A 57,671-nucleotide genomic window follows, 5' to 3' on the forward strand; every position below is an offset into this window, starting at 1 on the left:
AAAACGCATGCTAACAATACCACCCACCACTTCACCCTCACCATTGAGTTCTGCTATACCTCTTCTCATTTGTGGGCCTAATTCTATTTGAGCCACGTCTTTTAACAACAATGGGCTGCCATTGTCATTCACTCCCAAGGGCACTTGTTCAAGGTCCTTGATTTCATCAATGTATCCAGTGGCCCTGACCATATACTCGGCTTCTGCCATTTCTACCACAGAGGCTCCGACTTCTTGATTGCTTTGTTTGATGGACATCAATAGGTGTGACAATGGAATGTTGAAAGCCTGTAGCTTTTGTGGATCCACTTTAACTTGATATTGTTTAACCATACCACCGATGGCTGCCACCTCTGAAACCCCTGGCACCGTTTGCAACTCAAACTTTAAAAACCAATCTTGGATACTGCGAAGCTGACTTAAATCATGCTGGCCGGTCCGATCAATCAATGAATAAATGTAGACCCAACCAACACCCGTTGCATCCGGTCCCAGTTGTGGCTTGGCATTTTCAGGTAATGAAGGTGCCACTTGACTCAAATACTCTAAGACGCGACTGCGTGCCCAATAAAGATCTGTATCCTCATCAAAAATCACATAGACAAATGAATCACCAAAAAACGAATAACCACGGACGGTCAATGCCCCAGGCACAGAAAGCATGGCCGTGGTTAAAGGGTACGTCACTTGATCTTGCACCACTTGCGGTGCTTGTCCCGGATAATTGGTTTTAATAATGACTTGGACATCTGACAAATCAGGAATCGCGTCCACTGGTGTATTTTTAACAGCAAACAGCCCCATACCCAATAACACGAATGTGGCCAATACCACAAAAAATCGATTGTTTACTGACCAACTAATGACTGAACCTATCATTGCTGAAACTCCTGATCAGACGCGTCCTTACTCATCTCAGAACTATTCACATTAGAATGATTCATTTTCGAATGGTCCATCTTCGAATGATCCATTTTCGAATAGTCAATTTCAGGTTCACTTTTCTTGGAATGGTCCATTTGTGAATGGTCCATCTTTGAATGATCTGTTTCGGGCTCGTTTATCGTGGATTGGTTCTTTTGCGAATGATCCATTTTGGAATGATCCATTTTGGAATGGTCCATTTTGGAATGGTCCATTTTGGAATGGTCCATCTTGGAATGGTCCATGGCAGGCTCACTCATTCTTTTAAAATCTGATGATTTACTGGATTCTGAATCTAAAAGAAATTGAGCAGAAATCACAACTTGATCATCAACAGCAATCCCATCAATAATTTCAATATAATCATCGTATGCGCTGCCTATTGTGACTTTAACTGATTTGAATTGACCAGAACCTAATGCCAATACAAGTCGGTCTGCTTGTCCTGTTCTGATGACAGCCTCTGCTGGCACAACCAGGACGTCATGATCGCCAATAGTATGGATGTTGACTTGAGCAAACATATTGGGGCGCAGAACTTGATCAACATTTTCAAATTTCAGTCTGATTTTAAGTGTTCGGGTCATTGGATCCATCGACGGATATATAAAGTCCACTTGTCCATGCCAAATTCTGCCCGGTAAGTATTCAAGTGTCATATCTACTGATTGAGTTAACTGGATCATGGTTGCTTGTTTTTCTAACACATCCACTTCAACCCATATATTTTCCAACTGAGCCACTGACATCAAAGTCATGCCTGGTTTGACGTAAAAACCAGCCCTGATTGGCAAATCTGTCACCACACCTTGGTGTTGCGAATAGAAAGTTACTTTTTGCTTAGTAACTCGACTCTGTTTTAATTGTTTTATTTGCTCGCTGGTGAACTGTAAGGATTTCAAGCGATCCTCTGCCGCTTGTATCAGACGGTCATTGCCTCTTTTTAAAGCCAATATAAATTCTTCTTGGGCATTAACCAACTCAGGAGAATACATTTCATATAAAGCTTGGTCTTTTTCAACTGTCTGCCCTGAGGACTTGATGTATAAAGTTTCAATCCACCCTTCTACTCGCGGATGAATATGAAACATCTGTTCTTCATTGTATTTAACCAAGCCCATAGCTGTGATGTTTGAACCAACTGACCTTATTTCAGCCCGTGCAGTTCTTACCCCCAGGTTATTAACCACATTGGGAGAAATTTTTATCGCACCTGGATTGTCCTCTGCTGAGTTGCTGTCTCCATAATAAGGAATCAAATCCATGCCCATGGGCGATTGACCAGGTTCATCTCTGCGATAATTTGGATCCATCGGAGCAACCCAATACAAGGGGACTTTTTCATTCTTCGTTGAAGCGCTGGCATTGTTTTTCTGGTCAACAGATGAAAAATAAAAATAACTCATGGCTACACCTATAACCAGTCCAGCAAACAGGCCAATGATGATTTGATTACGACTGTTATTCATGATTTAACTCCAGGTTGATAGCGGCTTTTGAAACTGTCTGTTTCCTGCCTTCCAATAAATAATTCAATTTTAGTTTCGTTTTCACCATGTTGACGGTGATATCAAGGGTATCAATTTGTGCATTCAACTCAGCTATTTTCGCTCTAACCACTTCAGCAAAATCACCTTGATCATTGGTATAGGCATTGATAACAGCCTCAGTTTGTTGGCTCATTTGTGGCAATATGCTTTCAACATATAATTTTTTTCTTTCCATTAACTTCAGTAATTGTGATTTCTCGGCAATGAACGCCGACATCATTTGTCGCAACAACTGGGTCTTCTGTGTTTCTTTTTCAGCCACAGAAGAAACGGCTGCTTTTACGGTTTGGTCTTGCCTGTTTTTAGTAAACAAGGGCAAATCGAAAGTAACTCCCACTGAAAATAAATCAGCTCGACTCATATGATTTTCCGCATCACCGCGATAACCATAGCTGGCATTGATTCCCCATTTTGGTTTGTATTGTTGCTGGGCCAATTCAACGCCTTTTTCCTCAGCTGCGATTTGTACATCTACCGCTTGTATGGCTGGATGTAACAATAAATATGACATCAAAGTTTTTGAACTGTCCTCTTGTTGGCTAAAAACAAGAGATTCATCAAGTAAAGAAATTACAGGTAATTGTGTACTGACATCAAAAGATGGATTATGAACAGGTGAGAGCATGTCATAATCTGCGCTGATGAATTCGTTTAACTGAGCGCTCTTAAGTGCTCTTACTTGATTTAATTGCGTTAACCGATCTGTTAAACGTGTTAATTCCAATTGTGCTCTGATGAGGTCATGCTGCCTTCTTTGACCCAAGCCTGAACCGTAGCCGACTTCCACCAAATCCACCAACTGTTCAAACAAGGGACGTTCTTGTTCAATCAATCGAATGCTTTCCTGAACTTTATAGGTATCGAGCCACAACTGCCCTACCTCTGAAGCCATCATCGACAATCGAGTGCTTCTTAGAAAAGGTTGTTCGTTGGCCAACAAACTCATCTGTGCCGTCTTTAAAGAACGGGTTTTTCCTCGAGACATCATTTGAGTGACACCCACTTTCAATTGGGTCATTGGCTCTTGATTGAAGGAGAAAGTGTCTGAGGCGATATTCGCCACACCCAAAGACACCACAGGATCCGGCAACTGGCCTGCAGCAACTGACATGGCATCTAATTTATTTTGTTTATATTCACTGCCTGTTAACCATGGGTCATTGGCTTGCGCCAACTTTATGGCATCATACAATGACAATTCAGTCACTAACTCTTCACCAATGACCACTGAAAACGGTGTACACATTGCTATTGTAAGCAACCAACTTTTAATTTTATTCTTCATACCAACCCTTTTGGGTAATGACCAATACAATAATCTTGCATTAACCATGATTCTGATTCAGAGGTATTTAGGCCTCTGCCAACATTAAAAAATAACGTCAAATTTCAGACGCAATTATCCTGTGTTAGCAGATAATGGGGGGGCGAAATAAAGCTGAGGTGGCTTGATAGTAGATGATTTTATGCTCATTGGAAAATGAGGCATGGTGATTCAGGTTGAACACTGAGTTCATGCTGTTATTAATCATTGGACTTGAACCCGAACAGGTATTCTGAGCACATTGGCAGTCCGTATCACAACAGTCATTTTGCATGTCTGGTTTCATGTCCATGGTAGACATGTCATGACCAGCATGTAGGTCATTTGCGATTAATGATTGACTGGAAGGCATATCATGATCAGCCATTTCCATTTTGCATGCAACAGCAGCTGACAGTGATTGACTCATTATCAGTAATAAAATCAACGCAAAGGATGTGCGTTGAAATCGTTTATTTTTGTTGGCATGCTTTAACATCACCTACTATGATACCTAGTCAAATCAAAAGTTCAATATTTAAGGTGAATTTAATTGGCATCAACAATGAAAACGATTTTCATAAATCATGATTAATTTATCATCGGTGACCATGCGTCGAATGGTTCGAACCACCTCCAAGTGGTTCTTAAATGGTCGTTGTCCTTTGTGGTTACAACGCAAAGGTTTAAACCTATTAGGCGGCTATGCTTTCCTACCCAAACCCATCAAAATTGAAAAATCCATGATAGCAGCCCGACCTGTTTGGTGGTTCAACCTCGATAACCGCAGATCTGAACAAGTTATATTGTATTTTCATGGTGGTGGGTATGGCATTGGATCGCCTAGATCGCACCGGGACTTGTGTGCTTATTTGGCACTATATGCCAATACGTCTGTGGCCTCAATTGCATATAGATTGGCTCCAGAACACCCTTATCCTGCTGCCATAGATGATGGCATGGCCGCTTATAAAGCACTGATGGACTCAGGGTTTTCGCCCGATAAAATCACCTTAGCTGGTGATTCAGCCGGAGGTGGCTTGGCATTAACATTGGCCCTCAAAATAAAGGCTCAAAATTTGCCCCAACCGGCTTGTTTGTTTTTGATTTCGCCATGGATCAACAAATCAAGGGAAGCGGTCAGCCATGTGACCCAATTTGAGGTGGATCCAGTCATCAATGAATCATGGAGTTTACAAATGGCAGGCAATTATTTACAAAACTCAGCCCAAATCACCGCTGAGGCCTGTTTGGTCGATAAAGACTTAAGTGGCATCGCGCCCATGCTCATACATGTGGGTACAGATGAAGTATTATTGGATGACAGTTTGCTGCTGAAACAAAAGGCAATCAAGGCAGGAGTTCACGTAACCTTAATCACTTTCAAAGAATTGTGGCATGTTTTCCACTTTTCAGCCAGTTTATTTAAACCCGCCAGAATGGCATTAAAACAAGCGGGTGAATACATCCATTCAATGATGAATTAACTGTACAGCAAACCAGTAAAACCAGCCCTGTCCGTCAAACTAATGCTTGGACTGTTCCATCAACCACTTTTTGGCAAAACCGATTAACAGCGGCGAAATTAACAGCGTTAACACAATAACTGCAATGATTAACTGATAGCCATAATCGGTTAAGGCGTGAATTTGAAATCCAATGGCTGCCAGAACGAAACTGAATTCACCGACAGGAGCCAATACCGAACCTGCATACAAACTTTGTTTCCAACTGCGATTAGCCGCCATAATTATGCCAGCATTGATCAACAAATTACTGAACAAAACCAATAAAGCTACCAACAAAACCACATACAAATTTTGCTGAATGAAATCGATGTTTACCATCAAACCCAAAGACATGAAAAACAATGCCACAAACACCACCCTAAAAGGTTCTAAGCTGCTGTGAACCCATCGAGTCTCTTTGGCCCTACCTATCAGCATACCGCCTAAAAAAGCACCCAAGGCCGTAGATAAATTGAAATAAGAAGAAAGCAAGGCGAAACCAAAACAACTCAACAATGCCGCAAAAACTTGTAAGTCATGATCTGTTTTTAAATATTTAGCCCATGGCAGGTGCAATGATTTTTTCGCAATAATAAAGGCAGCAAATCCAACCATAACGATGGCGCCGATGATTTGACCAATGATTTGGGAAGTGCTACTGGGTTCAGTTGAAAAAAATCCAAGGGTAATGATCATTAAGACCACGAATAAATCTTGGGTCAACAAAATACCCAAAACAGTTTGCCCTGTTTGGGTTTCGATTTCCTTACTTTGTTGAAACAAGTTCAATACCACCGCAGTGCTACTCAAACTGATGATAAAACCCACCAACAAAATGCGTGAAAAACTCCATTGGTAATAATAACCCACTGCCGCAATCAGAATGACACTTAAGATGATTTGGGCCAAAGTGCCCAATATTGAAACTTTCCATGAAGCCATCAGCTTTTCTGGCACCACTTCCATCCCAATGAAAAACAACAGCATCACCACCCCAAACTCGCCCATTCGTGTGATCAATACTTGGTCAGTTACCCAACCCAATACATGGGGTCCAAGTAATATACCTGCCAGGATATAAGCCACAATGGTTGGTTGTTTCAGCAGTTTCATCAACAAACCCAAACTCAATGTAATCAAAGCGAACATCACCACCATTGGCAGTGCTGGGTCCATATGCATATTAATTAATACCCCATAATGAAATTTGATAACTGGTGAATTAGACAGCCAATCACCGCTAAAGTTGTTGCTCAATTTAAAATTAAAAAAGGCCCCAAACTATGCTTGAGGCCGTTTAATTCTAAGTTACTCCCAATTCAAATCAAGGTTCGAAATAATAAACCTCATGAGCAATGGCTTCAACTGTACCTAAATCGGTGATCAAAGGTAAATAACCATTAACCAACCACAGCACCAATTGGTTGACATAATTTGCACCTGTGGTAATGACACCACTTTGTCCACCAGGGATGATTTGTTCAGCCAGAATCCCCATAGATGTCACTTCTGCAACAAACCTTCTGGCTGGTCCAGAACCAAACATGAACTCATTGCTGCTGTCAGCTCGCGTACTGTGTGATGAGGCATCCAAAACTTGGTAACCTCCTGAGCGCGCCACACCGGCTAAACCATCAACGGTTGAAAACCCAAATGACCCATTGGGTATGGTCAATGATGCTCCCAATGGATGTGAGAACTCAATTCTGTGCAACTTACCCCATCGATAATCATCCAGGTTGCTGGAGTTGTTAAAGGCCGCTGCAAAATCATCACCTGCCATCATATCCAATGCTTGCTTCAACGAGGCCAAAATCACATAGTCTCTGGCGTCATTTCTTGTTGGTGCTTGAGGGTTGGTAAAGAAATTAATACCAGAAGCACCATAACCTTGGTTGGTTTCAAAGGAGTCTAAAAAGTGAGCCAAGGCATTCAGTGAAAATTTACTGCCTGGACGGTTGGCTGTCATCACATCAGAACCAATGGCAGCATCAATTCCAGCCAATGTCACATCGACGGTATTCTGGATGGCCATTGAACGCCAAACATTATAAATACTGGCTGCCACTGAGTGTGTCACCTCATCATCAGTGGGGGCTGACAATGCAAATGGATTTTCGAAGGGATCGTAACCTTCCGCTAAACCCGTCGGAGTACTGAAATCCCATGCAGCAAAATAACCCGCTGCTTCGACCACCCTTGGGTCAGCTAAAAATTGAGCAATCCCTGGCCAAGCACCTGATGCCGATGCTCGACTGACTGCATTCATGATGTGTGGCATCATCAATTCAGCATCCATCAATTGATGATTGGCTTGATAAGCCTTCATGTCTGTGCTGGTAAATAAATTGCCTTTATCCATGTGGTCTTGAATCAGTCGATCAATGCGGCCCATTCTGTAAGAAGAATAACCACCTTGAGAAATATAATACAAACCGCCACCTGGCCGAACTTGATTCAGCACATTGTTATCCAATGAAACACCGATAGGGTCATTGTTGGCGTTGGCCACATATCCACTGCTGGGATTAACACTGAAAGGCATTTCATCAAAGGGTATCACTGCATAATTAATTGCTTGATTCAAATCTGGGTTGGTCAGTGCCATCCACTCATTCATGTGCTCGCCGGTCCCATCACGAATAAACATGGGCGGTGTACCATCAGGCTGCATCAGGGTTTGTAAATCTTCACGAATCGGCACTTCTGCGCCAGTAAAATAAGCGATGTTTCCGTCGACATCAACCACACCAAAGTTTTGTGAGCCCACATCAAATTTGGTCAACGCCGTTTTGAATTCATCCATGTTTGAAGCCCGCGCCATATCAAAAAAGGATTCAATTTCTTTGGTTGGTCCAAACATGGTGTACTGCACAGAAACCGCTTGTGCATTGGCTGTGTCAACACTGAGGATTGGACCATAATTCCTTCTCGGTACCAAATAAGTCAAACCGCCTTGGGTATAACCCACTTCTTGACGCGCCGTGTTGTTCATCACCCCATCACCAATGACATTGGCATTGTACGTTTGAAAAACCCAAACAATCGGTTCATCTACGCCTTGATAGACCGTGTGAGTTGGGATTCCAAAGGTATTGGTTTTGATTGATTCAAAATAAAAATCCATTTCATCAACAGGATGAACGGTACTGCCCCAACACAAACTTACATTACACCCTTGTGCCATCACAGGAGCGCCTGGAAAGCCCACACCTGCCACATTCAAACCCGTATCTGCAGCCATGTGTGCTGAATAAAAAGTTGATGGGTAATCTAAACTTAAGTGTGGGTCGTTGGCAATCAATGGAAAACCATTTTCTGACTTATCACCAGCAATGACCCAAACATTAGAGCCTTTGTCGGCATTGCCATCGTTTTTCATGGTTTTCATCACTGCTGAATTAGACCAATTGCCTTTTATTTCATGCAACATGTTTAACTCTGAATCAGACAAATCGAGCGCAAAATCACCAATCGACTGCTTCAATGATTGTTGGTTTTTTCCTTGTCCACCAATTGAAGCCAAGAAGTTTGGCACACTGACACGCCCATCTGGCGGTGCAGCCCGATATAAATCCTCTATAAACAATGCCGTCCCATCAAAACCAGCAGCGGATCCCACCTGTTGGAAGGTATTGATGGCGATGGTATCATCAATTTCATTCAAGTCATTTGACAACTGAAAAGCCAATACTTTGGCAATCGCCACCGAATGAATCGGTAACCAGCGATCAATTTGGGTGATTTCTAGCCCTGAATATTCGATGGGTAATGGATTGCTGTCCAACCAAGCATTGACACCATCAGCATAGGCTTTGAGCATGCCTTGGGTTTTGGCTGTCATCACTGGCAATGAGACTCTGGCAGCGCGTTCAAAGCCTATGGTTCTGAATTGAATGTCATTGGACAAGGCAGCTGTACCGACCAACTCAGCCAACTTACCTTGGGCAATTTTCCGGGTATAGTCCATTTGAAACAAACGGTCTTTGGCGTGTAAATATCCCATCACAAAAGAAGCGTCTTCTTCTGTCGCCGCTGAAATGCTTGGAATTTGAGTGTCATTATAATATACCTGAGCGGGTGCGCTGAGACGATCATTGGTCATGATGGTTTCATCTGCAGCCGCTTGAACAGTCATGGCCATAAAGATACAAGAGGTCAGCCTCTTGAGTGATTTGTATTTCATTCATTGTCTCCGAATTGTAAACATGTCCCCGGTGGGAAAATGAGTGGTTTTACTGTGAAATGTGATTAGACAGTTTTAATTATATGTATAAATCAAATCGTGATTTACATCACTTTGTCTATCAATTTTTATACTACAAACGGAGGAGAATTAACAGTGTTTTAACTTGAAATTTAACCAAACTAAGTTACCGATGCATACTTTTCAAATTCTTTGGCAGCCAATTTTCCAACTGTAATCGCATTCCACAACCAAATAACGCAAAGACAAGCCCCAATGATGGCCAAAATTCTCAGGTCCTTGGAAAAAGTAACCACTGTTTTTACAAATACCAACTGCGCAAAAACATCACCACCACGATAAACCACGGTATCTAAAAAGTTTTTGAATTTGTATTTAATGTTATCTGGCAATCCGGTGAACAACCAATCGGCTGGTGGTTTCATGATGCCATAGGCACCACTTCGTTGCAGCGTAATTGCGCCCAAAACCACATACAAGACTGGCATAAATCCAAACAGTAACAAAGCCAAAATCATCATGGTTGGATAAATACCCAGGATCTGATGTACTTTAAATTTTTGCAATAAAAATGGCGTCAGAATCAGTTGGAAAAACAAAGTGAGGAAATTGGTCGCCGTGTTGATGTTGGCAAATACAAAGGTTCGCTGATCTCTTTCCGGGTAGAATTGACTGACATATTGCCCCTGTAAGTAATAGAAAATTGACCCAATAATGACTGAAATCACTGTCATAATGGCAATTTGCTGTAAAAACTTTGAGCCAAGCATTAACTTCATGCCTTCTACTGGACTACCGCCCAAAGGCGCTTCCTTGTTAACCTCAGATTCAATTGCAAACTTCCTTACTTTGAAGACGGCAAAGATACACAAAATCAAAAAGAACAATGAAATCAAGAGTAAATTAATGGTGCCTGTCAGATAAACCAATTGACTGGTGATTAAGCCGCCCATAATGCCGCCCGTACTGCCTCCTGCTGCGATTACCCCGAACAACCTCTTGCCCTGCTCCTTGTTATATACATCTGCCATAAAGCTCCAAAATATAGAAACAATAAACAGGTTATAAACACTGACAAACACAAAAAACACCCTGGCCAAAACCACGCTTTCTTTACCAATTAAATTAAAAGCCAGCCAAAGCAGGAAAATGAGCACACCAAAAAATCCATACACCAATGGAATGAATTGTTTTCTTGAGTATCGAGAAACAATGCGACCATAGACGGGTTGTAACAACAGCATCACAATGAATGTCGACAAAAACAACCAACCATAATTTTCAGGACCAGCCGTCACACCCATCTCTTCTCGAATCGGCCGAAGGATGAAATAGCCAGTTAATAAAAACACAAAATAAAGAAAGGACCAAATCAAAACGGGCCATTCTTTTGGCTCAACTTGTTTCTTAAAATAACTAGCTAAGTTATTGAATATCATTAAATTTAACTCTTTTGGTTATACCGCAAGTTAGGGTGTATGGAATCAAACCAAGTTCATCAGCCACGGCTTCTATCGGCCAATTTTCGCCCCATGCTTCTACATCAAAGCCAGTCAAAACATGTGATAAATCAGTCAAATCAATCGCCATCATGTCCATAGAAACACGGCCAATGATTTTGGCTTTGTGGCCTTGAACCATAACATGACTTTGTTTTTCCGTCCAAGGGTAGCCATCTGCATAACCCATCCCGACTATACCAATGCGCATGGGATGCTTGGCTTGGAAAGTGCCACCGTAACCCACCAGGTCTCCTTTTTGAATGTCTTTGGTGGCTATGATTTTCGCTGTCATTCGCATCACCGGCTTTAACTTAAATGAGGCAGCCCAGCGATCAGATAACGGTGAAATACCAAATAAACCAATTCCCACCCTCACCCACTCATTGGGCTTTGACAATTGATTCAAAACGGCAGCGGTGTTGCTGAAAGAACATTCATAACCCAATGTTTTGACCCAGTCGTTCAATGTTTGCTGCTGCTGCGTTTGTTTGGCTGTCACGTCATCTGAACTGGCATAATGAGTCATTACCCTGAGTTGATTAACCAATGGCAGATCGTGAATCAATTTCAAATGCGCTTCAGCCTCTGTAGGATTGAACCCCAAACGATTCATGCCCGTATCAATTTTCAACCAAACATCAATCCGCTGTTTACTTTGCGCCTCTTTTAACAATTCTATTTGATATTTTTGATGCACCACGACATCGAAATTGTGGTTCAAGGCCGTGGTTAATTCTTCAGCATTGAAAACCCCTTCCAATAAAATGATGGCTTTATCAGGGTTGATGGCTCGTAATTCGATGGCTTCTTCAATGGTCGCCACCGCAAAAGCATCCGCCGCTTTTAAATGAGGAACAACGGTTGCCAATCCATGACCATAAGCATCGGCTTTAACCACAGCAATGATTTTGCCAGGATGTAAGGACTTGAATTGATTTAAATTGTGACTGATATGAGCGGTGTTGATTTCAGCCTGGGTTCCACGTTCACGCTGCATAATCAATGAATCTCGTTGCCACGCTCATCAAAAAGAATGTCATTTTCATAGTTATCAAAACGGGTGAACTGGCCTCTGAAGGTTAAATTGACCGTGCCAATTGAACCATTCCGATGTTTGCCAATGATGATTTCAGCTTTGCCTTTGTCTTGCGAGTCGGTGTTATACACCTCATCCCGATAAATAAAGATGATTAAATCAGCATCTTGCTCGATCGCTCCCGATTCCCTGAGGTCTGACATCACTGGTCTTTTGTTGGGGCGTTGTTCCAAAGAACGATTCAGCTGTGAAAGTGCAATCACCGGCACATCCAATTCTTTGGCCATGGCTTTGAGGTTCCTGGAAATTTCAGAAATTTCATTGGCCCTGTTTTCAACTTTTCCTTTCACCTGCATCAATTGCAAGTAATCAATCACAATCAAATCCAACCCTTCGCGGTTTTTCAGCCGACGACAGCGCGACATGATTTCATTGGGGCTTAAGGCGGGTTGGTCATCAATAAACAATTTTGACTGACTTAACAAGGCACTGCTTTGCCCTAACTTGGGCCAGTCTGTATCCGTCAATTTACCCCTTTTCAAGTCACCTTGGTTGATTTGTGACAAAGAAGAAAACATCCTCATCACCAATTGATGCGCAGCCATCTCCATACTGAATATGGCTACTGTTGAGCCCTTGACTGCTGCACGCTCAGCGATATTCATCGCAAAAGAAGTTTTACCCATGGCTGGCCTGCCTGCCACAATCACCAAATCTGAGCGTTGTAAGCCGGCAGTCTTTTTATCCAAGTCTATCCAACCGTAAGGCAGTCCGGTGATGTCACTTTCATTTTCTACCAACTCTTCTATGTTTTCTATCGCTTCCTTCAACACGGTTTTGATGTCATGAAAGCCAGACTGTGATTTAAGGGTTTGTTCTCTGATTTGAAACACCAGTTTTTCAGCTTCTTCAATCAAATCATCGGCTGTTTGGGTTTCTGGATTGAATGCTTTTTCAGCCAATTCATTGCCAATTTGAATCAATTGCCGCAACACCGATTTTTCTCTGACGATGCCTGCATAGGCTTCAACGTTTGATGCACCCGGTGTATTGGCTGCCAAATCAGCCAAATACTCTAAACCACCGGATTGTTGGGTTAATCCATGGGCTTCCAGCCAATCACTGACAGTGACCACGTCACAAGCCAATTGATTTTCATGTAAATGAGCAATGGCCCTGAATATATTTTTGTGGTTTTTTTGGTAAAAATCTTCTTCTGCAATCTTACCGGCAATTTTGTCCCAAGCACTGGCAACCAATAACAAGCCCCCAATCACCGCTTTTTCAGCTTCTATGGCATGTGGCGGAACCTTGAGGTTACTGAAGTCATCTTTGTCACTGAACTGAGGCATTTCATTCATACATTATTTCTTAGTTTGGTTTTTCGGGTGCCGTATACTTTGGAATTTCGAACGATAGATTATAGTCTTGTTTGACACCCAGTTTTTAAAATTTTTCCAAAAAAAAGCCGGTCATAAATAACCGGCTTTTCAATTCTGCTGTAATGACTTAAGCTTCTTCAGCCTCAGCAACAACAGTCAATGTCAAATCAGCTTCTACATCAGCGTGGAATTTCAATTTAACTGGGAATTCACCCACTTCTTTGAAAGCACCTTCTGATTGAACCACTTCACTGGTATCAACTGGGTAACCACTTTCTGTTAATTTGTCAGCAATCTCACGAGGACCAACAGAACCGTACAAATGTCCTTCTGGACTTGCATTGGCAGAAATGGTTATGTTCAAACCATTGATTGACTCTGCTCGTGCTTCAGCAGCAGCAACAGACTCTTTGGCTTTAGCCATCAACTCAGATTTTTGTGATTCAAACGCTTTGATGTTCTCTTCAGTGGCTCTAGAAGCCTTTTGCTGAGGAATCAAATAGTTTCGAGCAAAGCCGTTTTTAACATTAACGATTTCGCCTAAGTCACCTAAGTTTTGTACTTTGTCTAATAATATAACTTGCATGATGATCTCCTGTTATTTGCCGTGTTGGTCACAGTAAGGAACTAAAGCCAAGTAACGAGCACGTTTAACCGCTGTTGACAATTGTCTTTGGTATTTTGCTTTTGTTCCAGTGATACGACTAGGAATGATTTTGCCTGTTTCAGTTAAAAACTGCTTTAGCATGTCTAAATCTTTGTAATCAACTTCTACGATACCAGCAGCTGTAAATTTACAGTTGCGGCTGATGATTCTTTGCGCTGGGCGTCTTCTTCTTTGTGGTTTTGCCATGGTATTTACTCCTCTGTTGCTGTTTCAGCAGCTGTTTCTTCTTTGACAGTTTCTTCAGCAGAGCTTTCGACTTTAGCGGCTTCTTCTTTGGCCGCAGTTTCTTTCTCTTCAACTGCTTTCACTTGTTCTTCAGTCACTTTTTTGGCTTTTTCATCTTCGTCTTTCTTCAAAGGTGAAGCGGCAGTGTCAGCTGCTTTTCTGGCCAATACCATGTGTCTTAAGATCGCATCATTGAAACGAAAGGCATCAACCATCTCGTCCAAGGCTTCTTGACCACATTCAATGTTTAACAAGTAATAATGGGCTTTGTGTAAACGTTCAATTGAATAAGCCAATTGACGACGGCCCCAATCTTCAGAACGGTGAACCACGCCACCACTTTTAGTTACCATGCCACTGTATCTTTCGATCATGGCAGGTAATTGTTCGCTTTGGTCCGGATGAACCAACATGACAATTTCATAATGTCTCATGAAAAACTCCTTACGGTTTAAAAAAATGCCACCTGTCACTTTCAAGGTCAACCCCAAAAGCCCAGTGCAGCAAGGAAAAGTTCGCGGATTTTAACGGTTTGACAAGCTGATTGCAATGGTAAAATGAAAAGAATACATCATCACCTTGGTACAGTGAATGCAGGTTGTAATCATTGACATGCTGCAAATCATGTCGCTACAAGCCATGCTCATTATTGAATCATTCCATGGAGCACTCATCAGATACTTGCAATGTCACTGCCAAGCTGCAACAGCATACGTTTAAGTTCAACCTGTCACCTCATTATAAATGTAACAAATCAATCATTCATTTATCACCTGTATTTATTATTGCAATATATTTTACATTTTGATATAACAATATCGCCCTACCTCTGGTGGGAAGCTGCCTATTTATGACTTGCACCTTGAATTAGGTATGACCAATAAAAGCAGCCACATTAAAAAAATTACTGACTTAATCTTAAATTAAGCATTTTTATAAACAAATAGAGGAAGCATTATGAATAAATCAATATTGATGTCGGCCATCGGCATAGCAATCACAGGTCAAGTCTCTGCTCAAGAACTTCAGCCTTTTGGCACCAGCAGTGAACTGAACAATGTACACAACCGTTGTATCATAGCGTTTAACAACCAAACCCGTTCGTCCGACGTACAGGGCTTGGCCAACAGCATGGCTGCGCGCAGTAATGCTACATTAAAACACGTTTATTCAAAATCAATCAAAGGCATGACGATCAACATGCCATGTGACGCCGCCAAGAAAGCCTTCGCCAATGAGGGTTCCATCAAATCATTCACCCCAGACAGCGTGATTTCTATTTCTCGTGGCAAACCAGGTGGTGGTGGCGGTGGCGGTGCCTCTCAGCAAGCCTCATACGGCACAGCACGAGTGGGCGGACCTTTAGACGGCACTGGTTACACTGCTTGGGTCATCGATTCTGGTGTTGACTTAGACCATCCAGATTTGAATGTTGACGCCAGTCGTGGTTTTACTGCAATTAACAATGGAGGGATGAATGACTCCAATGGTCACGGCACACATGTGGCTGGTACCATTGGTGCCATAGATAACACCATAGGTGCCTTAGGAGTTGCCCCTAACACAACAATCGTACCAGTACGCGTATTGGATCGCCGAGGTTCTGGATCAACTTCTGGTGTCATTGCAGGTGTTGAACATGTGGCGGCCAATGCCAGTGCTGGTGACTGTGCCAACATGAGCTTAGGTGGTGGTGTTAGCCAAGTCTTAGACGATGCCGTTAAAGCGGCGGCAAGTCAATCAGGTGCATTCTTTGTATTGGCGGCAGGTAATGATGGTGATGATGCCAACAACCATTCACCAGCCAGAGCCAATGGCAATCGTGTTTACACCATTTCAGCCATTGATTCTAATGACAACATGCCTTCATGGTCAAACTATGGCAACCCTCCTGTTGATTATGCAGCGCCTGGAGTCGGCATTTTCTCATTGTGGAAAAGTGGCGGAACCAACACCATATCTGGTACCTCAATGGCAGCGCCTCATGCTTGTGCCGTAATTATGTTAAATAATGGCAACCCAGGTACAGATGGTACTGCTGGCAATGATCCTGATGGAAACCCAGACAGAATCATCAGCTTATAAGCAGATAACATTATCTGAGTACAAAGGCATCCTTTATCGGGATGCCTTTTTTTGTGCCCTCATTCCCTTGATGATTTCCGATGAATTGTAATTAACATCATTCTTGTATAAGGCCATAAGTGCGACTTGACCCAATTGAGGCTTATCTAAACTGTGGGTTTCGCTGTTCGATGACACTTGTAAAAGATTTTCATGAGTGGCCAGCTGTGAATTGAGTAATTTCCTGACATTATAAACTCCTATTTCCCGCAAAGTGGCTCTGAATAATTGGTTGCCACTTCTGCTTTCCAACCATGACTGGTCTGCATTCACTGAGCCATTTTTCTTATATAAAAAGACCAAATCATTGTCTGTCAATTGCCACAAACTGCTGGTACTGAAACTGCTGCTAAAAGTTTTGGCGATCATCAACAAACCCTGGGCAGAAAATCGATATTCTGGAACCCATTGGACGAACATACCACCACTGTTCAGGTTGTTATCTATCAGCTGATAAAATTCCGGGGTTAATAAGTTTTCAACACCGGCCACCCAAAAGTTAGAAGGAATTGAAATGATCATGTCATAAACCTCCTCAGATTGATGCAGGTGTTTGATCACATCACTGTGAATCATATTGATTTTGGGGTTTTGACTGCCTTGATAAGTGAATGGATCAAACCAGTGAAACTGTTTAATGACTGCAGCATTAATTTCACTGACATCAACCACTTCAACCAATTCTTGATGAGCCAATATGCCGGCAGTCACTCCTGTACCTAAGCCAACAATAAGTACCTTTTTGGGAGACTCAGTCAACAAATAAGGAAATAAACCCAATAGTCCGTTACCAGCCAAGTCCGACATGGCAGTGTCACTGTTGGAGCGGCCATTGATGGCAATCATTCGTTGACCAGACTGTTCACTTTGAAAAACATCAACCCGACCCTCGGGTTGCATGTCCGAAGCAATGATCTGATCATGGCCAAACCATTGCCACAACCATTCGTGGGCAGCTGCAGCACTGTTCAAATCAGTCAACTGCTTTTCAGTGGATTGAAAATAAAACCCCAATGCCAATCGTTGTTCTAACTCTTTAACTGGAAACAGATAAACCCCTACAAGCAACAAAGGCAACGCCGATTTAACCCAGATATATTGTTTTCGGGTCTTGATGATGGCCTGATTGGCAGCAAAAACCATCAACAGCAATACACAAAGAAAACTTAAAAATATTTGTTCAAAGTTAAAATATTGGAACATCCAATAGCCACCAACCAAGCCACCGACTACTGTTGCCAAGGTAGCCACTGCATACAAGTCACCCGTGGTTTTACCTAAAGCTGTATCGGTGTTTTTAAAGAAATGAAAAGCCCAGGGCAACAACATACTGGCGGTGACCACTGGGATAGCAATCACAACAAAAAACAGCACAAAACGAGCAACAAACAAATAAATGGGTGCATCGGTAGCCGTCAAAACAAATTGTTTCAGCCTCATGTCAGTATATGGCCATTCAGGTAAGGTGTAATAAATGACAATCCAAGCAAGCAACATCACGATTGGAACAACGACAAATAATCGTGCCGCTGAAGGCAGCCACTTTCCGGCTAAATAAGCGCCGATACCAACCGCAGCAATGAAGGCACCGACCACGGTAGGGTAAGCCAGGTGTGACCCTTCCGTTACCATGGAAAACAAACGAATAAAATACGTTTCCAGAGCAATCAGCAAGAAACCAGAACAAGCAGCCACCAACAGCACATACCGTTTATCGACTGCGGATTGTGGGTTGAACCCCACTGTCGATTCTGTTTGCACTTCATTTTCAATGGTTTCACGGCTATTTCTAAAATGCCGAGACAATTGTGGACTAAAAATCAATACCAAGACACCAACAGAAACATTCAATGCCCCTAATAGATAGGAGCTCAAAGCCAGTCCCAGGTGTTCAATCAGGAAGAATCCAGCCAATAACGTACCCAGAAAAGCGCCAATGGTATTGATGGCATAAATTCTGGCATGGGTCAAACTCGCTGATTGAAACCCCTGACTCAAACCTTGGGTTAAGAAAGGTAGCGTCACACCCATCAATACAGCAGGCGGTCCAATCAATAAAACGGTAATCAATAAATCCATCCAAAACACAGGTAAAAGCTGAAAAGACAATAAACTTGAAGCCAATTTAAACAGCAACGGAAACATCATGGCCCATAGCCCTATGATGATTTCAACCCAGCCATAACACAGCAGTTCTTTGTGTTTTGCCCGACGAGACAGCGCTCCTGCAGACCAATAACCCACACTCAAGGCAGTGAGGAAGGTGGTTAATATCAAGACCGAAGCACTGGCATCAGAACCCACTGAAAATGATAAATATCGCTGCCATATGGTCTGGTAAACCAGTGAACACAAGCCTGTCAATAACACCGCCAGCAGCACCATAAAATGCACTATTTTTAGATTCAAAACCACAACCCATATTGATAAAAGTTGATATTATAAGTCATTCAGTTTTATCTCCGGTATGACCCTAGGAATTAAGGAATGGGTTGGTTGCCAACTGATGTCAAGCAAGGTGCGCATTGTTTCAAAAAGGATTCGACTTTAGTTGGTTCCTTTGACATTCCCGAAGGATCACTAAGATAAATTTTCATTTTGATTCTAAACTGCATTTAAAAGCGTTAAAATGCCTGACCGTTTCAGCCAATCCTTGCTACATGCTTTTTCCCAAATCATTTGACCTAACCGCAGCGCAAAACTGGCAACAACTGAAAGGACTGGCTTTACCGCTGGCCATCAGTGAGTTTCACGAGCGTCACCCTGGATTATTGGTGGTGTTAACCGATTCAGTGCACCACAGTCGGGTATTGGAAAGTGAAATCGCTTTGTGTAATGAAGCTGATGACATCAAAGTGTTGCACTTTCCTATCTGGGACACCCTGCCCTATGATGTGTTTTCACCCAACCCAGACATTGTTTCGGAGCGGATGAAGTTTTTGGCGGAAATCAGCACAGTGAAACAAAACGCAGTGGTGGTGATGCCAGCACAAAACCTGATGCAAAAACTGCCAAATAAGGATTTCATTATTGGTCGCAGTCTGAACATCAAAGTGGGTGAACAATTTGATTTGCATCGATGGCGCAGTTTGTTTGAAAAAAATGGATACATCCATGTCAATGAAGTCAGGGAAGCCGGTGAGTTCGTGGTCAGAGGTGGGGTTTTGGATTTATTCCCTATGGGCGGCTTAGATGCCTTCAGGATTGAGTTATTTGATGATGAAATTGAAAGCATCCGCATATTTGATACCGACACACAATTAACCATCAAAGAAACCGATGTCATCCAAGTGATGCCGGCCAATGAATTCCCCTTTGATGATCAAGCCAGAGAATTATTCCTCAGTCGTTTCAGAGAGTGGTTCGATGTTGATACGAGAAAAAATACACTTTATCAAGACGTCAGAAAATCAATCAAATTCTCTGGTATTGAGCAATACCTACCGATGTTTCACCCTGAGTTGGCTGATATTTTTGATTATTTGCCCAAAGATGCAGTCTTCATTCATTGCCAACAAACAGCACCCATATTAAAAACCTGGGAAAAACAAATTCATGCCCGTTATGAAGATCGCCGACACGACATCCAAAGACCCATATTAGCTCCCAATGACATTTACTTGGCAGCTGATAACACATACAGTGACATTCTGAATTTTCAAAACATTTGGATCAACCAAAAACAATCCAGCAATGACAGCCGCGTTGAACATGATTTTGAGAGTCAATTACCGCCTCGATTCCAGACAGACAAGCACCCTGATTTGGTGACATTTTGCGACCAACAAAAACACCGTTTATTGATCACAGCCGATTCTTTGGGACGACAGGATTTGATATTAAACAAACTCAAATCTGCAAAAAATAAATTCAAAATATTCAATAGCATACAAGAATTTATTGACAGTAATTCTGAACGGGGCGTTTGTATTGCAGCGATAGAAAATGGGGTGTTTTTAAAACAACAAAACTTGGTCATTTTAGATGAAGGTTGTTTGTTTGGACAACGAGTTACCCGCAACCACACAGTCAAAAAATACAAAGCCAATCCTGAAGACATCATCAGCAATTTGACAGACCTTCATCTGGACTCACCCATCGTGCACATTGACCATGGTGTGGGCCGATACCGCGGCTTAAAAATGATGGACTATGATGGCGAAGCTGAGTATTTAGAAGTTGAATACTTTGGGGGTGACAAATTGTTTGTACCGGTTTCATCGTTACATTTGGTGTCCAGGTATTCTGGAGCCAGTGAAGAAAATGCCCCTTGGCATAAACTGGGTTCAGAAGTATGGGCCAAAGCCAAACAAAAAGCCGCTAAAAAAGTAAAGGATGTGGCGGCTGAATTGCTTTCTTTGTATGCCCAAAGAGAAGCCGCAGGAGGACAAGCCATGCGCCTGAACCCTGAAGAATACAGCCAATTTTGTGACGGTTTTCCTTTTGATGAAACTGAAGACCAATTGAATGCCATTTCGGCAGTCATTAAAGACATGCAAGCACCCACACACATGGACCGGGTGATTTGTGGTGATGTGGGTTTTGGCAAAACTGAAATCGCTTTAAGGGCCGCCTTCATCGCTGCCAATGAGGGAAAACAAGTTGTGTTATTGATTCCTACCACCCTATTGGCCCAACAACACTACGATAATTTTGTCGATCGTTTTGCGCCATTTCCCATTAAAGTTGAACTGTTGTCTCGTTTTGTCAGCGGCAAGGACACCAAAAGTATTTTGGCCGCTTGCGAAAATGGCCAGGCTGACATTGTAATTGGAACCCACAAATTGATTCAAAAAGGCATCAAATTTAAAAATTTGGGCTTGGTCATCATTGATGAAGAACATCGCTTTGGCGTGAAACAAAAAGACCGTTTGAAACAACTGAAAGCCGATGTTGATTTCTTAACACTGACAGCAACACCCATTCCAAGGACACTGAACAGCGCACTTTCAGGCTTGCGTGATTTATCCATCATTGCCACTCCACCAAAAGCCAGGTTAACCATCAAAACCCAAGTCATAGAATGGCAGAACAGTGTCATCAACGAAGCATGCACCCGTGAGATACAACGAGGCGGTCAGGTTTACTTCCTACATAACGAAGTACAAACCATTGAACAAATGGCAGAATCCATTCAAAAAATCAATCCCAGTGCTCGAGTCAGGGTAGCACACGGACAAATGAATGAAAAAGAACTGCAAAGCGTGATGGTTGATTTTTATAAACAACGATTCAACATTCTGGTTTGTACCACCATCATCGAATCAGGCATTGATATTCCCAGCGCCAATACCATCATCATCAACCGAGCAGACAAATTAGGTTTGGCACAATTACATCAACTGCGGGGTCGCGTGGGACGATCTCACCACAAAGCCTTTGCATTCATGATCATACCCAGTTGGAAATCAATCACCAAAGATGCGAAGAAAAGATTGGAAGCCATTGAATCTCTTGAAGATTTAGGGGCTGGATTCACCCTGGCCACACATGACATGGAAATCAGAGGCAGTGGTGAATTATTAGGGGAAGAGCAAAGCGGACAAATTCAATCCATTGGTTTCAGCCTTTATTGTGACATGCTCGAGCGTGCAGTAGCGGCATTGAAAAATGGTGAAGAAATTGACATTTTGAATGACGAAACCAACCACATTGATATTGAACTGAACATCCCTGCGTTGATTCCTGATGAATATATATTCGATGTTTATACCAGATTGACGTTCTATAAGCGCATGAACAATGCCAAAACCCCAGAAGCCTTGGATGAAATAAAAGTTGAGTTGATTGACCGATTTGGCCCCATGCCAGACCAAGCACAAAACCTGTTTTATGTTTTGAAATTCAAACAAAAAGCCCAGAAACTAAATATCAAATCAATGGTAATGAATGAAGAATATGCTGACATTAAGTTTGCCAAGCAAAGTGATGAGTTGTTCACTAAACTGATTCAACTGTTACAAAAACAACCAGAAAGCTTCAATCCTTTACCGCAAAATGGATTGAGATACACGGGTGATTTTCTACTGGCAGAACAACGGATTGATGCAATTCATCATTTATTTGATATACTCCAATCATGAAAAAAATCTTAGTCTCACTTATATGTGTATTCAGTGGGGTAGATGCCCAAGAGTACATACAGCTAACTGATCAAAATCAAGCCTATGATGTTGAAGTCATTGTCTTTGCCAGAAATTTAAGCCAACCCAATGCAAATACCATCAAACCACAAATCACCGATCTTGATGTAGTAACCAAAGACTTGTATAAAAACTCATCTGACCTGCCCTTATTTATATCTACAGCGACAGAAGAGCCCACCGTTAACAATGAAAACGTTGATGAAAATTGGCAAGTGCCATTGAATGACAACGCCATAAAAATGGAGGCATTGGTTTGGTTATACATTTCACAAAATATGTCACACCCTGTTATTGAGCGGTTAAAAAACAACCCAATCATCACTCCCCTGTTTCATCAAAAGTGGCGCCAACCGGCCACTGACTTTTTATCCCCTGTTTTTGTTGCAGTGAGTAACATCAAAACAAAACCTGCTACAAGCACTGATGCGATTCAAGTGCCTCAACGGCCCAGCACGCAAGCTATTGGAGATTATGAGCCCAGAAACTCATTGAATGTTGAAACAGTGGTTCATCCTGACTTTTCATTCGAGGGTGTGGTGTCATTTTCGAAACAAAGGTACACTCATTTTCAAGCCAAAATCAATTACTATAGATTGGATGAAGAAGGCCAGCAATTGATTTACAGCATCAATCAAAAAACCAGGGTTGAACTGGGACACTGGCAATACTTTGATCACCAGCAATTTGGTGTATTGGCTAAAGTAACCCCCGTAGAAAATGTAAAAAATGAGGTTTCGCAATGAATGTTATAAAAATTGGATTATTGTATTTCAGCTGCCTACTTTTAGTGGCTTGTCATCAACCAAAAGTTGATCCAGCCGAAACATCAATGAGCCCGATTAATTGGCAACTATTGACATCTGAAAGTCAACTAAGCTTTGTCACCACAAAAAACAAAACGATCACAGAAGAGCACACCATTCAATTCCATGGTGGTTATATTGATGACAATCGACAACTGATTGTCGAGGCTGATTTGTCTTCAGTTGATACCAATATTGAAATTCGTGATCAACGACTCAAAGACCTTTTGTTTCAGGTGGATGAGTTTCCGATGGCCACCATTTCCAGTCAGTTAGACAGAAAATTGCCTTTGGTAGAACCATTTACCATTGAATTTGATCTTGATTTACATGGAACCAAGAAGCCCATGACAGCCATTGTTATGCTTCAATCCGTGGGGAATAAATTGGTGGTAACCAATTTTGAACCTGTTTTTGTTCATGCCAAAGACTTCGATTTAGACTCAGGCATCAACCAATTAACTAAAATCGCAGGATTACAAAGTATCGACTACAGTGTATTGGTGGATTTCAAACTAACGTTTGAAAAATAATTGATTTCAATCACATCAGTGGCATTAGCAGATTAAAATCAGTAAGATGATAAGCCTTTGATAAGTGGAACAAACATGGGTATTCTTACAGGTAAAAAAGCGCTTATAGTGGGCGTCGCCAGCAACCGATCAATCGCATGGAGTACAGCCGAATTCATGCACCAACAAGGTGCTGAGTTGGCATTCACCTACCTGGATGACAAACTAAAAAAACGAGTTGATAAGATAGCCGAACAAACGGGTTCAGAAATTGTGTTGCCCTGTGATGTCAATTCTGACCAACAAATTGACGATGTTTTCACCGAATTAAAAAAACAATGGGATGGTCTGGACATTATTGTTCATTCTGTTGGTTTTGCGCCACGAGAATTGTTACAAGGTTCCTACTTAGATAACTTGACCAGAGAAGGTTATCAAATCGCCATGGATACCAGTTCATACAGTTTTGCGGCACTAGGAAAGGCAGGTAGAGAAATGATGCAAGGCAGAGACGCTGCATTACTGACCCTTTCTTATTTAGGCGCAGTCAGGGCCATGACCAATTACAATGTAATGGGGGTTGCCAAAGCTGCACTTGAAGCCAATGTGCGGTATATGGCACATGCCCTGGGCAAAGATGGCATTCGAGTTAATGGCATTTCTGCTGGACCCATCAAGACTTTGGCAGCTTCAGGTATTGGCAATTTTAAATCGATGCTGGATCATGTGGCCAAAGCAGCACCATTGAAACGCAACATCAGCCAAGAAGAAGTTGCCAAGGCAGCGGCTTTTTTGTGTTCTGATTGGGCATCAGGCATCACCGGTGAAATCACCTATGTTGATGCAGGCTATAACATCATGGCCATGACCGAAGTGGGCGAATAAGCAAAACTTCAATAAGGATTATTTTGGGCTGGAATTGGAATCCAGCCTTTTATTTTTCAATTGATTCTTATGAGTCAAAGACTCAGTTTAATCGGCATTTGATACACTTTGCTTAAACCATTCTCACCAGAGGTCATCAATTTAAACCATTGATAGAAATCTCTTTCAATTGATGGTAAATTTTTAAGCTTAGATTGGTTGCTGGTCCAATATAAAATGCCATTGATTTCATCATAATATGGACAGTAGTCCAATTGTTTACTGTTGACCTGGCCACCCATATTTTTTGCTGGCTGCCAAACGCCGTCCACTTTATGACTGATGTATAGATCACCTCCTCCCATATCATCAGCCCTGCCATATGAAGAAAATATCAACATCGATTCATCCGGAGCTATATAGGCATTGAATTCATAGGTGGGAGAATTAATCGCAGCAGGTAATATTTCAGCTTGGGTGTATTGCCCATCAACCAATCGACTGACATATATATCCTCTTTACCCAAGCCATCCGCTTTGGTGGCAGTAAAGTATAGGTTTCCATTACTGGCCACGCTGGGATAAAACTCATCACCTTCGTCTGTATTAATCATTGTATTCAATTTAACAGGATCTCCCCAAGGTTGATTCAATGAGGCCCTTTCAGTCATCCAAATGTCAAAATGATCCGTACTGGCGTTTTGAGCAGCATTTCTATTAGAAGCAAAATACAACTGTAAACCATTGGGATGTAAAAAAGGTTCAAGGTCTTTAAATTGACCAGAGAATGAAGCAATCATGGGTTTTGACCACTGTTTGCCTGTTTTTTGTAAACTGATTATTTGTGATGCGTCTTTGCTGATACTTTCCATGGTCACATACAAATCATCACCTTTAGAACTCAAAGCAAAATCACGCACATGGACCCCAGAAAGTTCAAAGGCAATTTCTGCAGCTTTACAATTTATTGCAGTGACTATTAAAACCATTAACAACACACATTTCATAACACATGCCCTATTTTGAATAATATTTGAACTGCAACTATTCTGACATAAAATGATTTATAGGCGTATAAAAACCCCGAATCATTTCATTAACCCAGGGTTTTGTCCTTTTCGCTTTTACCTTCTGGGTTGACTGTAAGAATCAATCAAACGATTCATTTTAACTTTGTAGTTTTTGATGTCATGTGCTTGGTTGATGTCATCAGCCTGCTGGATATACTCAAAAAGCATTTCTGCATCTAAAGCAATGATGGGATCAGTACCAGGGTTAAAGGCCAAGCTGTATATATCATTGATCGCATCTATGCTGCTTTCATGAATATAATGACAACCTGCACCCCCATCCCAAGGTTTCGTTCCATTGCTGGGGTCATAGTCCAACCATTTGGCTTGTTGACAAGCCACTTCATCCGCAAAGGCCCCTTTTAAGAATATGGTGGCATACGTGGGTGTTGATCCAACTGGGTATGCTGGGTAATACCAACCTGGACTGCTGATGGTTCCAGCCGCATTGACTTGTAACGACAAACTAACCAAACCAGACAATATTAAAAATTTATTTTTTAGTTTCATGATTTTCCTCATTGTTATTTAAATAAATGTTCTTAATTTGAACCCAATCAATGGTATAGAAGTTCGGAAAACTGGCCACATAAATCACGGAAAACATTGGTAAAAACAGACAACGGTTCAGCACTAAATAAAGACAGCGAGGTAATTAAAATAGATTCAATTAATTGATATACATCACATTTTTCAATTTTTACCAGTTTTTACCAAATCAAATGTATAGACATTAAGCAACTCGGGTTATCATCACTGAAATTATTTGCAGGAACTTCTGATGAAAAAAAATATAATTAAATTGATGCTTTGCATGATGATAACGACCAGCCAAGCGCATGAATTCTTAACTCAAATATTGGTTTATCCAGAGGACACCATCAAAATATCAGTTAACAGCACCACATACCATGTCATTGAAACATTCAACCTCAGCGAACAAGATTTAAATAATGGTTACAAAAAAGACCTGGTTAAACAGGAAATCAAGCGCATAGTCGCAGCAAGGCAAGACAATGTAGACGCGGAACATGTGGTGTGTGATGATTGGGACGGGGTGTTTAAAACCTGTGGCGTATTCGATCATTTCAATGAAGCACGGTCTTTAGCCATTGATTTGTGTGCAGGTGTAGCGGTCAATTATCCCGAGCTTTATCCTGATGGATTGATTCCACAATTTATTGGCCCCAATACTTTCATCAGTGGTGACTCAGCTGCAGCCAATCACCATGATTTGTATCATTTCAGTCATGGCTTGACATTCAATTGTGTTGAAGTGATATCAAATCTTGCCACTGAGTAAAGTAGGAAATGCTTTACTCTTTATTGCTGGCCAAAGAAAACTGTTTTATTTGATCAAGTAAAGCATCTAATCGCTGTTCCAATGAACAGCGATCTTCTTGGCTTAAATCATCACAAGTCAAAATAAAATGACAGGTTTTTACCACGTTCCTCCACCTGGGATTTTCCGGTATTTTATCAACATCCAAGTACTTGTCCAATGACCGAGTACGCAAGGTTCCGTTGTCGATTGAAATGGTCCAAACTTTACTTTTCTCAGCCAGTTCAACCCGGTCGGAACCTGTTGTTTTTTCCCAAATGGCCAGTGCATCCAATAAAGTAGAAACCAAGTTTACTTTAAACTCTTGTTTTAACGCTGCTGCAGAAACCGGTGTATTCTCATAATTTAAATGAGGACTTTGGTTTTGCATCAAAAACAACTGCTGTTTGTGGTGTTTGATCGATTGCATTAATACCTTTCTTTCTTTTCGCTTATTGAGAAAATAAGCAAACAAAACAATGGCCAATATCAAAAAACCAATGATACCGATTAAAATGGTATGGGTTAATTGTTGTAATTTTGCTGATTTGTTGGCATTAATCAGCTGCTCGTTGATCAAGTCATGTTGGATTTTTTGTTTTTCAATTTGATGCTTGATGTTATTCAAATCTTCATCATATTTTTCTTTTAAAAACTGCTCTCTACTGGCTTGTTGCAATTGTAAATATTCGTATGCCTTGGCCAAGTCTGTTGAACGAAAGAAGCGACTTAACAGCCCATAAAATTGACTGACTTGGTTGCTGTCAGCTGAAGTCATCGCCTGAGACAGTCCATTTTGTGCCAATTCAATTGCCGGATTGACCAAACCATTTTGAAACTTGACTGATGCTGCATCTAAATAATATTCAAGCCCTAATTCAATGTCATTGTCTTGGTGAATAGCAGCTGCCTCATCAAAAAACAATTGTGCTGAGGCATATTGCTTTAATCCCAAGTGGTATTTACCAATATTGATCATTGCTCGAGCTTGCGCCCTGGGTGAGTTTTTCAATTTGAAAGTAGCCACAATTTTTTGTGCATATTTTTGTGCTTCTGTAGCATTGCCAATTTTACTGTGTGCCTTACTCAGGTCTTCATAAATGTGTGAAATTTGTTGGTACACCCGTTCGTCAAAAGTTGGTTGTTGGGCATAGTTTAAATATTGATTCAAAGCCTGTTCATAGAAATCAACGGCCAGTGCATGGTCTTCCAAATCCATATGAACCAATGCAATGTTATTCAACGTTTTACCCACTTGATAAGCATCACCATAAGTTAATTTAAGGGTTAAACTTTTTTTAAAGTAGTTCAGTGAGTTGACGTAATCATTGAGTTTATAGGCCGTTAAACCCACATCATTAAAGCTTTTACTGAGCCACAATGGATTGTGCTCATTTTCCGCCAGGGATAAACCGTGTTGCAAATATTTATCTGCTTTCAAATAGTCACCCAGAAAATAATACTTCTGCCCCACCCGTCGGTTCCATTGGTATTGGTATTCAATGTGTTCAACGAACAGTGAGTGACTTTTTATTTTTGCCAAGTAATAAGACTCTTGTTCTGTGTGACCTAATTCGTGGTGAATTTCAACTAAATGCAACCAATTATCAATGATGTCTGCTTGGCCTAGCCCCTCTGTGGAAGCCGATTTTTCAACTTCGGATTCGCAAATGGGTAGCGCCTCAATGTAGTCGCCGCCTGTGATGGCATCCGCGCATGAAATACTGGCTTGAATAGCAGTGGTGGCAAACAATAAAACACATAAGCTCAGGATATATTTCATCGGTTGACATTGCTCATTTTACAGAAACAGCACATTCTGACATCAAAATGATGATCTTACCAAATGAAATGGTAGTCTTATCCACAAAAAGTGAAACTGCTGAATTCATTGTCATTTTTCTTGATGCACTTCAAATTTTCTCAAACTTTGCAATATCATAATATATCAAGATTGATTTGATTTGGCGTCTGTTGTTTGTATCAGAGAATGAATTAATGACTGCCAATAAAAAGAGCCGAATTGCTCGGCTCTGATTTTTCTATTGAAGGATTGTTTATCCTTTTGACGTTTGGCTTTATTGGATTTTCCATGCACACCACCTTTTCTCATGATGGCGGCTTTGGCCGTCCAGTTCCGCCGCTTTAATTCTTGCATACAGCGCTCCGGTTAAATTCATTATAATTGTAAAGCCATAACATGAATAAGGTCTGAATTAAATCCAATCATTGAGACCTTAATCAGGTCTCAATGATGTTTAAAGCTTAAAAGTCTTTCGGTGCAGGTGGAGACTTGATGGTTGACCTTGGGTTAGTCGCCAGGTCTTTCATTAACTCTTCAACGGCCCGTTCAATTGACGGGTCATGACCAGCGGCAATTAATTCAGGTCGATCAATTACTTCTATATCAGGAGTTACCCCTTCGTTTTCTACCGCCCAATTACCGTCTGTGTCCATAAAACGGAATGTTGATGCCAAAATTGAACCGCCATCGGCCAATCCAGGATTGCCGCTGATGCCAATCAAACCACCCCAAGTTCTGGTTCCAATGATTTTTCCTAAACCGGCTTTGCGGAAATAATAAGGTAAGGCATCACCACCTGAACTGGATTGTCCATTGGTTAACATCACTTTGGGGCCATCATGAGCAATCAAGGGTGTGGCATTGCTGTCCAAGTCTAAACCACGACGCTTCCAGTAATTCACAGTTTTTCTGGAGAGTAATTCAATCATGCGGTCTGGAATAAAACCACCACCGTTATAACGGTCATCGATAATCAGTGCGTCCTTACCAATTTGTGGCAACATTTGTTTAAACAATTCTCGGTTACCATCACCTGCCGTGTTGGGTAGATGTACATAACCAATTCTGCCACCTGACAATTGGTTAACCATGGCTTTGCGTGAGTTCACCCAATCCAAATAACGCAATTGGCTTTCAGAACTGATCGGCTTAACAAAAACCTTTCTGGCTCCTTTTTTATCGGATTTTTGATTCAACTCCAAGGCAATGGTTCGGTCCGCCTTGTGTTCCAATAATTGATAAATATTGGCTACGGATTGTGTATTGATGCCATCAATAGCAATCACAAAGTCTCCTTCATTGGCTACAACGCCTGCTTCAGTTAAAGGTGACCTTCTGGATTCAGTCCAATTCTCTCCTGCAAATATTTTAGTGATTTCAAAATAGCCACTTTTATGCTTTTTAAACTCAGCGCCTAACAATCCATTGGACTGCCTTTTAACTGAAGGTTGGTCGCCCGAATTGACATAGATATGACCTGCATTCATTTCACCTGCTATTTCACCAAACACATAATCTAAATCTGTTCGGTGGGTCGCTGCAGCAGCCATTGGCAGGTATTTGTCATGAATGGCTTGCCAATCATTACCATGCATTCCTGGATCATAAAACCAATCACGCAAGATTCTCCAAGCATCGGTGTACATTTGTTGCCATTCAGTGCGAGGATCCACTTTCATGGTCAAGTGTTTCAAATCAATTTTATCTTTAAGTTTTTGTTCTGCAGCGGCTTTCACCACCCCATAATCTCGGCCCTTTTGAACCAAAAGGTGCTTACCATCAATCGACAAACTGTAATTACCTACACCAGCAATGACTGTTTTGATTTCATTCTCAGTCAGATCTATGATTTTCAATGCAGTACCGTTGTTGCCATTTTCAACCACAAAAACCGCATCGCCATTACTTTGTACATTGTTGTAGTTACCTGCATCGCCAGGCAAGGCCACTACCCTGTTATCAAACCCTGCAAAATCAATGTCAACTTTAACGGTCTCTTTTTTGTCTTTTTCTTCATCGATTTGATTTTTTGAGGCTTCAAAGGGAAACAAAGCAGGTGATTGGTTATTCAATTGTGCAGCATAGACTCTGGTGGCATTGTTGTATAAATAATTAAACTCATAGCTGCTGAAAGTTAAATTATAATCACGGTTAGACAAGAAAAATAAATAGTGCCCATTGGGATCAAATACAGGTGAAAAATCATTGAAATCCGCGCTGGTCAATCGATTGGTTTGTCCACCTTGTAGGTCATGGACGAAAATTGAATTGAATCCTGTGTTTTCGGTTTTGGTATATACCAACCAAGCGCTGTCTGGAGACCAACTGTAATCGGTGATGTCATTGCGCTTGGAACGATCTATTTTATTGATTTTCTTGTCATTAACATCAACCACCCAAAGGGTTTGGTTGGTGTCTGAAAATGCCAATTTTTGGCTATCCGGAGACCAAACAGGTGTATAACGCCAAGTGTGACCGTCATCCGTTAATTGTTTAACCCGTCCTGATTTGATGTTTTTGGTGTACAGTTCGTACTCCCCCGTTTCATCACTCAAATAAGCCACACTTTTGCCATCTGGTGACCAGCTGACATCTATTTCTCTGGCTCCCGGTGTGCGACTGAATTCACGAATTTCATTGTTTTTTGTACTCGCTTTGAACAACTCTCCGCGTGCCGCAATCATCAATGATTCGGCATCTGGTGAAAGTGCCATTGATTCAATCATGTCTTTGACATTCTTGCGTGTTGCAATCAATGATTCTTGATTGGCTGTTACTGTAATATTAAGTTGTTTGCTGGTTTTGGACTGAGGGTCAAAACGCCACAAATGGCCACCATTTTCATAGACTATGGCTTCTGGCCCAGCAGATGCCCACAAAGAATCATAAAGATTGTGGTTAGTTACTTTCTCTGGTGAACCATTTTCTACATAACGGTATAAATTGAGGTTGTAATCACGGTCACTGATAAAATAGATTTCATCGCCTACCCAAACAGGTTGATGGTCAGAAGCCTCATGGGTGGTTAATTGTTTACTGGTATTGTTTTCCAAGTCATAAGTCCAAATGTCTTGAGCCCTACCACCACGGTACCTTTTCCAAGTTCTGAATTCTCTGTCCTTGGGGGTATATACCAAATGTTTACCATCTGGGGACAACATACCACCACCGGCCTCTGGTACGGCCAAAGGTTTTTCCATACCACCAGCCACTGGAACCCAATAAGGTTGGCCCATGCGTATTCCCCAAGGCAAACGATTGGCCCTGACCAAAATGTGTTTATCGTCCACTGACCAATCTAAAATTCGATAATCAAATCCGCCCCGTGGTGGCATCGGCCCCACATCGTTGTACCAAGTCAATTGAGTCAGGTCACTGCCATCTGCGTTCATCACATAGACTTGTCTTGAACCCGTATATTCAGCAGTGAATGCAATTTTTTTGCCGTCACGAGAAAATTTAGGAAAAGCTTCAAAACCTTCATGCGCTGTTAACCTCTTGGCCACACCATCAGTAACAGCAGCCGTATAGATATCACCGGCATAAACAAAAGTGACTTGATCCCGATGAATGTCAGCAAACCTAAGTAACTTTGTATCAGCTGCTACTTCGAAACACATAAAGACAGCAATTAATAGCAATAGGATGGTTTTGTGGTTTTGTCTTGGTAATTCGTGGTTCATTATTGTGGTCCCCAAAATGATGATGTAATAAATGATGAAGAATTTTAACATCAAAGCATCTACTGTACACAGGCCAAAAGTATCAGTCTCAGTGTTTCTTAGGCTCACATTCATATCTGTCACGAGTCCTGTCTTTATGGTATGAACTGTTTTGATAAGTTCACAAAGTAAAAAAACTTACATCCTTCATTGGACTCACTTTTTTATAGGTAGCAATCAAATATTGACCGACCGGTCAGTCTGCTCTATAATTTGCTGATGGATATATCTAAAAAACAAAGCATTTTGAATGAGTCATTGGCATTATTTGCCACCCATGGCTTTGCCCATGTATCAATTTCAATGATTGCTAAACAAGCCAAGGTGACAAAAAGTTTAATTTTTCATCATTTTGAAAATAAAGAAAAGTTGTGGGAAGAAGTCAAAGAACAATTTTTTAAAACCTATGCTGAGAACCAAATGGATTTATTTGAGGCAGAAAAAGACCCCATTGAATTGATCAGAAAATCCATGCAGTTCTATTTTGAATTTGTTAAAAAGAATCCATTGATTCCACGATTTTTTGCTTACGCACATTTAGAAAATGATGAAAAATGTGGCCAATTAGATAAGCCATTAATGGAAAGAGGAAGTGAGTTGATCAGACAAGCGCAGCAAAATGGGTTGATGCGAAAAGATTTCAATCCAGTGGTTTTAGTAATGAACTTTATCACAGTCATCAACCAATATTTTATCGCCGAGTGTCATTTCAAACATTGGGACAAGAATTTGTATGGTGAACCAGAATCATTCATCAAAGATTTTATAGAAATAACCATCCAGGGAATAAAACCATGAAGCGAAACTATACAACATTGACGTGCATATTTTCATGCTTGATGATTCAGGCTTGTTCCTCAGATATAGATACAGAGTCAATGCAAACCACTGATGTTGGTTACAGCTCAGCATTATTTTCCCCGCAAGAACAATTTAAAACGCATAAAATCCCAGCTTTTGTTGAACCAACCAACCAAGCCAACTTATCATTTCAAGTCAGCGGTGTGATCACTGAACAATGGATAAAAATCGGTGATTACGTTGAAGCCGGTCAAAATCTTTTTAAAATCACCAACCCATCACTAAAACCACAAATAGACCAATTCAACAGCCAAATAGTCGCCATAGAAGCCACCTTAGAACAAAACAAAGCCGAAGTAACCCGAGTTAAGGATTTAATAAGAACCAATGCCATAAGTCAGAACGAGTTGGATCGTTTAATCAATCAACGAGACAACTTAAAAGCCACCAAAAAAAGTATGGAAGCACAGTTAGAACAAGCCCAGCTGCTGTTCAATGAAACATGGCTTAAATCCCCTTTTGCAGGCAGTGTATCTGAAATATATAAAGAGCCCGGAGAAGTAATCAGTGCAGGTGAGCTGGTGATGGTATTAGGCGGAGTGACTTCCTTAGAAGCACCACTTTACTTACCATCATTTATGCATAAGAACATGTTGTTTGGGCAACCGTTATCTGTCACTTATCAACATCATGAAATGACTGCAAAAATCAAAGAAATCAGCATGACGGCTAACCCAAAATCACAATTGTTCAAAGTTTTGATTGAAGTTCCTATGCTGCATGACATCAAATCCGGTGAAAAAATACAGGTATATATAGAAGAACAAATTGGTGTTTATTATAGATTACCCATTGAAAGTGTCATTGATGATGGGATCAACCAGCCCTTTGTGTTTTTGATAGATAACATGCACGTCGTACAATCCAATATTAATTTGATTGACATTGAAGGTGATGAAGTCATCGTGCAAATGCCACAACAGGGCGAAATTGAAGTGGTCACTGCTGGTCAAGCCAGCTTAGCGCCTAAACAAAAACTGAGTCAACCATGAGCGTTGTAAGGTTGTTGGTCGACCAAAAAAGGTTGATATTAACCACTTCAATTTTTCTGGCGCTGTTCGGTTTGTTTTCTTGGTCAAGTATGAACCGCCAAGAAGATCCATTTTTCCCTTACAGACAAGGTTTTGTTTTGGTGCAATATCCCGGTGCTGATGTCAATAAAATCGAAAAACAGGTGTTAAAACCCCTGGAAGAGGAATTGGCGCAGATCGAAGAAATTGATGAAATAAGAGCCACTGTGCGTTCTGGCTTTGTCCAAGTCATTGTCAAAATGTTGGATCATATAACGGATACTGACCTTGTTTGGGACCGAGTCAGGAGAGCGGTAGACAAAGCCAAGGTTAAATTTCCAGATGGTGTATTGGAGCCCAGCGTTGAGGATCGGTTGCTGGACACTGCTGTGGCCGTTTACAGTTTGTCTGGTATCAATGACATCATGCAATTGCGTGAGCAAGCCAAATCGATTAAAAATCGCATGTTCAACCTGCCAGGTATTGGCAAAGTGGCCTTGTATGGCATGCCAGATGAACAAGTCACCATCACCCTCAAGGAAGCGTTTAATAACAGCAGCATCATCAATCATGAATTGATAGCCAAACAAATCAATGAGCGCACCAAAGCGCAACCAATCAATGCCTTACATGTAGGCAACAACAGAATCAATCTAGATGCACACACAGAATTCAAATCCATCGAAGAGATCAAAAACACCAGCATTGAGCTCACCAATGGTGAACAATTACCTTTATCAATGTTGGCTGAAGTCAAATTGGAGGCTGAAAATGTATCAAATTCAGGGTTTTGGCATCACCGAGAACGAGCCATCGCACTGGCGCTGTATGTACCCATCAATCAGTTAAACGTAGTGGATTTTGGTAAAGAACTGCGTACTTATATGGAGCAAATCCGAAAAATTTACCCCGAAGTTAAAGTTGAAGAAGTGTTTTTTCAGCCGGACCAAGTGGTAGAACGTTTACAAGAGTTGGGTGGTTCCTTATTGACTGGAATGATTTTGGTGACGATTATTCTGGCCTTTTTCTTAGGCCTAAGGCCTGGCTTGGTAGTGGCTACCGTTATTCCATTGGTCACATTTTCATCATTGGCTCTGTTTAATTTGGGCGGTGGTGTATTGCATCAAATGGCCATTGCAGGCATGGTGATCGGATTGGGTATGTTGGTTGACAATGCCATCGTCATGGTGGAAAGCATCCAATACCACATTGATGAAGGCATGCGTGGTTCTGATGCTTCTGTCACATCAGTAAGAAACTTAGCCATGTCTCTGGGATCTGCCACTGGTACAACCATTGCAGCCTTTATGCCCATGTTGTTATCAGATGGTAATTCAGCCGATTTTACCCGCGCCATCCCAACCATGATCATATTGTCCATAACCGTCAGTTATGTGTATGCCATTTTGGTCACCCCTGCATTCAGTCATATTTTTCTCAAACAACACACTGAAAACCAATCATCCTCATTACAAAAACTTGGACATAAATTGGGTCAAATTGCAGTGGGCAAAACCAATGTGATAATCCTTGGAGCCGTTATTTTTCTGGTTTTATCAGGTTATATGTTTACATTCGTGCAACGTGATTTTTTTCCAGACACCGACAGAAATCAGGTCATTATTGACATCAAGTACCCAGAAAACTCACACATCATTCAAAACACCAGAAACACCCAAGCCATAGCTACTCAACTGGCGGAAAGGGATCATGTAGACAGAACTGTGACATTCGTTGGTAACTCAGGTCCAGTGTTTTATTATAATTTGGTTGAGAAGCCCAGATCGCCACACATTGCCAGAATCGTAGCCATCATTGATGACGTCGCCAACAGCCATGAAATCATCCAGTGGGTGACCAATGAAGTGTCACCATCGTATCCACAGGCTGAAATTGTGGCCAGGCGGCTGGGACAAGGACCACCTGCAGATGCACCGATTGAAATTAAAGTGATCGCAGAAGACCGCAGGGAATTAACCGAATCTATCAGGAAAATACAAGACCTATTAAGCCAAACTGAAGGAACCCGCACTTTAAGGAACACCATTGGATTGGGGATGGCCAAACTGACTTTATCGCCACATGATGATCTATTGAACAAAAACGACATCACTCGCGATGAATTGGCCAGTGGACTGGCATTGAGGACATCTGGTCAAGTGATAGGTCAGTATCGAGGCTCTGAAGACCCAGTCAACATTGTGATGCAAGCACCAGAACATGTTAACTTTAACATTCAAAATTTGGATGACATATCAATTCACAATGGCGATTACCAATTGAGTCTCAATGCCCTGACTGATAAAAGTATTGACTGGCTACCGGCCTCGATTCAACACATTAATTTACAACGTACTGCATCGGTTTATTCAGAGACAAAAGAAGGTTATACTTACGATGACGTGCTGGCCGAATTCTTGCCCAAATTAGATTCCATCGATTTCCCAGCGGGAGTTGAATACTACGTGGCTGGTGCTGTCAAAGAGTCAGGAAAAGCCAATCAGTCACTGGGCAAAGCATTGCCTATAGGTATCATCATGCTGTTGATATTTTTGTTGTTTGAATTCAATTCATTCAAGAAAATGCTCATTATTTTGGTCACTGTGCCATTGGCATTTGCAGGCGTGCCTTTCGGCTTATTGTTAACCAGTACGCCATTTGGTTTCACTGCAACTTTAGGCGTTTTGGCCTTGGTTGGCATTGTGGTTAACAATGCCATTGTTCTGCTGGATTTAATTCAAAGAAACCAAGACTCTGGTATGAGTATGAAACAATCGATTGAACAAGCCGTAGCAAGAAGAACCAGACCGATTGTATTAACGACATTGACCACCATCGCTGGCTTGCTGCCTCTGGTAATGACCCGATCAACCTTATGGCCACCATTGGCATGGTCCATCATTTCTGGCTTAATAGTCTCTACTGCATTGTCGTTGTTGGTGGTACCCTCTATGTACCAAAAAATGATTAAACCAAAATGACCATTAAACTACAAAGCCATTATGTCGACTTAGGGCCTCAATTCAGCCGCTTGAGTATGCCTAAAAAACAAACTTCTGCTGTTTCCTTATTGTGGAACGATGAATTGGCTGAACAACTTAACCTAGACATTCCTGTTGACACTCGGGCGGCCTATTTTTCTGGTAGTTTACTGTTTGAAGGTTCAAAACCCACTTCAATGGCCTATTCCGGGCATCAATTTGGTCATTTTAATCCACAACTGGGCGATGGCCGGGCACATTTGCTCGGAGAACTGATAGACCGTGATGGCTTTGTAAAGGAATTACACTTAAAAGGTTCAGGACAAACGCCCTTCTCACGAAATGGTGATGGAAAATGTGGCATCAAGCCAGCAGTCAGAGAGTATCTGATGTCTGAAGCTTTGTATGCTTTGGGTGTGCCTACCACTCGTTCACTGTCAGTGGTTACTACTGGTGAATCTCTTATGCGACAGCACCCAACAACAGGTGCCGTGGTAACCAGGGTGGCTACATCTCATTTGAGGGTTGGTACATTTGAATATTTTGCCGCACGAAAAATGTACGATGAGATAAAGATATTGACTGACTTGTGTATCAGTCGACATGATATAAATCTTTCAAACAACAATCATAATAAGTACATTAACTTATTGGCGCAAGTTATTGATAATCAAATATTCTTGGTTACAGAATGGATGCGCATTGGTTTTATACATGGGGTTCTAAATACCGACAACACGCTGCTTTCAGGAGAAACCATTGATTACGGCCCTTGTGCAATGATGGGTGCATATGATCCATCCACAGTTTTCAGCTCCATTGATCACAATGGCCGATACGCCTATGGCAACCAAGCCAGTATCCTACAGTGGAATATGGCACGATTGGCTGAATGTTTATTGCCATTGATTGATGCTGATGAGAAAAAAGCGGTCAATTTGGTGATGCCACTGTTGCAGCAGTATCCAGAAAAATTTACTCACAGTTATCACAACATGATGGCAAAAAAACTCGGATTCCAAAACAGCCAACAACTGCCTCAATCACTGCTTGATCAATTGTTAGATACCATGTACAAAAACCAACTTGATTATACCCAGACATTTACCCATTTAAATGATGCATTGGCTAACACTAATGACATTGCAAAATTCAGCCCCCAAATGACCCCTTGGTATAAACAATGGATTGATGCATTGAAATCAAATGAGATCAAAATTGGACACGCCCTGCTCACAATGGCCCAAAGCAATCCTTTGCTCATCCCTAGGAATCACCATGTTGAGGCGGTGCTGACAGAAACTGAAAAAACATTGAATAACAAAGCAGTCTTACACATGTTAGACGCTTTAAAATCACCTTACAAAATGACTAAAAACACACAGCAATATCAAAGCATTGATGCCCGAGCTGACTTGAATTATCAAACATTTTGTGGCACCTGATCATCGGCAGCTGTGTCGACCAAGCATATCAGATTCAATGAATAATACGCGAAACAAGCTATAAAATCAGTTTCTTAGCTTGGAGGAATCTTCATCCCTCACTGTTTCACTATTTTCCCATCCTTTATAACAACATGGATATTTTCCATGGTTTTTATTTCCTCAATTGGGTTGTCAGCTACAACCACCATATCAGCCAAATACCCGAGCTTGATTTGTCCCAAGTTGTTTTCTTGACCGAGTAAACTGGCTGCATGAATCGTAGCAGCTTGTAAAGCCTCTGCTTGAGTCATGCCGTTTTTAACCATCAAACCAAACTCTTCACCATTGCGACCATGTTCCGATACGCCACTGTCGGTACCAAAGGCAATATTGACACCTGCTTTATAGGCTCGATTGAATGAACCCGCCAACAAAGGACCAATGGTGGCCGCTTTTTTAGCAACCACTGCTGGGAAAAAACCATCAATCTTTGATTTTTCAGTCACCCAATCACCGGCGATTAAAGTTGGCACTAAATAAGTGCCGTGTTTTTTCATGGCTTTGATCACTTCCTCATCCAAATAAGTTCCGTGCTCAATACTGGACACACCCGCCTCAATGGCTCGCAACATGCCTCCTTTACCATGGGCGTGCGCAGCCACTTTAAAGCCATAATCATTGGCTGTGGCAATCAAGGCATTCAATTCATCCTTATTGAACTGAGCATTGTCTCCACTTGATGCTTGGCTTAACACACCACCAGTGGCTGTTATTTTGATTAAATCAGCACCATCTTGGTAACGTTGTCTGACTGCACGCATGGCATCACTGGGTCCATTAACCACGCCGTGATCTGGTGTAGTGTGGGGAAACAAGTCATCTCGATAACCATTACTGGGGTCGGCATGTCCGCCAGTTGTGGCCAATGACTTTGCGGCTGTAAAAATTCTTGGACCGACTATCTTGCCTTGGTTTATGGCATTTTTCAGCGCCACAGAAACATTGAAGGCATCACCCAGATCGCGAATTGTGGTGAAACCAGCCACCAAGGTTCTCTCAGCAAAAACCACCGCATTGAATGCAACATCAGCTTCATTGTGTTGGAATTTTTCAATGTACCTGTTCGGACCATTTTCATGCGTAATGTGCGTATGCATATCCATTAAACCTGGTAAACAAAATTGACCGCTGTAGTCCAAATCTATGTTTTGAGCCGCATAATCATCAATCGAAGTAAACTGGTTGCCCTCAATGGTCACCACTTGATCAGTCAACATCTTGCCAGAGGCGGCATCGAACAAACCACCACATTTGATGGTGGTTGCACTGGCGACTTGGCTGCAAATTAAGCTGACTATTAAAAACTGTTTTTTCATGTTTTATCCTTTCATTATTTGTTCTATTTGTTCAGTGGTTTTGGGTACATTTTTACTTAAGACCACAGGCCCTTTTTTGCTTACTTGAATGTCATCTTCAATGCGAATTCCCATCCCCCGCCACTTTTTAGGGGCTTTCGAGTTCTCACTGATATATAAACCTGGCTCTACAGTTAACACCATATTTTCCTCCAACTCTACCCACAAATCATCCACTCGATAATCACCACAATCATGAACATCCAAACCCAACCAATGACCTGTCATGTGCATGTAAAAATTGGCATAGGTTTTTTCTTCAAGCACCTGCTCCAACTGGCCCTTAATGATTTTCAAATCAAGCAGGCCTTGACTGATGGTTCTCACAGCAACATCATGGAATTCATTCCAATGATTGCCAATTTGGACTGCAGCAATGGCATCTGTTTGTGCCTGTAACACCACATCATAAAGGTCTTTTTGACGTGCTGAATATCGGCCGTTTACGGGAAATGTTCTGGTGATGTCTGATGCATAAAAATCATATTCTGCACCCGCATCGATGAGCACCAAGTCACCGTCATTCATCATTTGGTTGTTATTGATATAGTGCAATATATTGCCGTTTTCACCACTGCCGATTATCGGAGGATAACTTGAATGAGATTGGTGTTTAGTCAAATGGTATTGATATTCAGCTTGCAAATCATATTCATACATCCCTGCACGACATGATTGCATCATCCTGATGTGCGCATCTGCCGCTATGTCTGCAGATTTTTTCATACACTTGATTTCAGCAGGGCTCTTATATAGTCTCATGTCATGGATAATATGACTGATAGACATGAACTCTTCGGGAGCCTTTGATTTCTGGCCTTTTCGGGTGGCAATCGATTTTACCCAAGCAGCTACTTTTTGGTCAAACTCATCATTATCACCAATTTTAAAACAAACTTTTTCACAGCCTTCAATCAACAAAGGTAATCGACGGTCTATTTCTTTGATGTCATAAGCCGCATCAAAACCATAATCATCAATGGCACCTTGGGTGCCTGACATGGGTCCATCCCAAATCATTTTCTTCGGATTGGCTTCTCGACAAAATAACACCTGTTGCTGACCTTTTTGACTGGGTATTAACACCAACATCGCATCAGGTTCATTAAATCCTGATAAATAGTAAAAGTCGCTGTCTTGTCGATAATAATGATGTACATCCCCATTTCGAATAAATTCTGGTCTGCTGCTGAGGATGGTAATTGAATTTTGACCAGCAATTTTCATTAACTGCTTGCGTCGTTTTTGGTATTCTGATGTTTGGATCATTGAGGCTTTAACCTGGCCATTGAAATTGAGTGAGGTCTATTGTATCACTCAAGCCAAATTCAATGCCTTCTGATTCTAATTTTTTCTTTTGTCTTTGGTAAGCAGATTGGTCTTTGGGAATTGAAATTTTACCACTGGCCCCAATCACACGGTGCCAAGGCAATTGGTATTTACTGCTGCAAGTGTGCAACACCCTGGACACTTGTCGTGCGGCTCGATGATTGCCAGCCATCGCTGCAATTTGGCCATAAGTGGCCACCTTACCAACAGGGATGGCAGCGATGTTTTGAATGATTTTGAGTGTAAAATCTTGCAAAGGGAGTCAGCAAGCACATGACTTTTTTGTATGTGCTTGCCTAATACCAAATATATTATTTATCTTCTAATTGAGCCGTGTCTTCTTTGTCACCGCCAAACTTAGATTTTCCCCAAGCCATGGCTTTGTCTTTCAAAGCGACAAATTTCTTAGAACCTTTTTCTAACTTGGCTTCCCACTCAGGATTAGGCACTTGTCCTTCTGTGACCTTGAAAAACGCTTGCATCAAAGCAGTCATTGCAATTGGGTCAATCAATGCAGATTTAATACCCCATGCTGTAACGATGGCAAGAATCAGCACCCAAACATTTCCCTCATAACCCACCACACTGAGAATTGCAGCCAATGGGGCGAACACTATAATTAAAACCAACAATGAAAGTATCCAAGTGATGACCGTGAGGAACAAGGCATTTTTTAAAAATGTTTTGTAGTTTTGCGCATACAACACCAACGCTTTTCTGGAATCTTCCCAAGGATTTTTTGAATTATTGCGAATATAATACGCCAAAATCACTTCATCAACATAAGTCAGCGACATATTTACCACACCATTGATAAAACTAACCACCGGTTGCGGAATGATGGGTAGAAACGACATCACCCCGGAAAAAATTCGATTGAATGTTTTCAACACGCCCTTAATCAGTTGATCCACACCAAACAACACCGATGATTCTTTAAATCGTTCTTTCACCACTTCTTGGGCATATTTAATTTGACCTTTGCCTTCAGGCATTGGCTCACCATCCAAATGCTTAACAATGACTGCTATGTGACCTGCTTTAACCAAATACAAAATATATTCCCTGACATAATAAAGCACGCCACTGACCAAGGTAAAACCACCCACCATTCCGTAAAATAAACCGGCTTCCTTACCGTCTCCGACACTGCCTAACATATAGCCGATTCCACCACCACCTCCGGTGCCAATGATGTATGCCAATGTAATGCCCATATAAATCAAGAACCGGAACAATACAAATTCCTTGGTTTTCCATAGTATAGACATCACCTGTCCAAATTTAAAATCAACCATATTTCACCTCTTTTATTTTAAACGCATGATGCGTCGTTTACTTTATCGGTCTGATGCCCACGGACTCCTTTAACTTAGCTAAAAATGGAGTGGCATATTCTCGGGCTTTGACCGCACCCTTTTTCAATTCAGATTCTATTATATCTGGGTTATTCATCAGTCCATTGTATTTTTCACGGGCATCTTTCAATTCTGTGTTCACCATCTCAAAAAGCATCTGTTTGGCTGTGCCCCATGCGATGCCGTTCACAAATTCTTGTTTCATTTCATTAACTTGCTGTTCATTTGCAAAGGCCTTATAGATATCAAACACAAAAGAATCATCAGGATCTTTCGGCACTCCTGGCTCCAATGAATTGGTTTTGATCTTCATGATGTGTTTTCTGAGTTGTTTTTCAGGCAACCACAACGGGATTGTGTTGTTGTAGGATTTACTCATCTTTCGACCATCCAAGCCTGGCAACACGGAGACGTTGTCATCAACAATGGTTTTGGGCATAACAAAATGCTCACCAAAATGATGATTAAAGCGAGCTCCGATGTCTCTGGCCATCTCTAAATGCTGAGTTTGGTCTTTTCCAACAGGCACTTCAGTGGCATTGAACATCAATATATCAGCGGCCATCAGCACTGGATAACTGAATAAACCCATGGTGATTCCTTTATCTGGATCAACTTCTCCCAACTCAGTATTTTCAGCGACTTGGGCTTTGTAAGCGTGTGAGCGATTCATCAAACCTTTGGCTGTCATACAAGTCAACAACCAAGTCAGTTCAGGTATTTCTGGAATGTCTGACTGGCGATAAAAAAACGATTTATCAGTGTCCAGCCCCAATGCCAACCAAGTCGCAGCTATTTCTTTGGTTGATTGAGCCACCCGTTCCGGTTCCCAGCATTTAATCATGGCATGAAAATCTGCCAGAAAAAAGTAACTCTTTACGGCGTCATCCTGACTTCTTTTGATGGCCGGTTTAATGGCACCAACGTAATTTCCTAAATGTGGTGTTCCTGTCGTTGTTATCCCTGTCAAAACTGTGGTCATAAAGTTTCCGAACTATTTAAATGACACTATTGTATTCAACCGTTGGAAGTAAATACAATGGGAATATTCACAATTCATTCCGGAGCCAACATGAAAACCACTGTATTATTTTTTACTTTGACCTTGATGATGAACACCAACACTGGCCTGGCTAAAAATCCAGCCGATGAAGCGGCCGAAAAATCATTGTCTGCTGTTACCGTTTTTATTGATGTCAATCGGCTGACAAGAAAAAATCTGGCGGCCAAGAAAATGACCGAGTCTCACAATGAATTTGCGGTACATGGTTTTGAATTGGTTGGTGTCAGTCCCTATACTGAAAATGGTGACTTGGAAGGTTTTTTTGTTTCCTATAAGAAAAAGTGAAAATTGCTTTCGAGCATTAACGTGTTAAAATAAAGTTTTAACAGTTTAGACGTTTATATGGCTTGGAATGGAAAACACATCAACCCTTATGTACCTCACGGTAAAAAAAGTGAGAAAGTCAAAAAGATTACAGTATCAATACCATTTGACGTATTGAAAATATTGACCGATGAACGAACCAGAAGACAAGTGGGCAATTTAAAGCACGCCACCAACAGTGAACTTTTGTGTGAAGCTTTTCTTCATGCGTATACTGGCCAACCCTTACCGACTGATGAAGACTTGAGTAAATCCAACCACACTTATGACAAGATGCTCCAAGGCAAATAGATCAGTCAAATAGTCTCATCAAATGTTTTTAATCTTTTAACAACCATATTTTAAAAGTTTTACCCTTCATCTTGTCATTCCTCAGTTTATTCAAAGCCATTTGTGCTGTATCACGATTAACCGCCACATAGGCACAATGATCAAACAAGGTTATTTTTCCAACTTGTTGACCACTGATTCCATTTTCACTGGTCAATGCGCCCAAGATGTCACCTGCCCTTAGTTTTTGTTTCTTACCTCCAGATATTCTTAAAGTCATCATCGGCGGCTTATAGGTATTCTGATGCAGCACAGAATGGCTGGGCAGCTGACTAGGCACTATTTCAACTTCTAAAAATTCTGACAACCTTTTCATTTTATAACTTTCTTTTTCAGCATAAAAAGAATGTGCTGAGCCTTGTTTACCAGCCCGACCCGTTCTGCCAATGCGGTGTAAATGAACTTCCGTGTCACTGGCAATGTGATAATTGATCACCATATCCAAGTCATCAATGTCCAAGCCACGGGCCGCCACATCGGTTGCCACCAATACTGTGGTGCTTTTGTTGGTAAATCTGATCAAAGTCTGATCCCTGTCTTTCTGTTCCAAATCACCATGTAATGCCAAAACATTGAAACCATAATTCATGATGGCTTGAGTCACTTCTTTCACATCAGCCTTGGTATTACAAAATATCAATACCCGTTCAGGTCGGTGGGCCAGCATCAACAATTGTATGCCGGCCAAACGGTCTTCGTTGTTTTTAACCCGGTAATAACTTTGCGCAATATCAGAGTCATTATTACCTTTGACTTTAATCATGATGGGTTGTTGCATCACATGATCAGCAATAGACGCGATTTTCTTTGGGTAAGTGGCACTGAACAACAAGGTTTGTCTTTGCTTAGGAACAAAAGCGATGATGTCATCCAGTGCTTGTTGAAAACCCATGTCTAACATGCGATCAGCTTCATCTAAAACAAAGAGATTCAACTCATCAAGCAACAAAGACCCACGATCCAAGTGATCTTGAATGCGCCCCGGTGTCCCAATCACCACATGTGCGCCATGCTCAAGCGAACTCACTTGCGACCTGGCTGGAACCCCACCACACAAGGTGACGATTTTCACGTTAGGCATACTGCGTGCCAATCGCCTGATTTCAGCGGCCACTTGGTCAGCCAATTCGCGTGTTGGACACAACACCATACTTTGCACTTTTAATGAAGCCACATCCAATTGATTGAGTACTCCTAAACCGAAAACTGCGGTTTTTCCTGAACCGGTTTTGGCTTGCACAATCACGTCTTTTTTATTTAAAACCTCTGGCAAAGCTTGTGCTTGAACTTCCGTCATTTGCACATAATCTAAAGATTGCAAGTTTTCAATGAGTGTGGCTGAAAGTGGTAATTGGGAAAATGATTGAGTCATGAGTTAACCTTAGAAATCGAATATTGTGCCATCAGTATGACAGCAAGCAAACAGGCTGTGAATTGTACAGCAATCTGATTCTTCAAGGTTCAATTGTTTAAGTTAACTCAGTCAAAACAAAACCGCATAGATTGGATTGATTACTCAATAAGCAATGGTTCTGATTTTAACAAAAATATTTTCAACTGTGCCAAGCCGAATCAATTGGCCGGCTAACTTTTTGTGGGTCAGACAATAACAATTTATTGTCAATGGCTGATTGAACTTGTTCTCTTTTAACATGGGGTGCAAATAATTGAATGAACTCATGCATAAAACCACGCAAAAACAAACTTGGATTGAATGCCAACCAAGTTGCGCTTAAAGGCAATATACCGACCGTATCCAAGGCATGCAAATCGTCATCAACTTTTTCATCAACTGCCATACTGGCGATGATGCCTACTCCCAAACCTGAACGAACATAGGTTTTAATCACATCAGAATCTCTGGCAGTAAATACAATTTTATAATTCAAGGATTCTGCATTGAATGCCTGAACCAAACTAGAGCTTTCCTTGTCATTACCAACATAAACAATCAATGGATGTTCAGCCAATTCTTGCAAACTGATGGTGGTTTTTTTTGCCAAGGTATGCCCCTTGGGAACAACAATCTTCCGTTGCCATTTGAACAAGTCCAATTTAACCAAATCACTGGCGGCTTGGGTGTTACCAGAGCTGATGACAAAATCAACTTCGCCTTCGTGCAAAGATTTTAAATTTTGTTGAGAGGTACCCTGCAACAAATTAACTTTGATTGAAGGATAAATTTCATGTAATTGTTTCAACACCGGTGGTAATACGTACCTGGCTTGGGTGTGTGTGGTCGCAATATTGAGATGACCGTTGTTTTGATTGGTTAGCTCGTGACTGAAAGCTTTGATGTTTTCAACTTCCTTTAATACCCGCTCTGCCCTATGCAGAACTTCTTTACCAGCATGGGTTAAAGCCACCAAAGATTTACCCTGTCTAACAAACAAACTAAAACCTAACTCATCTTCCAACAAGCGGACTTGGCGACTAACGCCTGGTTGAGAGGTATAGAGTTGTTTGGCAGCAGCTGTTACATTCAATCCTGAATGGCATACTGAAACAAAAAATCTGAGTTGTTGGAGTTTCATGGTCGATAATTCATTAATCTAAGCGTTAAGGCCAAATCATAACAGTGTTATTTCTCATTGGCAATATAGACGTCTAAACGTCTCATACCTTTTTGTTATATAGCCATACATATATGCTATTTTGAATTATGGATATATTCTGTATATTGTCAGCTACATCTCATGACTTAGCGAATAAATGAAATACTTACCCATTAACATCAAATTAAAAAATCAATTGGTTGTGGTTCTGGGCGGTGGCTCGGTAGCTACCAGAAAAATCAAAAGCGTTTTGAATGTAGCAGCACAAGTGGTTTGCTTGTCTGACGCTTTCAATAATGACATCAAGCAATTGGCACAATCAAATCAACTGACCCTCATCAAACATGATTTGAATGACATACAAAAATTGGATGATTTTAGCCATATAAGGCTGATAATTTCTGCCACCAGCAACCCTAAAATTAATGCTGCGGCATACAATTATGCACAGCTAAATCATATTTGGATTAATACCGTCGACCAACAAGAATTGTGTGATTTTTTAACACCAGCCATTGTGGATCGCTCACCTGTTGTTGTCGCTATATCAACGGAAGGCGCCTCACCTGTGTTGGCCAGAATCATCAAACAGAAGATAGAATTCTTAATGCCATTTGATTTAGGTCGGCTGGCAATTAAAGCCAGGGCTTTGCGGGCATTAATTAAAAGTTCGATTCCCAGTTTCAATAATCGAAGGCGTTTTTGGGAACAGTATTTCAATTGGTCTCATCTATCAAAATCAATCCTCCCGCAAGAATTCAAAACACCCAATGGACAAACTGTGACTGAAATAATTAGCACAGTTAACAACACCCAAGGAAAAGTGTCACTGGTGGGCGCTGGACCAGGCAATCCTGAATTATTGACATTGAAAGCCATTAAAGTATTACAAACAGCAGACGTGGTGTTGCATGATCAATTAATTTCAAATGAAATTTTAAAGCTGGTCAGAAAAGATGCAAAGTTAATCAATGTGGGGAAACAAGCGGGACATCACAAGACGAAACAAGAAAACATCAACCAACAATTGATTCAAGGTGCCCAAAGCGGTTTGCATGTTTGTCGTTTAAAAGGTGGCGATTCATTTGTCTTTGGCCGAGGGGGTGAAGAAGTACTGGCATTGAATGCAAAAAACATTGAATTTGAAATTGTGCCAGGAATCACAGCAGCGGTTGGTTGTGCGGCTTATGCAGGCATTCCTTTGACCCATCGTGACCATGCTCAAAGCTTGGCATTTATCACAGCCCACTGTAGTGACTCCATTGATACCATAGACTGGCAATTTTATGCCAAAAACAAACAAACATTGGCAGTGTATATGGGCCTGATAAAAGCTGATTTGTTGGTCAGCCAATTAACTAAACATGGAAAGCAGCCGAACGAATGGGTCGCCATTATTGAAAACGGTACCAGAGAAAATCAAAGAACGGTCACAGGACAACTCAATCAATTACCTGCTATGATAATAAGCCAGCAAATTAAATCACCTGCACTGATTGTGATTGGTTCAGTGGCACAATATGCCAATCAATTGGACTGGTATAAACCACATACAAAACACAGTAAATTTAATACATATTTAAAATCAGCATAAGAGAAATTTATGATCTATAACAATATACTAGAAACCATTGGTGATACACCAATCATTAAAATCAATAAACTGGCCCCAGATCACGTTAGCATTTATGTAAAGGCTGAATTTTTTAATCCGATGGCTTCGGTCAAAGACCGACTTGCGCATGCCATCATTGCTGATGCAGAAGCCAAAGGCGCATTGAAACCAGGCCAAACGGTGATAGAGGCCACTTCAGGTAACACTGGCATTGCATTGGCTATGGTTTGTGCAGCGAAAGGTTATCCCTTTGTTGCCATTATGGCAGACTCATTTTCTATTGAACGACGTAAACTGATGCGCGCATTGGGAGCCAAAGTGGTTTTGACGCCTGCAGCAGAACGCGGATCAGGCATGGTGGCCAAAGCCAAGAAATTGGCTGATGAACGAGGCTGGTTTCTTGCCAGACAATTTGAAAACGAAGCCAATCCAGCCTATCACCGGTCGACCACAGGACCTGAAATATTAAGAGACTTTGCAGCCAAAAGATTGGATTATTTTGTCAGTGGCTACGGCACAGGTGGAACCATTACAGGTGTTGGTGAGGTCTTGAAACTTGCCAGACCTGGCATACAAATAGTGGCCACTGAACCTTTAGAAGCTCAATTATTGGCAGGCAAAGAATGGAGCCCGCATAAACTACAAGGTTGGACACCTGATTTTGTTGCCGAGGTCATGAACAAAAAAATCTATGATGATTTAATACCAGTCGATGAACATCAATCGAAGCGTGCCGCTTTGGCTTTGGCTTCTCAAGAAGGCATATTTTGTGGTATTTCCGCTGGGGCCACATTTGCAGCAGCGCTGGAAACGGCTAAAAAAGCAGAGCCAGGATCGGTTATATTGGCCATGTTGCCTGACACTGGTGAACGCTACCTCAGTACTTATTTGTTTGAAGACTTTGAAAACGAATCAGACGAAATTTAAACATGAATTCCTGCTATCCACATGGATGTGGATTACAGTCTTCATAATTTGAATATATGACTCCAAGCAATCCCTGCCTCATAAATTCAATTCAGTCATTTCATTTATCAATAAAAACAGGTTAAATTCACAGCCCTTGCGGTGAGGTGTCTGAGTGGTTGAAGGAGCTCGCCTGGAAAGCGGGTATAGGTTAACGCCTATCTAGGGTTCGAAAATTTTGTCTGGAACAAAATTTGACGCCAAAGGCGCACATCGTGGGAAATACATGGACGTATTTCATCAATCCCTATCTCATAAATTCAATTCAGTCATTTCATTTATCAATAAAAACAGGTAAAATTCACAGCCCTTGCGGTGAGGTGTCTGAGTGGTTGAAGGAGCTCGCCTGGAAAGCGGGTATAGGTTAACGCCTATCTAGGGTTCGAATCCCTATCTCACCGCCAATTATTTGATCAAACCCCATCAGATATTGACCCGATAAAACCACAAAAAAACCTGCCAAAGCAGGTTTAATTAGGACATCACTTGATTCAGTGACTAGATGCCTTTGACTAAATTTCCCAGTGCCAATAATACAAAACCACCCACTAAGAACCAATACTCATGACCGGTTACTACTGGGATGGCTGTTACTTTTGCTGACACCACTGATAAAACTGCCAAAATCACTGCTATCAGAAAGACCACTTGTTTGGGTGCACTTAAATTCATAATTTATTCCTCTTTTTAATGTTTATTTTATTGGCTTATGTACAAGTGCAGGTGCACTGGTGAATAAGCTCAATTATCATGACAGTTAGGGATTTAACTTTCAAGTTAAAAAAATGTTAATTCAACAGCCTGCGATTTCTTGGTACCGTTGCATCCTAAGTAACTCAAGTTGACTGATAACTGGCAAAGATTCACTTAAAAAGTGAACAGACTTTAATATTTTGAAGGCATCAAACCATTCATGAATGAATTGTTGCCACCTTTGATGGGACTTACTTTGTTTGAATCCATTTTCAAGAACATGACCGATATGCCAACAGTCATTCAATCCGCAGTCGGAGTGAGGTAATTTTTGATGATCAAAATAATTCAATAAGTCATCTCGCCACTGCTTGATAATATAAAAGCAATCTGGGTGGTATAATTTATACCCACCTCCCTGCTGTTCCAATTGTTTTATTTGAGAAATGGCTGGTCCCGTGCCGAATGGCACCCTGTCAGAAAGACGAATTTTAATTTTTACTTTGGGCATTTTGGGCTGATAAATACCACCTACCTTGGCTAATTTATTCAGAATATAAAAATCTTCACCACCACTGCGACTAGGAAAACCCCTGACTTTCGCATAGGCTGAGGCCTCGATGATCAGTGTACTACCAAGCGGAATGTAATCATATTTTGAACCTATGTATTTCATTCCTTGTTGATAATAGCGTAATTTGAAATCGTATTGATTTTGATAATCACATAATTTAGGGTCGGATCCTGAGTGCACAAAATCTAAGCAGATTGCCGACTGATTATGATTTGTTTTATTAACCACAGAAAAATAATCTATAGGCAACTCTACATCAGCATCTGTGCTGAAAATCCATGGATTTGAAATCCAATTCAACTGAATCATTTTTAATGCAGTGTCTGCACCAATTTTCCGTGCCAGACCGACGCCCTTTCTGTGGTCAAAGGGTTGATCATTAAAGTCCAACAACATCACATCATGACCGTTTACATTGAGCAGCAAATGGTGTTGTTTTGAGAGTTCAACTTTGCTTTCAGCATCGAAATTTAACCGCTCTATCAATAGCTGATTTTCTGTAAACCATTGTGCTGATTTGTCATGTTCAGTTGGTCGATTGACCACCATTACTGTGAGAATTGATTCAATCCTTTGGTGAATTAATAAATCATCTAGAAAGCTTGGCGACTCACCACAAACTGGAACAACAAGCACAAAACACCACTTTAAATTTTTCAGCCTTGGATCATCAATGCTGTCATTCAACAGGTCGTTACTGTAACTCTTTAGGTATTTTTGTATGGATTGATGAGCGGTTGAGTTCAATGAACTGCAGCACGATAAGGCAGCTTTTCCACAATCGCTGCTTCGGCATCCAATAATTCATCCAACCGTTGCAGCACGGTGGCCGAGTCATAATACTGATGTGCCAATGCCACAAACAAGGTGTAATGGCGTTTCTCAGCTTTGGCCAATCGAATGTAAAAGTCTTTCATTTTGGGGTCCTCTAATGCATCACCAACCATTGAAAACCTTTCATGCCCCCGCTTTTCAACTATGCTAAATATCAGTAAGCGGTCTAACAGGTAAACCTCACCATCTTTTCTGATATTTTTTAACAACTGATTGATGTAAGGGTCCTTGATATCATCTTCTTGTTGAAGCCCACGATCCAACATGATTTTCATGACCTCTCGAAAATGAGCCATTTCTTCCATCGCTAAATCAATCATGCCTCTGATCAAATCCGGCTTATCTGGATAATGTTGAACCATTGACATGGCCAAAGCCGCTGCTTTTCGCTCACAAGCCGCATGGTCCTGCAAAAATGAATTAAAATCAGCCATCGCCACATCTGCCCATTCAGGTGAAGTCTTCACCCGAAGTTCGTATTCCAATTCACTCATTTAAATCAGTCCTAATTCCAGAGCTTTCAAAACGGCTCGTGTGCGATCTCGAACGCCTAACTTTGATAATATATTAGAAACATGATTCTTGACCGTTCCTTCAGCCACGAAAATTGAATTTGCAATTTCTTTGTTGCTGTAACCACCTGCCATCAAACGTAAAATTTCAGTTTCACGATTAGTCAATGGATCAGGACGCTCAAAACTGATGAAATCATTTTTAAGACCTTCAACCGACTCCAATATACGTTGGGTGATTTGTGGCCTGACAATGGTTTTACCGGCTGCCACTTGTTTGATGCCTTTGACCAATTCTTCTAAAGGCACATCTTTGAGTAAATAACCTTTGGCACCGGCTTTAACACCTGCCAAGATAAGTTCTTCGTCATCAAATGTAGTCAAAATGATGGTAGGAGGTAATTGATTGATTTGTGAAAGTTCATGCAATACGTCTAAACCAGACATTCCCGGCATCCTCATATCCAATAAAACCACATCCGGGTTAAGTTTAGGTACCATTTCCATGGCTTCTTGTCCGGACCGAGCTTCACCGATAACTTCTATATCCTCTGCAATGTCTAACAAAGCTTGAACGCCTTGTCTGACTAAATTTTGATCATCTACAAGTAATACCTTAATCATTTTATTCTCTAATTAAATTGGAAAAGTCAAAATTGACTTCAAACCTTTGTTTGATTCGCATTGATAAGTGCCATCGAGTAATTTAACACGTTCCGCCATCCCTGTCATGCCATTGCCAGCCTTAGCATGTCCTAATCCAATGCCATTATCTTGAACCACCAAGGTCACCGATGTGGCTGTGCGGTTTAATGAAACATGGATGATGGTTGCTTGGGCATGTTTCATGGTATTGGTAATCAATTCTTGTGCACACCTCAAAATGGTCTGTGCCAATTTAGGGTCTTCAACCAAAAACTCTTCTGGAATGTGTTTTTCTACTTTTAAACCCGGCAAGCCTTCTAGCAATTCCGTTACCGCCAATCCCAAATCCAAGGTGCCTGACTGCCTGAATTTTCCAACCACTTCACGTACATCTGACAGCAACAACCTGGCAATTGAATGCGCTTTTTTAACATAACTTTGTGGTTTGCCTTCAGTCATGTGTGAAGCGGCTTCTAAATTGAGTGTCAGTGCAGTTAAATGGTGACCAATTAAATCATGTAATTCTCTTGAAATTCTCAGCCTTTCATTGATTCTTGAGCTGTCAGCCAACAACACTTGGGTGGCTTTTAATTCGGTGTTGAGCATCCTTAATTCTTCTTTGGCATTTTGCTGTCTGTATGCAACCAAAGATATGATGAATGAAAAAACCGACACCCCTAAATAGATAAAAAACAACACGTACTGTGATGTTTTACTTACAAATTCACTGCCCAGGTAATTGAATTGAACGCCGATCAATAAGTTGTAAATCAATAGAATAAACAAACTGTGTTTAACTGGAAACAACCAAGCCAACAACACAGAAATAATCAGTGCATAGAATATGCCAGTGGCACTGTCAGTGATGTAATTGATCACCAAAACAAAGAAGACCAATAAAGTGATTGACAACCAGGCTTTTAATTTGAAGCTCAATTGGCCCATTTTGCTGGTGACAAACCAAAATACCAAGCCAAACCCTAAATGAGCTGCCAAGTAAATATTAAACGTTTGATTGAAAGTTTTGTTTAAAGTTTCAAACTGTAAAAAAACTGGAATACTGAGGCTGAGCCAAATGATGAGCCCAGCCAACCTGATTAATTTTATGTGGGAATATCTATAAACCACTAACGAATGATGAATCTATTGTCATCTTTGCGTTCAACTTCACGGGTAATGGTGGTATCACCCACCAACCAAAAATAGGCACTTTGTGATGAAGTAATGGGCCTTTCAACCAAAACGGTCTTGTTCAATACATACAAAACATCATCTTCTTTCAATTGGCTGGCTGCAATGTTAACTTCAACACCTTTGTTTCTGGCATGGTTTTTACGTAACTCATCTTGATCTTCAATTTCGGTATCCACAGCAATAAAATCTAAGGTTGTCGGCACAACCACCGTCTCTTCAGCGTCCTCTTGTTCGGTTTCGCTTGACGGCGTATCACCTGCTATCGCATCGGGGTCTTTCTGGTATTTTCCACTGCCCTTCTCAACCAACTTATGCACGGTAGGGTCATAAGATTCTTTCATCCAGAAAAACAACACCACACCTTGGTTGATAAAACGTTTCACTAAAACCACCTGGTCTTGAATAAACAATTCATCTTTACTGTTGATGTTGCTGTAGTTAATGATTTTATTAACCCGTTTGGTTCTGGCATGCTTCTTGCGGAGACTTTCTTTGCTCTCTTCAATGGTTGCTTCGTCTGCATTGACGGTGGCTGATGGTCTATTTTGAGATTGAACATCAGTCGCGGCAACCACAACCTCTTTAACCGGCGTTGCTTCCACAGGCTTAACTACAACCGCTTGATTGGCTGCTTGTTCGGACGCTTGTGGTGATTCAGCAGTAGGATTTGGTACAGCAATTTCCATGTTGGTGATGCTTTCCAGTAATTCATCATGATTGCTTTTAATGTCAAGCTTTTCAAAGGCTGGTGCTTCAACATTAAAATCCATATCAGGTTTATCGATGATCACTTGTTTTTGAACCGTCGCCGCAGTACCTGAAGATGAAACATTGGCCACTTTAATGCCCTTAACCGCTGATATAGCGATGCTTTGGTACAACGAATCCTTGAAATTAACTTGTACATCACGCGAACCCGCATCAGTTAATCCCATTCTTATGGTTTTGTGCCAATCCTTAGGTGCTGTTATTTTTAGCAACCAATTGTTCTTGGTTGCTTGGGCTCCAATTTCATTCATTTTAGAACTGAAATTAGGCAATTTATATTGATTCTCAGTCATACCCCAAGAAGGCAATTCTGCTAAGCAAATGGTGCTCAGCACCAACATCGTAATTGTTATTAATTTTTTCATTGTTTTTCCTCAATACCACCTGTGGTCAATTTTATGGGGTCTAAGATGGCCTTAATTTCTGCTTCCGATAAATCGGTGTTTTCTAAAGTCACATCTAAAACTGATCTTTTTTCTTTGTAGGCTTGTTTCGCTATCTTAGCGCCTAAGTCATACCCAATAACTGCATTCAATGCGGTCACTAAAATAGGATTTTTACCTACATTTTCACTCACTGCCTCATGATTTACCTTGAAGTCTTTGATGGCTTTGTGTGCCAACTGGCGACTGCTGGTAGACAGTATATGAATACTTTGCAAAACATTATAAGCAATCACCGGTAACATAACGTTAAGTTGAAAATTTCCCGATTGACCGGCAATAGAAACCGTAACATCATTGCCCATAACCTGCGCGCATACCATGGCAACGGCTTCTGGTATGACTGGGTTTACTTTACCGGGCATGATACTGCTACCAGGCTGCAAAGAAGGCAGTTCAATTTCACCAATTCCAGCCAATGGACCAGAATTCATCCAGCGCAAATCATTGGCCACTTTCATGAATGTTGATGCAATGACTTTCAATTGTCCTGAAAGCTCTACAATATTGTCTTGTGCGCTGATTCCATCAAATTTGTTGTTCATCGAGCTGAAATTGACTCCAGTTTTACTCGATAATTTTTCAGCAAAAAGCGAACCAAATTGAGGATCAGCATTGATTCCCGTACCCACAGCAGTCCCTCCTTGGGGTAACTGCGAAACACGTCCGAGGGTGTCATTCAACCGTGCAATATTGGTTTCCATAATACTGGCCCAAGTATTCAACTCCTGACCAAATGTAACTGGCATGGCATCCATCAAATGAGTTCGGCCTGTTTTAACCACTTGGTTTAGTTCAGAGGCTTTATTTTGACAAACAGTAACAAAATCTTTTAATGCCGGAATCAATGCTTGTTGTACGGTTAATGTACAGCTGACGGCTATTGCTGTAGGTATCACATCATTAGAGCTTTGCCCCATATTGACATGGTCATTGGGGTGGATAAACAATTGTTCCGTACTGGCAATGTGAGAAATGACTTCGTTACAGTTCATGTTAGAACTGGTTCCAGAACCCGTTTGAAATACATCAATCGGAAAATGATGATCGACCTCACCTGATTGTACCGTGTCAGCTGCTTTAATCACGGCTTCGCTGACAGCTTGATCCATATGTCCCAATGACAAGTTGGCTTCAGCGGCGGCTGCTTTAATTAACCCCAATGCCTTTATAAATTCTCTCGGCATGGTTAAATCACTGATCGGGAAGTTATTAATGGCTCTTTGCGTTTGTGCGCCATATAAAGCATCAGCTGGGACTTTCAACTCACCCATGCTGTCTTTCTCAATGCGATATTCAGTCATAAAATTAGACGGTTTAAAAACGAGCCGAAATTATACGCGTATTTGCGGTCAGTTTGCATAAAAATCCACCAAACCACTGGTGATACTCAGTTAAACATCACTCTGCAACCATTGTTATCATCACTCATCAGGTATCCAGACTGATTCAGCCAAGGGTCACAAAAATTGTCAACCGAATGCAGCTTTTTTTCAAAACGAGGAGCCTGGTTGTTGCAAAAATGCCAACTCTGCTTCGCTCGACTGCCTGCCCAATACTTGATTTCTATGAGGGTACCTGCCAAATTGGTCAATGATACTTTTGTGCTTGTGTTCAAATTCAAGGTTTGATTCCAATCCTGGTTTAGCAAACATCTCCACAGCCAATTGATGAACCACTGGAGATTCACTGTGCATCAATGGCATATAAAGGAATGCCAGTTTTTTGGGCTCATCCATAAAAGCTTGATCAGCACCCACGTCAATGGCCGACTGGGTCAATGCCAATGCCAAGGAATCATAAGCAAAAGCAGCCTTGTCATCTCTGAACATATTTCTTGAAAATTGATCCAGCACAATGATTTCAGCCAGCCTGCCTTCTGGCAGGGCACGCCATGAATATAACTCGCACTGTATCGCTTGTTGATAAACAGCAAGGAAGCGGTCTTTAATCAATTGATCAAATTCAGGATCCTTGATCCACCATTGTTTGGTTTCAATTTCTTCAAACCAAAACCTTAATACCGAATACATTTCTTTCACGTCGTCAATCCTATAATAGAAGTTAATATTGAGCCAATGTGTAGATTAGATTTTATGGAGAA

The 57,671-nt window shown here is 41.2% G+C and carries 48 protein-coding genes and 1 tRNA gene (1 of these 49 only partly in view); 16 read left to right on the forward strand and 33 right to left on the reverse strand.

Features of this window, described 5'->3' with window-relative positions; all coding sequences use genetic code 11:
• The 4 genes from CCS90_RS06835 to CCS90_RS06850 all read right to left on the reverse strand — a co-directional run.
• Window positions 1-879: the 5' portion of an efflux RND transporter permease subunit gene (locus CCS90_RS06835; protein WP_099018811.1), read on the reverse strand. Its footprint begins 2,289 nt before the window's first position; only the first 879 of its 3,168 coding nucleotides appear in the window; the start codon lies at window positions 877-879; its stop codon lies off the left edge, out of view.
• Window positions 876-2,393 carry an efflux RND transporter periplasmic adaptor subunit gene (locus CCS90_RS06840; protein WP_099018812.1) on the reverse strand — a complete coding sequence of 506 codons (1,518 nt, stop codon included), beginning with the start codon at window positions 2,391-2,393 and terminating at the stop codon, window positions 876-878. Before CCS90_RS06840 ends, CCS90_RS06835 begins: the two co-directional genes overlap by 4 nt.
• On the reverse strand, window positions 2,386-3,759 hold the full coding sequence (locus CCS90_RS06845) for a TolC family protein (protein ID WP_162846904.1): 1,374 nt from the start codon (window positions 3,757-3,759) through the stop codon (window positions 2,386-2,388). Before CCS90_RS06845 ends, CCS90_RS06840 begins: the two co-directional genes overlap by 8 nt.
• Before the next feature lie 124 nt (window positions 3,760-3,883).
• Window positions 3,884-4,165, reverse strand: a complete 282-nt coding sequence (locus CCS90_RS06850) for a hypothetical protein (RefSeq protein ID WP_133566538.1) — start codon at window positions 4,163-4,165, stop codon at window positions 3,884-3,886.
• Between the two features lie 199 nt (window positions 4,166-4,364).
• Here CCS90_RS06850 and CCS90_RS06855 point away from each other — a divergent pair, with 199 nt between their 5' ends.
• Window positions 4,365-5,264, forward strand: a complete 900-nt coding sequence (locus CCS90_RS06855; RefSeq protein WP_099018815.1) for an alpha/beta hydrolase — start codon at window positions 4,365-4,367, stop codon at window positions 5,262-5,264.
• Between the two features lie 39 nt (window positions 5,265-5,303).
• Here CCS90_RS06855 and CCS90_RS06860 read toward each other — a convergent pair whose 3' ends face one another.
• From CCS90_RS06860 to rpsF, 8 genes are all read right to left on the reverse strand, one after another.
• Complete coding sequence (locus CCS90_RS06860) at window positions 5,304-6,461, reverse strand: cation:proton antiporter domain-containing protein (protein ID WP_162846905.1); 1,158 nt, start codon at window positions 6,459-6,461, stop codon at window positions 5,304-5,306.
• A 148-nt stretch (window positions 6,462-6,609) separates the two neighbouring features.
• Entirely contained in the window at window positions 6,610-9,471 is a 2,862-nt protein-coding gene (locus tag CCS90_RS06865) for a penicillin acylase family protein (RefSeq protein ID WP_099018817.1), read from the reverse strand.
• 182 nt (window positions 9,472-9,653) lie between these two features.
• On the reverse strand, window positions 9,654-10,931 hold the full coding sequence (locus CCS90_RS06870) for an NTP/NDP exchange transporter (protein WP_099018818.1): 1,278 nt from the start codon (window positions 10,929-10,931) through the stop codon (window positions 9,654-9,656).
• A complete protein-coding gene (gene alr / locus CCS90_RS06875; RefSeq protein WP_099018819.1) occupies window positions 10,918-11,991 on the reverse strand; it encodes an alanine racemase in 1,074 nt (357 codons plus the stop codon). The genes CCS90_RS06870 and alr overlap by 14 nt, the downstream gene beginning before the upstream one ends.
• A gap of 2 nt (window positions 11,992-11,993) precedes the next feature.
• Window positions 11,994-13,391: a replicative DNA helicase gene (gene dnaB / locus CCS90_RS06880; RefSeq protein ID WP_099018820.1), complete on the reverse strand. Its 1,398-nt coding sequence runs from the start codon at window positions 13,389-13,391 to the stop codon at window positions 11,994-11,996.
• Window positions 13,392-13,539: 148 nt separating this feature from the next.
• Window positions 13,540-13,998 carry a 50S ribosomal protein L9 gene (gene rplI / locus CCS90_RS06885; RefSeq protein ID WP_099018821.1) on the reverse strand — a complete coding sequence of 153 codons (459 nt, stop codon included), beginning with the start codon at window positions 13,996-13,998 and terminating at the stop codon, window positions 13,540-13,542.
• A 12-nt stretch (window positions 13,999-14,010) separates the two neighbouring features.
• Window positions 14,011-14,265, reverse strand: coding sequence for a 30S ribosomal protein S18 (gene rpsR / locus CCS90_RS06890; protein WP_099018822.1), 255 nt, complete (start codon window positions 14,263-14,265; stop codon window positions 14,011-14,013).
• Window positions 14,266-14,270: 5 nt separating this feature from the next.
• Window positions 14,271-14,738: a 30S ribosomal protein S6 gene (gene rpsF, locus CCS90_RS06895; protein ID WP_099018823.1), complete on the reverse strand. Its 468-nt coding sequence runs from the start codon at window positions 14,736-14,738 to the stop codon at window positions 14,271-14,273.
• A gap of 523 nt (window positions 14,739-15,261) precedes the next feature.
• On the opposite strand from rpsF, the gene CCS90_RS06900 reads away from it, so the two are divergent.
• The gene (locus CCS90_RS06900; protein WP_099018824.1) at window positions 15,262-16,389 is read left to right on the forward strand and encodes a S8 family peptidase; all 1,128 of its coding nucleotides are present in this window, start codon (window positions 15,262-15,264) and stop codon (window positions 16,387-16,389) included.
• A 33-nt stretch (window positions 16,390-16,422) separates the two neighbouring features.
• Here CCS90_RS06900 and CCS90_RS06905 read toward each other — a convergent pair whose 3' ends face one another.
• Window positions 16,423-18,837: a fused MFS/spermidine synthase gene (locus CCS90_RS06905; RefSeq protein ID WP_133566539.1), complete on the reverse strand. Its 2,415-nt coding sequence runs from the start codon at window positions 18,835-18,837 to the stop codon at window positions 16,423-16,425.
• A 251-nt stretch (window positions 18,838-19,088) separates the two neighbouring features.
• Between CCS90_RS06905 and mfd the strand changes: the two genes are divergently transcribed.
• From mfd to CCS90_RS06925, 4 genes are all read left to right on the forward strand, one after another.
• Window positions 19,089-22,511: a transcription-repair coupling factor gene (gene mfd / locus CCS90_RS06910; protein ID WP_099018826.1), complete on the forward strand. Its 3,423-nt coding sequence runs from the start codon at window positions 19,089-19,091 to the stop codon at window positions 22,509-22,511.
• A complete protein-coding gene (locus tag CCS90_RS06915; protein WP_099018827.1) occupies window positions 22,508-23,317 on the forward strand; it encodes a CsiV family protein in 810 nt (269 codons plus the stop codon). The genes mfd and CCS90_RS06915 overlap by 4 nt, the downstream gene beginning before the upstream one ends.
• Entirely contained in the window at window positions 23,314-23,910 is a 597-nt protein-coding gene (locus CCS90_RS06920) for a YceI family protein (protein ID WP_099018828.1), read from the forward strand. Before CCS90_RS06915 ends, CCS90_RS06920 begins: the two co-directional genes overlap by 4 nt.
• A 75-nt stretch (window positions 23,911-23,985) precedes the next feature.
• The gene (locus tag CCS90_RS06925; RefSeq protein ID WP_099018829.1) at window positions 23,986-24,774 is read left to right on the forward strand and encodes an enoyl-ACP reductase FabI; all 789 of its coding nucleotides are present in this window, start codon (window positions 23,986-23,988) and stop codon (window positions 24,772-24,774) included.
• Between the two features lie 74 nt (window positions 24,775-24,848).
• Here CCS90_RS06925 and CCS90_RS06930 read toward each other — a convergent pair whose 3' ends face one another.
• Both CCS90_RS06930 and CCS90_RS06935 read right to left on the reverse strand, forming a co-directional pair.
• Complete coding sequence (locus tag CCS90_RS06930) at window positions 24,849-25,742, reverse strand: TolB family protein (RefSeq protein ID WP_162846906.1); 894 nt, start codon at window positions 25,740-25,742, stop codon at window positions 24,849-24,851.
• Window positions 25,743-25,877: 135 nt separating this feature from the next.
• On the reverse strand, window positions 25,878-26,333 hold the full coding sequence (locus CCS90_RS06935) for a hypothetical protein (protein ID WP_099018831.1): 456 nt from the start codon (window positions 26,331-26,333) through the stop codon (window positions 25,878-25,880).
• Between the two features lie 271 nt (window positions 26,334-26,604).
• On the opposite strand from CCS90_RS06935, the gene CCS90_RS06940 reads away from it, so the two are divergent.
• Window positions 26,605-27,126, forward strand: coding sequence for a hypothetical protein (locus CCS90_RS06940; RefSeq protein WP_133566540.1), 522 nt, complete (start codon window positions 26,605-26,607; stop codon window positions 27,124-27,126).
• Between the two features lie 13 nt (window positions 27,127-27,139).
• Here the strand turns inward: CCS90_RS06940 and CCS90_RS06945 are convergent, their stop codons facing one another.
• The 3 genes from CCS90_RS06945 to CCS90_RS06955 all read right to left on the reverse strand — a co-directional run bounded on the left by CCS90_RS06945 (window position 27,140) and on the right by CCS90_RS06955 (window position 32,631).
• Window positions 27,140-28,927 (reverse strand): hypothetical protein, encoded by a 1,788-nt coding sequence (locus CCS90_RS06945; protein WP_099018833.1) that lies wholly within the window; start codon window positions 28,925-28,927, stop codon window positions 27,140-27,142.
• A 165-nt stretch (window positions 28,928-29,092) separates the two neighbouring features.
• Window positions 29,093-29,302 carry a hypothetical protein gene (locus tag CCS90_RS06950; RefSeq protein ID WP_099018834.1) on the reverse strand — a complete coding sequence of 70 codons (210 nt, stop codon included), beginning with the start codon at window positions 29,300-29,302 and terminating at the stop codon, window positions 29,093-29,095.
• 107 nt (window positions 29,303-29,409) lie between these two features.
• Window positions 29,410-32,631, reverse strand: coding sequence for a S41 family peptidase (locus CCS90_RS06955; RefSeq protein WP_211337069.1), 3,222 nt, complete (start codon window positions 32,629-32,631; stop codon window positions 29,410-29,412).
• A gap of 258 nt (window positions 32,632-32,889) precedes the next feature.
• On the opposite strand from CCS90_RS06955, the gene CCS90_RS06960 reads away from it, so the two are divergent.
• From CCS90_RS06960 to CCS90_RS06975, 4 genes are all read left to right on the forward strand, one after another.
• Window positions 32,890-33,468, forward strand: a complete 579-nt coding sequence (locus tag CCS90_RS06960) for a TetR/AcrR family transcriptional regulator (protein ID WP_099018835.1) — start codon at window positions 32,890-32,892, stop codon at window positions 33,466-33,468.
• 80 nt (window positions 33,469-33,548) lie between these two features.
• A complete protein-coding gene (locus CCS90_RS06965; RefSeq protein ID WP_180236510.1) occupies window positions 33,549-34,523 on the forward strand; it encodes an efflux RND transporter periplasmic adaptor subunit in 975 nt (324 codons plus the stop codon).
• Entirely contained in the window at window positions 34,520-37,522 is a 3,003-nt protein-coding gene (locus tag CCS90_RS06970; protein ID WP_099018837.1) for an efflux RND transporter permease subunit, read from the forward strand. Before CCS90_RS06965 ends, CCS90_RS06970 begins: the two co-directional genes overlap by 4 nt.
• Window positions 37,519-38,967, forward strand: a complete 1,449-nt coding sequence (locus tag CCS90_RS06975) for a protein adenylyltransferase SelO (RefSeq protein ID WP_099018838.1) — start codon at window positions 37,519-37,521, stop codon at window positions 38,965-38,967. Before CCS90_RS06970 ends, CCS90_RS06975 begins: the two co-directional genes overlap by 4 nt.
• A gap of 98 nt (window positions 38,968-39,065) precedes the next feature.
• Here CCS90_RS06975 and CCS90_RS06980 read toward each other — a convergent pair whose 3' ends face one another.
• Genes CCS90_RS06980 through trpS form a run of 5 tightly spaced genes read right to left on the reverse strand, consistent with a single transcriptional unit; the run spans window position 39,066 to window position 44,033 of the window.
• On the reverse strand, window positions 39,066-40,325 hold the full coding sequence (locus tag CCS90_RS06980) for a metal-dependent hydrolase family protein (RefSeq protein ID WP_099018839.1): 1,260 nt from the start codon (window positions 40,323-40,325) through the stop codon (window positions 39,066-39,068).
• 3 nt (window positions 40,326-40,328) lie between these two features.
• A complete protein-coding gene (locus CCS90_RS06985; RefSeq protein WP_099018840.1) occupies window positions 40,329-41,633 on the reverse strand; it encodes an aminopeptidase P N-terminal domain-containing protein in 1,305 nt (434 codons plus the stop codon).
• Between the two features lie 7 nt (window positions 41,634-41,640).
• Window positions 41,641-41,949: an MGMT family protein gene (locus CCS90_RS06990; protein ID WP_099018841.1), complete on the reverse strand. Its 309-nt coding sequence runs from the start codon at window positions 41,947-41,949 to the stop codon at window positions 41,641-41,643.
• A 55-nt stretch (window positions 41,950-42,004) separates the two neighbouring features.
• Window positions 42,005-42,991 carry a hypothetical protein gene (locus CCS90_RS06995; protein WP_099018842.1) on the reverse strand — a complete coding sequence of 329 codons (987 nt, stop codon included), beginning with the start codon at window positions 42,989-42,991 and terminating at the stop codon, window positions 42,005-42,007.
• 37 nt (window positions 42,992-43,028) lie between these two features.
• Entirely contained in the window at window positions 43,029-44,033 is a 1,005-nt protein-coding gene (trpS, locus tag CCS90_RS07000; protein ID WP_099018843.1) for a tryptophan--tRNA ligase, read from the reverse strand.
• A gap of 90 nt (window positions 44,034-44,123) precedes the next feature.
• On the opposite strand from trpS, the gene CCS90_RS07005 reads away from it, so the two are divergent.
• Both CCS90_RS07005 and metJ read left to right on the forward strand, forming a co-directional pair.
• Entirely contained in the window at window positions 44,124-44,399 is a 276-nt protein-coding gene (locus CCS90_RS07005; RefSeq protein ID WP_133566541.1) for a hypothetical protein, read from the forward strand.
• A 57-nt stretch (window positions 44,400-44,456) separates the two neighbouring features.
• Entirely contained in the window at window positions 44,457-44,729 is a 273-nt protein-coding gene (metJ, locus tag CCS90_RS07010; RefSeq protein ID WP_099018845.1) for a met regulon transcriptional regulator MetJ, read from the forward strand.
• A gap of 28 nt (window positions 44,730-44,757) precedes the next feature.
• Here the strand turns inward: metJ and dbpA are convergent, their stop codons facing one another.
• Window positions 44,758-46,140, reverse strand: a complete 1,383-nt coding sequence (dbpA, locus tag CCS90_RS07015) for an ATP-dependent RNA helicase DbpA (RefSeq protein WP_099018846.1) — start codon at window positions 46,138-46,140, stop codon at window positions 44,758-44,760.
• Window positions 46,141-46,321: 181 nt separating this feature from the next.
• On the reverse strand, window positions 46,322-47,302 hold the full coding sequence (locus CCS90_RS07020; protein WP_099018847.1) for a LysR substrate-binding domain-containing protein: 981 nt from the start codon (window positions 47,300-47,302) through the stop codon (window positions 46,322-46,324).
• A 178-nt stretch (window positions 47,303-47,480) separates the two neighbouring features.
• Here CCS90_RS07020 and cysG point away from each other — a divergent pair, with 178 nt between their 5' ends.
• The 3 genes from cysG (at window position 47,481) to CCS90_RS07035 (ending at window position 50,308) form a co-directional block, all read left to right on the forward strand.
• Window positions 47,481-48,917, forward strand: a complete 1,437-nt coding sequence (gene cysG, locus CCS90_RS07025; protein ID WP_099018848.1) for a siroheme synthase CysG — start codon at window positions 47,481-47,483, stop codon at window positions 48,915-48,917.
• A 9-nt stretch (window positions 48,918-48,926) separates the two neighbouring features.
• Window positions 48,927-49,865, forward strand: a complete 939-nt coding sequence (cysK, locus tag CCS90_RS07030; protein ID WP_099018849.1) for a cysteine synthase A — start codon at window positions 48,927-48,929, stop codon at window positions 49,863-49,865.
• Between the two features lie 353 nt (window positions 49,866-50,218).
• A tRNA-Ser gene (locus CCS90_RS07035) sits at window positions 50,219-50,308 on the forward strand.
• Between the two features lie 94 nt (window positions 50,309-50,402).
• Here CCS90_RS07035 and CCS90_RS14925 read toward each other — a convergent pair.
• The 8 genes from CCS90_RS14925 to CCS90_RS07070 all read right to left on the reverse strand — a co-directional run bounded on the left by CCS90_RS14925 (window position 50,403) and on the right by CCS90_RS07070 (window position 57,600).
• Window positions 50,403-50,576, reverse strand: a complete 174-nt coding sequence (locus tag CCS90_RS14925; RefSeq protein WP_162846899.1) for a hypothetical protein — start codon at window positions 50,574-50,576, stop codon at window positions 50,403-50,405.
• A 121-nt stretch (window positions 50,577-50,697) separates the two neighbouring features.
• Window positions 50,698-51,918 (reverse strand): hypothetical protein, encoded by a 1,221-nt coding sequence (locus CCS90_RS07040; RefSeq protein WP_099018850.1) that lies wholly within the window; start codon window positions 51,916-51,918, stop codon window positions 50,698-50,700.
• Window positions 51,915-52,499 carry a MiaE family protein gene (locus CCS90_RS07045; RefSeq protein WP_099018851.1) on the reverse strand — a complete coding sequence of 195 codons (585 nt, stop codon included), beginning with the start codon at window positions 52,497-52,499 and terminating at the stop codon, window positions 51,915-51,917. The genes CCS90_RS07040 and CCS90_RS07045 overlap by 4 nt, the downstream gene beginning before the upstream one ends.
• Window positions 52,500-53,141, reverse strand: coding sequence for a response regulator (locus CCS90_RS07050; protein WP_099018852.1), 642 nt, complete (start codon window positions 53,139-53,141; stop codon window positions 52,500-52,502).
• A gap of 12 nt (window positions 53,142-53,153) precedes the next feature.
• Complete coding sequence (locus CCS90_RS07055; RefSeq protein WP_180236511.1) at window positions 53,154-54,107, reverse strand: sensor histidine kinase; 954 nt, start codon at window positions 54,105-54,107, stop codon at window positions 53,154-53,156.
• 182 nt (window positions 54,108-54,289) lie between these two features.
• A complete protein-coding gene (locus tag CCS90_RS07060) occupies window positions 54,290-55,489 on the reverse strand; it encodes a hypothetical protein (protein WP_099018854.1) in 1,200 nt (399 codons plus the stop codon).
• Window positions 55,486-56,871: a class II fumarate hydratase gene (locus CCS90_RS07065; protein WP_099018855.1), complete on the reverse strand. Its 1,386-nt coding sequence runs from the start codon at window positions 56,869-56,871 to the stop codon at window positions 55,486-55,488. Before CCS90_RS07065 ends, CCS90_RS07060 begins: the two co-directional genes overlap by 4 nt.
• A gap of 189 nt (window positions 56,872-57,060) precedes the next feature.
• Entirely contained in the window at window positions 57,061-57,600 is a 540-nt protein-coding gene (locus CCS90_RS07070) for a DUF924 family protein (RefSeq protein ID WP_099019439.1), read from the reverse strand.
• Between the last annotated feature and the right edge of the window lie 71 nt (window positions 57,601-57,671).

This window comes from Marinicella litoralis (genome assembly GCF_002591915.1).
GTDB classification, from domain to species: domain Bacteria; phylum Pseudomonadota; class Gammaproteobacteria; order Xanthomonadales; family Marinicellaceae; genus Marinicella; species Marinicella litoralis.

Bases quoted from the DNA above. Each gene is read 5' to 3' on its own strand.
- CCS90_RS06840 (WP_099018812.1), bottom strand. From the start codon at position 2,393: ATGAATAACAGTCGTAATCAAATCATCATTGGCCTGTTTGCTGGACTG.
- CCS90_RS06845 (WP_162846904.1), bottom strand. From the start codon at position 3,759: ATGAAGAATAAAATTAAAAGTTGGTTGCTTACAATAGCAATGTGTACA.
- CCS90_RS06850 (WP_133566538.1), bottom strand. From the start codon at position 4,165: ATGGCTGATCATGATATGCCTTCCAGTCAATCATTAATCGCAAATGAC.
- CCS90_RS06855 (WP_099018815.1), top strand. From the start codon at position 4,365: ATGATTAATTTATCATCGGTGACCATGCGTCGAATGGTTCGAACCACC.
- CCS90_RS06860 (WP_162846905.1), bottom strand. From the start codon at position 6,461: ATGGACCCAGCACTGCCAATGGTGGTGATGTTCGCTTTGATTACATTG.
- CCS90_RS06865 (WP_099018817.1), bottom strand. From the start codon at position 9,471: ATGAAATACAAATCACTCAAGAGGCTGACCTCTTGTATCTTTATGGCC.
- CCS90_RS06870 (WP_099018818.1), bottom strand. From the start codon at position 10,931: ATGATATTCAATAACTTAGCTAGTTATTTTAAGAAACAAGTTGAGCCA.
- alr (WP_099018819.1), bottom strand. From the start codon at position 11,991: ATGCAGCGTGAACGTGGAACCCAGGCTGAAATCAACACCGCTCATATC.
- dnaB (WP_099018820.1), bottom strand. From the start codon at position 13,391: ATGAATGAAATGCCTCAGTTCAGTGACAAAGATGACTTCAGTAACCTC.
- rplI (WP_099018821.1), bottom strand. From the start codon at position 13,998: ATGCAAGTTATATTATTAGACAAAGTACAAAACTTAGGTGACTTAGGC.
- rpsR (WP_099018822.1), bottom strand. From the start codon at position 14,265: ATGGCAAAACCACAAAGAAGAAGACGCCCAGCGCAAAGAATCATCAGC.
- rpsF (WP_099018823.1), bottom strand. From the start codon at position 14,738: ATGAGACATTATGAAATTGTCATGTTGGTTCATCCGGACCAAAGCGAA.
- CCS90_RS06900 (WP_099018824.1), top strand. From the start codon at position 15,262: ATGAATAAATCAATATTGATGTCGGCCATCGGCATAGCAATCACAGGT.
- mfd (WP_099018826.1), top strand. From the start codon at position 19,089: ATGCTTTTTCCCAAATCATTTGACCTAACCGCAGCGCAAAACTGGCAA.
- CCS90_RS06915 (WP_099018827.1), top strand. From the start codon at position 22,508: ATGAAAAAAATCTTAGTCTCACTTATATGTGTATTCAGTGGGGTAGAT.
- CCS90_RS06920 (WP_099018828.1), top strand. From the start codon at position 23,314: ATGAATGTTATAAAAATTGGATTATTGTATTTCAGCTGCCTACTTTTA.
- CCS90_RS06925 (WP_099018829.1), top strand. From the start codon at position 23,986: ATGGGTATTCTTACAGGTAAAAAAGCGCTTATAGTGGGCGTCGCCAGC.
- CCS90_RS06930 (WP_162846906.1), bottom strand. From the start codon at position 25,742: ATGGTTTTAATAGTCACTGCAATAAATTGTAAAGCTGCAGAAATTGCC.
- CCS90_RS06935 (WP_099018831.1), bottom strand. From the start codon at position 26,333: ATGAAACTAAAAAATAAATTTTTAATATTGTCTGGTTTGGTTAGTTTG.
- CCS90_RS06940 (WP_133566540.1), top strand. From the start codon at position 26,605: ATGAAAAAAAATATAATTAAATTGATGCTTTGCATGATGATAACGACC.
- CCS90_RS06945 (WP_099018833.1), bottom strand. From the start codon at position 28,927: ATGAAATATATCCTGAGCTTATGTGTTTTATTGTTTGCCACCACTGCT.
- CCS90_RS06950 (WP_099018834.1), bottom strand. From the start codon at position 29,302: ATGCAAGAATTAAAGCGGCGGAACTGGACGGCCAAAGCCGCCATCATG.
- CCS90_RS06955 (WP_211337069.1), bottom strand. From the start codon at position 32,631: ATGAACCACGAATTACCAAGACAAAACCACAAAACCATCCTATTGCTA.
- CCS90_RS06960 (WP_099018835.1), top strand. From the start codon at position 32,890: ATGGATATATCTAAAAAACAAAGCATTTTGAATGAGTCATTGGCATTA.
- CCS90_RS06965 (WP_180236510.1), top strand. From the start codon at position 33,549: ATGCAAACCACTGATGTTGGTTACAGCTCAGCATTATTTTCCCCGCAA.
- CCS90_RS06970 (WP_099018837.1), top strand. From the start codon at position 34,520: ATGAGCGTTGTAAGGTTGTTGGTCGACCAAAAAAGGTTGATATTAACC.
- CCS90_RS06975 (WP_099018838.1), top strand. From the start codon at position 37,519: ATGACCATTAAACTACAAAGCCATTATGTCGACTTAGGGCCTCAATTC.
- CCS90_RS06980 (WP_099018839.1), bottom strand. From the start codon at position 40,325: ATGAAAAAACAGTTTTTAATAGTCAGCTTAATTTGCAGCCAAGTCGCC.
- CCS90_RS06985 (WP_099018840.1), bottom strand. From the start codon at position 41,633: ATGATCCAAACATCAGAATACCAAAAACGACGCAAGCAGTTAATGAAA.
- CCS90_RS06995 (WP_099018842.1), bottom strand. From the start codon at position 42,991: ATGGTTGATTTTAAATTTGGACAGGTGATGTCTATACTATGGAAAACC.
- trpS (WP_099018843.1), bottom strand. From the start codon at position 44,033: ATGACCACAGTTTTGACAGGGATAACAACGACAGGAACACCACATTTA.
- CCS90_RS07005 (WP_133566541.1), top strand. From the start codon at position 44,124: ATGAAAACCACTGTATTATTTTTTACTTTGACCTTGATGATGAACACC.
- metJ (WP_099018845.1), top strand. From the start codon at position 44,457: ATGGCTTGGAATGGAAAACACATCAACCCTTATGTACCTCACGGTAAA.
- dbpA (WP_099018846.1), bottom strand. From the start codon at position 46,140: ATGACTCAATCATTTTCCCAATTACCACTTTCAGCCACACTCATTGAA.
- CCS90_RS07020 (WP_099018847.1), bottom strand. From the start codon at position 47,302: ATGAAACTCCAACAACTCAGATTTTTTGTTTCAGTATGCCATTCAGGA.
- cysG (WP_099018848.1), top strand. From the start codon at position 47,481: ATGAAATACTTACCCATTAACATCAAATTAAAAAATCAATTGGTTGTG.
- cysK (WP_099018849.1), top strand. From the start codon at position 48,927: ATGATCTATAACAATATACTAGAAACCATTGGTGATACACCAATCATT.
- CCS90_RS14925 (WP_162846899.1), bottom strand. From the start codon at position 50,576: ATGAATTTAAGTGCACCCAAACAAGTGGTCTTTCTGATAGCAGTGATT.
- CCS90_RS07045 (WP_099018851.1), bottom strand. From the start codon at position 52,499: ATGAGTGAATTGGAATACGAACTTCGGGTGAAGACTTCACCTGAATGG.
- CCS90_RS07050 (WP_099018852.1), bottom strand. From the start codon at position 53,141: ATGATTAAGGTATTACTTGTAGATGATCAAAATTTAGTCAGACAAGGC.
- CCS90_RS07055 (WP_180236511.1), bottom strand. From the start codon at position 54,107: ATGGGCCAATTGAGCTTCAAATTAAAAGCCTGGTTGTCAATCACTTTA.
- CCS90_RS07060 (WP_099018854.1), bottom strand. From the start codon at position 55,489: ATGAAAAAATTAATAACAATTACGATGTTGGTGCTGAGCACCATTTGC.
- CCS90_RS07065 (WP_099018855.1), bottom strand. From the start codon at position 56,871: ATGACTGAATATCGCATTGAGAAAGACAGCATGGGTGAGTTGAAAGTC.
- CCS90_RS07070 (WP_099019439.1), bottom strand. From the start codon at position 57,600: ATGTATTCGGTATTAAGGTTTTGGTTTGAAGAAATTGAAACCAAACAA.